The sequence below is a fragment of the Streptomyces sp. NPDC052687 genome (genome assembly GCF_040678395.1).
Lineage (GTDB): Bacteria > Actinomycetota > Actinomycetes > Streptomycetales > Streptomycetaceae > Streptomyces.
Window position 1 is genome coordinate 1 of record NZ_JBFATR010000037.1, and the last position, 57671, is coordinate 57671.

42 protein-coding genes and 1 pseudogene (1 of these 43 running past the window's edge) are annotated in these 57671 nt (G+C 72.8%); 30 read left to right on the plus strand and 13 right to left on the minus strand.

Annotation, left to right across the window (positions count from 1 at the left end; all coding sequences use genetic code 11):
- The first annotated feature begins 504 nt into the window (after window positions 1-504).
- Entirely contained in the window at window positions 505-1056 is a 552-nt protein-coding gene (locus AB0K92_RS24830; RefSeq protein WP_365926235.1) for an SMI1/KNR4 family protein, read from the plus strand.
- An 84-nt stretch (window positions 1057-1140) separates the two neighbouring features.
- Here AB0K92_RS24830 and AB0K92_RS24835 read toward each other — a convergent pair whose 3' ends face one another.
- Complete coding sequence (locus AB0K92_RS24835) at window positions 1141-1341, minus strand: hypothetical protein (RefSeq protein ID WP_365926237.1); 201 nt, start codon at window positions 1339-1341, stop codon at window positions 1141-1143.
- A gap of 193 nt (window positions 1342-1534) precedes the next feature.
- Here AB0K92_RS24835 and AB0K92_RS24840 point away from each other — a divergent pair, with 193 nt between their 5' ends.
- The 4 genes from AB0K92_RS24840 (at window position 1535) to AB0K92_RS24855 (ending at window position 7281) form a co-directional block, all read left to right on the plus strand.
- Window positions 1535-2803, plus strand: a complete 1269-nt coding sequence (locus tag AB0K92_RS24840; protein WP_365926239.1) for a histidine kinase — start codon at window positions 1535-1537, stop codon at window positions 2801-2803.
- A 258-nt stretch (window positions 2804-3061) separates the two neighbouring features.
- A complete protein-coding gene (locus tag AB0K92_RS24845) occupies window positions 3062-3712 on the plus strand; it encodes a hypothetical protein (protein ID WP_365926241.1) in 651 nt (216 codons plus the stop codon).
- 3 nt (window positions 3713-3715) lie between these two features.
- Window positions 3716-4396: an RES family NAD+ phosphorylase gene (locus tag AB0K92_RS24850; RefSeq protein ID WP_365926243.1), complete on the plus strand. Its 681-nt coding sequence runs from the start codon at window positions 3716-3718 to the stop codon at window positions 4394-4396.
- 2 nt (window positions 4397-4398) lie between these two features.
- A complete protein-coding gene (locus AB0K92_RS24855; protein WP_365926245.1) occupies window positions 4399-7281 on the plus strand; it encodes a CHAT domain-containing protein in 2883 nt (960 codons plus the stop codon).
- Between the two features lie 7 nt (window positions 7282-7288).
- Here AB0K92_RS24855 and AB0K92_RS24860 read toward each other — a convergent pair whose 3' ends face one another.
- On the minus strand, window positions 7289-9124 hold the full coding sequence (locus AB0K92_RS24860; RefSeq protein ID WP_365926247.1) for a caspase family protein: 1836 nt from the start codon (window positions 9122-9124) through the stop codon (window positions 7289-7291).
- A gap of 370 nt (window positions 9125-9494) precedes the next feature.
- Between AB0K92_RS24860 and AB0K92_RS24865 the strand changes: the two genes are divergently transcribed.
- The 3 genes from AB0K92_RS24865 (at window position 9495) to AB0K92_RS24875 (ending at window position 12429) form a co-directional block, all read left to right on the plus strand.
- Complete coding sequence (locus tag AB0K92_RS24865; RefSeq protein ID WP_365926249.1) at window positions 9495-10454, plus strand: hypothetical protein; 960 nt, start codon at window positions 9495-9497, stop codon at window positions 10452-10454.
- Window positions 10455-10527: 73 nt separating this feature from the next.
- Window positions 10528-11205 carry a response regulator transcription factor gene (locus AB0K92_RS24870; RefSeq protein WP_365926251.1) on the plus strand — a complete coding sequence of 226 codons (678 nt, stop codon included), beginning with the start codon at window positions 10528-10530 and terminating at the stop codon, window positions 11203-11205.
- A 42-nt stretch (window positions 11206-11247) separates the two neighbouring features.
- Window positions 11248-12429 carry a cytochrome P450 gene (locus AB0K92_RS24875; RefSeq protein ID WP_365926253.1) on the plus strand — a complete coding sequence of 394 codons (1182 nt, stop codon included), beginning with the start codon at window positions 11248-11250 and terminating at the stop codon, window positions 12427-12429.
- 163 nt (window positions 12430-12592) lie between these two features.
- On the opposite strand, the gene AB0K92_RS24880 is transcribed toward AB0K92_RS24875, so the two are convergent.
- Window positions 12593-13615, minus strand: coding sequence for a Gfo/Idh/MocA family oxidoreductase (locus tag AB0K92_RS24880; RefSeq protein WP_365926254.1), 1023 nt, complete (start codon window positions 13613-13615; stop codon window positions 12593-12595).
- Window positions 13616-13718: 103 nt separating this feature from the next.
- On the opposite strand from AB0K92_RS24880, the gene AB0K92_RS24885 reads away from it, so the two are divergent.
- The 9 genes from AB0K92_RS24885 to AB0K92_RS24925 all read left to right on the plus strand — a co-directional run bounded on the left by AB0K92_RS24885 (window position 13719) and on the right by AB0K92_RS24925 (window position 25662).
- Window positions 13719-14483, plus strand: coding sequence for a GntR family transcriptional regulator (locus tag AB0K92_RS24885; RefSeq protein WP_365926256.1), 765 nt, complete (start codon window positions 13719-13721; stop codon window positions 14481-14483).
- 228 nt (window positions 14484-14711) lie between these two features.
- Window positions 14712-15683: a sugar ABC transporter substrate-binding protein gene (locus AB0K92_RS24890; RefSeq protein WP_365926258.1), complete on the plus strand. Its 972-nt coding sequence runs from the start codon at window positions 14712-14714 to the stop codon at window positions 15681-15683.
- Window positions 15680-16717, plus strand: coding sequence for an ABC transporter permease (locus AB0K92_RS24895; protein ID WP_365926260.1), 1038 nt, complete (start codon window positions 15680-15682; stop codon window positions 16715-16717). The genes AB0K92_RS24890 and AB0K92_RS24895 overlap by 4 nt, the downstream gene beginning before the upstream one ends.
- The gene (locus tag AB0K92_RS24900; protein ID WP_166005374.1) at window positions 16684-17508 is read left to right on the plus strand and encodes an ATP-binding cassette domain-containing protein; all 825 of its coding nucleotides are present in this window, start codon (window positions 16684-16686) and stop codon (window positions 17506-17508) included. The genes AB0K92_RS24895 and AB0K92_RS24900 overlap by 34 nt, the downstream gene beginning before the upstream one ends.
- Before the next feature lie 131 nt (window positions 17509-17639).
- A complete protein-coding gene (locus tag AB0K92_RS24905; RefSeq protein ID WP_166003075.1) occupies window positions 17640-18785 on the plus strand; it encodes an ROK family glucokinase in 1146 nt (381 codons plus the stop codon).
- Window positions 18782-19378 carry a sugar kinase gene (locus AB0K92_RS24910; RefSeq protein WP_365926263.1) on the plus strand — a complete coding sequence of 199 codons (597 nt, stop codon included), beginning with the start codon at window positions 18782-18784 and terminating at the stop codon, window positions 19376-19378. The genes AB0K92_RS24905 and AB0K92_RS24910 overlap by 4 nt, the downstream gene beginning before the upstream one ends.
- 177 nt (window positions 19379-19555) lie before the next feature.
- A complete protein-coding gene (locus AB0K92_RS24915; protein WP_365926265.1) occupies window positions 19556-22477 on the plus strand; it encodes an SNF2-related protein in 2922 nt (973 codons plus the stop codon).
- A complete protein-coding gene (locus AB0K92_RS24920; protein ID WP_365926267.1) occupies window positions 22474-24705 on the plus strand; it encodes an SWIM zinc finger family protein in 2232 nt (743 codons plus the stop codon). The genes AB0K92_RS24915 and AB0K92_RS24920 overlap by 4 nt, the downstream gene beginning before the upstream one ends.
- A 75-nt stretch (window positions 24706-24780) precedes the next feature.
- Window positions 24781-25662 carry an SUKH-4 family immunity protein gene (locus AB0K92_RS24925; protein ID WP_365926269.1) on the plus strand — a complete coding sequence of 294 codons (882 nt, stop codon included), beginning with the start codon at window positions 24781-24783 and terminating at the stop codon, window positions 25660-25662.
- A gap of 104 nt (window positions 25663-25766) precedes the next feature.
- Here AB0K92_RS24925 and AB0K92_RS24930 read toward each other — a convergent pair whose 3' ends face one another.
- From AB0K92_RS24930 to AB0K92_RS24945, 4 genes are all read right to left on the minus strand, one after another.
- A complete protein-coding gene (locus AB0K92_RS24930) occupies window positions 25767-27794 on the minus strand; it encodes an ATP-dependent DNA helicase (protein ID WP_365926323.1) in 2028 nt (675 codons plus the stop codon).
- Window positions 27795-28013: 219 nt separating this feature from the next.
- Window positions 28014-29642 (minus strand): MFS transporter, encoded by a 1629-nt coding sequence (locus tag AB0K92_RS24935; protein WP_365926271.1) that lies wholly within the window; start codon window positions 29640-29642, stop codon window positions 28014-28016.
- Window positions 29643-29972: 330 nt separating this feature from the next.
- The gene (locus AB0K92_RS24940; protein WP_365926273.1) at window positions 29973-31154 is read right to left on the minus strand and encodes an alpha/beta fold hydrolase; all 1182 of its coding nucleotides are present in this window, start codon (window positions 31152-31154) and stop codon (window positions 29973-29975) included.
- A complete protein-coding gene (locus tag AB0K92_RS24945) occupies window positions 31064-34222 on the minus strand; it encodes an SDR family NAD(P)-dependent oxidoreductase (protein WP_365926275.1) in 3159 nt (1052 codons plus the stop codon). Before AB0K92_RS24945 ends, AB0K92_RS24940 begins: the two co-directional genes overlap by 91 nt.
- 8 nt (window positions 34223-34230) lie before the next feature.
- Between AB0K92_RS24945 and AB0K92_RS24950 the strand changes: the two are divergent.
- The 5 genes and pseudogenes from AB0K92_RS24950 to AB0K92_RS24970 form a co-directional block, all read left to right on the plus strand.
- A pseudogene (locus AB0K92_RS24950) lies at window positions 34231-35116 on the plus strand (DEAD/DEAH box helicase); the annotation flags it as partial.
- Window positions 35117-35320: 204 nt separating this feature from the next.
- Complete coding sequence (locus AB0K92_RS24955; RefSeq protein WP_166003078.1) at window positions 35321-35563, plus strand: DUF5302 domain-containing protein; 243 nt, start codon at window positions 35321-35323, stop codon at window positions 35561-35563.
- Between the two features lie 956 nt (window positions 35564-36519).
- The gene (locus AB0K92_RS24960; RefSeq protein WP_133886446.1) at window positions 36520-36723 is read left to right on the plus strand and encodes a cold-shock protein; all 204 of its coding nucleotides are present in this window, start codon (window positions 36520-36522) and stop codon (window positions 36721-36723) included.
- Between the two features lie 344 nt (window positions 36724-37067).
- Complete coding sequence (locus AB0K92_RS24965) at window positions 37068-38564, plus strand: DEAD/DEAH box helicase (protein ID WP_365926278.1); 1497 nt, start codon at window positions 37068-37070, stop codon at window positions 38562-38564.
- Window positions 38565-39011: 447 nt separating this feature from the next.
- A complete protein-coding gene (locus tag AB0K92_RS24970; protein WP_166003080.1) occupies window positions 39012-40697 on the plus strand; it encodes a ribonuclease J in 1686 nt (561 codons plus the stop codon).
- 488 nt (window positions 40698-41185) lie between these two features.
- Here the strand turns inward: AB0K92_RS24970 and AB0K92_RS24975 are convergent, their stop codons facing one another.
- Entirely contained in the window at window positions 41186-42304 is a 1119-nt protein-coding gene (locus AB0K92_RS24975; RefSeq protein WP_365926280.1) for an acyl-CoA desaturase, read from the minus strand.
- A gap of 7 nt (window positions 42305-42311) precedes the next feature.
- Complete coding sequence (locus AB0K92_RS24980; protein WP_365926282.1) at window positions 42312-43370, minus strand: ferredoxin reductase; 1059 nt, start codon at window positions 43368-43370, stop codon at window positions 42312-42314.
- Window positions 43371-43457: 87 nt separating this feature from the next.
- Here AB0K92_RS24980 and AB0K92_RS24985 point away from each other — a divergent pair, with 87 nt between their 5' ends.
- From AB0K92_RS24985 to AB0K92_RS25005, 5 genes are all read left to right on the plus strand, one after another.
- Window positions 43458-44597: a helix-turn-helix domain-containing protein gene (locus AB0K92_RS24985; protein WP_365926284.1), complete on the plus strand. Its 1140-nt coding sequence runs from the start codon at window positions 43458-43460 to the stop codon at window positions 44595-44597.
- Between the two features lie 252 nt (window positions 44598-44849).
- Entirely contained in the window at window positions 44850-45545 is a 696-nt protein-coding gene (locus AB0K92_RS24990; RefSeq protein ID WP_365926286.1) for a transposase, read from the plus strand.
- A 13-nt stretch (window positions 45546-45558) separates the two neighbouring features.
- Window positions 45559-46863, plus strand: a complete 1305-nt coding sequence (gene pcaC / locus AB0K92_RS24995) for a 4-carboxymuconolactone decarboxylase (RefSeq protein ID WP_365926288.1) — start codon at window positions 45559-45561, stop codon at window positions 46861-46863.
- 39 nt (window positions 46864-46902) lie between these two features.
- On the plus strand, window positions 46903-47538 hold the full coding sequence (locus AB0K92_RS25000) for an MBL fold metallo-hydrolase (protein WP_365926325.1): 636 nt from the start codon (window positions 46903-46905) through the stop codon (window positions 47536-47538).
- Between the two features lie 57 nt (window positions 47539-47595).
- Window positions 47596-48375, plus strand: coding sequence for an exodeoxyribonuclease III (locus AB0K92_RS25005; protein ID WP_166003085.1), 780 nt, complete (start codon window positions 47596-47598; stop codon window positions 48373-48375).
- Between the two features lie 71 nt (window positions 48376-48446).
- Here AB0K92_RS25005 and AB0K92_RS25010 read toward each other — a convergent pair whose 3' ends face one another.
- Window positions 48447-50207 carry an SGNH/GDSL hydrolase family protein gene (locus AB0K92_RS25010; protein WP_365926327.1) on the minus strand — a complete coding sequence of 587 codons (1761 nt, stop codon included), beginning with the start codon at window positions 50205-50207 and terminating at the stop codon, window positions 48447-48449.
- 173 nt (window positions 50208-50380) lie between these two features.
- Here AB0K92_RS25010 and AB0K92_RS25015 point away from each other — a divergent pair, with 173 nt between their 5' ends.
- Complete coding sequence (locus AB0K92_RS25015; protein WP_365926290.1) at window positions 50381-50788, plus strand: DUF6278 family protein; 408 nt, start codon at window positions 50381-50383, stop codon at window positions 50786-50788.
- Between the two features lie 332 nt (window positions 50789-51120).
- On the opposite strand, the gene AB0K92_RS25020 is transcribed toward AB0K92_RS25015, so the two are convergent.
- Window positions 51121-52689: a CocE/NonD family hydrolase gene (locus AB0K92_RS25020; protein ID WP_365926292.1), complete on the minus strand. Its 1569-nt coding sequence runs from the start codon at window positions 52687-52689 to the stop codon at window positions 51121-51123.
- A 95-nt stretch (window positions 52690-52784) separates the two neighbouring features.
- Window positions 52785-53534, minus strand: coding sequence for a hypothetical protein (locus tag AB0K92_RS25025; protein WP_365926294.1), 750 nt, complete (start codon window positions 53532-53534; stop codon window positions 52785-52787).
- 82 nt (window positions 53535-53616) lie between these two features.
- Here AB0K92_RS25025 and ggt point away from each other — a divergent pair, with 82 nt between their 5' ends.
- Both ggt and AB0K92_RS25035 read left to right on the plus strand, forming a co-directional pair.
- Window positions 53617-55416, plus strand: a complete 1800-nt coding sequence (gene ggt / locus AB0K92_RS25030; RefSeq protein ID WP_365926296.1) for a gamma-glutamyltransferase — start codon at window positions 53617-53619, stop codon at window positions 55414-55416.
- Window positions 55417-55584: 168 nt separating this feature from the next.
- Entirely contained in the window at window positions 55585-55938 is a 354-nt protein-coding gene (locus AB0K92_RS25035; protein ID WP_365926298.1) for a hypothetical protein, read from the plus strand.
- A gap of 62 nt (window positions 55939-56000) precedes the next feature.
- On the opposite strand, the gene AB0K92_RS25040 is transcribed toward AB0K92_RS25035, so the two are convergent.
- Window positions 56001-57671: the 3' portion of an ATP-dependent Clp protease ATP-binding subunit gene (locus AB0K92_RS25040; RefSeq protein ID WP_365926300.1), read on the minus strand. It continues 855 nt past the right edge of the window; 1671 of the gene's 2526 nt are visible here — the last part of the coding sequence; the start codon falls outside the window, past its right edge — the gene reads right to left on this strand; it ends in the stop codon at window positions 56001-56003.

Consider the following 57671-nt stretch of genomic DNA (forward strand, 5'->3'; position numbering starts at 1 on the left):
CGGTCCGGCAGCAACGGCTCAATGCGTGCCCACTGGGCGTCAGTCAACGACACACCCAGACCAACGATCCGATGATCCGAAGGAAACGGCCTAGGTCGTTTCTGGGCCCTTCGGTTACCGGGTGGACAACGACGAGGTCTACCGCATGCCGGAAACCGGCCCATGGGGCAGCTACGGGGACCCCACCATCTTCGCTTACAACGCCCACGCCCATCCGGTGCTTCAGTCCGATGACCGCCGGACGCTGTCCGCAACGTCAACAGCTTCGACAGCACCGTCTCGGCCACCGGCACCCACTACCGGGATCCGAGCGTGTACAAAACCCGGTTCATTCCCTTCCGGCTGGTACCTTCCACCCACATCACGCGGACCAGTGAACAGTTCCAGCTCGTCGAGTGATGCAGCGGATGCCCACGTCAGTTGGATGACTCTGATCAGCGGTGGCGCCGTGCGCGCCAGGCGCCGCCGCTGTCGGCTCGGCCGGTGAGGCCAGGAGGACGCCCCGTGGAACTGCCCCCCATCAGCGCGTCATGGCACCGGATCGAAAACTGGCTGCACGACCGTGAGCGCCTCCGGGAGTTGGCTCCTCCGGCCACGCACCAGGCCATCACCCAGCTGGAGCACCACCTCGGGGCTGCGGTTCATCCCGACCATGCGCAGCTCCTGCTCGGCCACAACGGCAGCGGAGGTTTCGCACTTCCGCCCCACTACGAGATTCTCAGCACTGACGAGATCGTCGCCGTCTGGCAGATCAAGCGGGCTGTCTGGGCGAACGAGCCGCGCCCCTACGGCCCTCACTGGGTTCCTTTCGCCTCCGACCGGGCCGGGGGCGTCCTGTACCTGGATGCCACCCGGCCGCACCAAGGCATTCAGGAGCACGACAAGGAAGGTGCCTCAGCCCTGTCGTCGCACGTCATGTGGGCGTCCCTTCCCTCGCTCATGCACCACACCGCCGATGCTCTGGAATCGGGCCACGTCCTGGACCGTTACCGGCGGTCCGGCGAGGACGGCGATCTCCTGGTGTGGGACGTTGTGCTGGACACTCCCGACGCATGAAGGGCATCTGCTGGCCCTGGGGCCTGTGCCGTCCGGTCGGGCAGACCTCATCGACTACGACCGCTGAGCCGAACACCGGTCGGATCAACGGGACTTGCGGCTCTCCGCCGCGGCGAACAGCGCGCACGCCAGCACCAGCAGCGTCACGCTCACGAAGAGCCCGTAGTCGTCCAGGAAGGCGACGCGCGACACGAGTCCGCCTTCCCAGTCGGTGAACTCCTGCAGCAGACCCATCACGCCCTGCACCAGGGCGACGAATCCGAGAAACTCCAGCAAGGTCTTCATGGCCAGGACTCTCGCCCCGCGGACCCCCACACGTAATCGGCCGCGGGGCGGGACCCCCTCGACGGAAGTCGCCGCCCGCGGCGCCCTGCCCGCGCCCATCGGCACCGACCGGTACGACTTCCGTCGCAAACCGCGCGACTTACGTCGCCCGCCGCGCGAACCGGGCCCTCACCCCTGGCGCGCCTGCGTACATTTGCCGACCGTGAAGGACGACAGCACGGCACCGCACGGGCCGGCGTTCACGGGACGCCGGTGGCTGTTCCCGTCCGCCGTGATCGACGAACTCGACACCGACGGAACGCCCCCCGGACGGCCCGGCCGGCGGCCCCGCCGCACCGCGCGCGACTGGGTCGTCGACATCACCTGCTTCCTGATCTCCGCCCTCATCGGCCTCGCCAGTGCGGAGACCGTCTCCGGCGACCCCGGCGTCCCGCCCGGCCTCGCCGTCGCCGACCAGGCCCTCGGCGCCCTCGCCTGCGCCGCGGTCTGGCTGCGCCGCCGCCATCCGGTCGCGCTCGCCGCCGCCCTGACCGCGCTCGGCCCGGTCTCCGTCACCGCCGGCGGAGCCGGCCTGGTCGCCCTGTTCACGCTCGCCGTGCACCGGCCCTTCCGGTACGTCGCCTGGATCGGCGGCGCCTCCCTCGTGCTGATGCCGTTCGTGCTGTGGCTGCGCCCGGAACCCGGCCTGCCGTACGCGGCGGCCGTCGTGCTCACCGCGCTGCTCACCCTGTCCGCCATCGGCTGGGGCATGTTCGTCCGGTCCAAGCGGCAGCTCATGCTGAGCCTGCGCGACCGCGCCCGGCGGGCCGAGACGGAGGCCCGGCTGCGCGCCGAACAGGCCCAGCGGCTGGCCCGCGAGGCCATCGCCCGCGAGATGCACGACGTCCTCGCCCACCGGCTGACCCTGCTCAGCGTGCACGCCGGCGCGCTGGAGTTCCGGCCCGACGCCTCCCGCGAGGAGATCGCCCGCGCGGCCGGCGTGATCCGGGAGAGCGCCCACGAAGCCCTCCAGGACCTGCGCGAGATCATCGGCGTGCTGCGGGCGGGCGAACCGGACGACGCGGGCCGCCCGCAGCCCACGCTCGGCGCCCTCGACACGCTGGTCGCCGAGTCCCGCCAGGCCGGCATGAAGGTCACCCTCGTCCACCAGGTCGCCGACCCGGCCGCCGTACCCGCTTCCGTGGGCCGTACCGCCTACCGCATCGTGCAGGAAGGCCTCACCAACGCCCGCAAGCACGCCCCCGGCGCCGAGGTCACCGTCCGCGTCCTCGGCGCCCGGGGCGACGGCCTCACCGTCCTCGTCGCCAACCCGGCCCCCGACGGCGACGTCCCGCCCGTCCCCGGCTCCGGACAGGGACTGATCGGCCTCACCGAACGCGCCACGCTGGCCGGCGGACGCCTGGAGCACGGGCCGCGCGGCGACGGCGGGTTCGAGGTGCGGGCCTGGCTGCCGTGGGGCTGAGCCGACCGTCCGGCGCGTGACCGGACCTCGCCCGGACACCGCCCGGACTTCGCCCGGGTGACGCCCGTCGAACAGCCCTCCTCGACCCCACCGCCGCCAGTAGCGTGGACAGAGGCCGGACAGACGCCCTGCGCACCCGAACGACGCGATCACCTGACCCCCAGACCACTTGAACCGGGCGACCAGGCGGCGACCCGACCACGCGACGACCTGATCACGCGACGACGAGAGAGGGCACAGGCTGCGGTGAATCCCTTCATGCTCCTCGGCGCCGTGGCGGCCGACTGGACCCGGCTGTCCCGCCTGCTCGACCCCGCCGCCCGGCGCGAACTGGGCGACGCACTCGCCGAGTTACGTGCCGCGACCGCCGAGGGCGGAGCCGACGCCGGCCGGCGGTCGGCCGCCGACCGGGCGGCGCGGACCGTCCTGGACGGCCTCCCGCCCGAGGAGGCCGACCGCCTCCACCGGGACGGCGCGGCACAGCGGTTCACGGGACCGCCCGCGACGGCCGTCCACCAGGGATACGGCGCCCTGGACCTGACCCTCCTCGTCCTCGACGGCAACCCGATGGTCGGCCCCCTCCTCGGCCCCGTCCGCCGGCGCCTGCTGGCGCAGCCGTCGCTGCCGTGGACGGAACGCGCCGACCCGCGCCTGATCGTCCTGACCGCCGACGACGGCGAACGACGGCTGCCGCTCTTCCAGTTCGAGGCAGCCGACATGCCCTGGCGGATCGTCCTCGACGTCAACTCCCTGCTGCGCGCCGGCACCGACCCCTGGGGCGTCGCCGACTGGTGGCTGTCGCCCACCACATGGTGGGCCGACACCCCGGCGGACCTGCTGGGCTGCGGCCGGGACGAGGAACTGCGCGGCGCGGCACGCGAACTGGCCGCCGTCGCGGGGGAGGGCTGAGCCGTGGGCAAGTACCCGCCGCCCGACACCCCGCCCGGCGAACCGTCCCGCGCGGTGCTGCGCGCCGGCACCCCCCTGTTCCGCGTCCACTCCACCCACCGGGACCCCACCGCGTACAACACCCGCCGGACCCACCCCTTCTACTACGGCGGCCGCTTCGACAGCACCCCCTTCGACCCGTACGGCTACCTGTACGTCGGCTTCGGTGTCGGCGCCGCCGTCAGCGAGGTGCTGCTGCGCTCCCTGCCCTTCGACGGCGGGCACGGCCCCCGGCTGCTGCCGCGCGTCGCCTTCGAACGGCGCAGCCTGTCCTTCCTGCGCCTCGCCGCCGACATCGAGGTCGTGTCGCTGATGGGCGGCGCCGACCTGGCCGCCGTGGCGCAGGACGCGTGGCTGGTGCACGCCGAGGGCGCCGACTACCCGCAGACCCGCGACTGGGGCCACTGGATCCGCCGGCAGACCAAGACCTGGGCCCAGGGCTTCGTCTGGCCGTCGAAACGCGAGCCCGCCGACCGGGTCGCCGTCCTCTTCGACGACCGGGGCGAGGCCCCGCTGCTCGAACCCACCGGCGCCGCCCCCGTCGACTTCGGCACCGAGGAGGGCGAACGCTGGCTCAACGGCGTGCTGGCGCCGTACCGGACGCAGACCGCGCCACGACGGCCACGGCGCAACGAGGAGTTCTGACAGTGCCGCGCACACCGTACGACCTGGACGCCCTGCAGCTCGAACTGCGGCAGAGCGGAGCACTGGAGATCGTCGACGCCGAGGATCTGGCCCGGCACGCCGCCCTGGTGCTGGAACGGCTGGGATGCGCGACCGCGCGCGAGGCCTACGACATGCTGTACGAGGACTGGCGTGCCCTGCCGCGCGGCACCCCGGAGTCCGGGATGCGCGCGGGGCAGATCCTCGTCCTGCTGGCCACCCTGGTGCTGGACCAGCCGGTCGCCGACAGCCGCCGCGAGGAGGAACTGCTGCGCGAGGCCGAGCGGTACGGCCCCCAGGACGCACGCTGGCAGGCCGGCGTCCACCTCACGACCGGTGCGGCCACGGTCCAGCGGACCGGCGACCCGGCCGGGATGGAGGCGGCCCTCGCCCGGCTGGAGAAGGCGCGCGCCGCCTGGCCGCCCGGCAGCCGCGAGCGGGACGCGCTGGACGTGAGCCACGCCGGACTGCGCGTCCAGCTCGCCCAGCTCGCCGGGGGAGAGGAGGACTTCGACTCGGCCGTCGAGGACCTGGCCCGGTTGCGTGACTCGCCCGCGTTCGGCGAACAGGACCGGCTGGTCATGGACGCGCAACTGGCCGTCTTCCGCTCCCATCAGGCGGCCCGGCGGGAGGACGAGGACGCGCTCGCCGGTCATGTACGGGAACTGGAGACGGTCCTCGCGCGGTTGTCGCCCCGTCACATGGACCGGCCGAACCTGGAGGCCTATCTCGAATCGCTGCAGGGCCGGCTCGCCGAGCTCCGGGCCCGGCGTACGGGCGAGGCGTTCACCCTGCGGGATGTCACGCGCCCGGCGGCACTGGACGACGTACGCCGTCGGATCGCGGCGCTGCCCCGCAACCTGCGCGTCGACCGGCTCGGCGAAGTGGGCCTCGTCCGTGTCGTCCGCGCGATGACGGAGGGGGACCACCAGGGCGCCGTCGAGGCGTTCGGCCTCCTGGAAGAGGCCATGGACCTGCTGGAGCCCGACGACGAACGGTGGCTGCGCAACGCCGGTGTCCTCGGCCTCGGCCACTGCTCGCTCGGGTTCCTGTCCGTGGCCCCCCGCGCGGACCGCCCCGGCCACGTGGACCAGGGCATCGCCTGGCTGCGGCACGCGCACCGGCTCGCCGGCGGACCGGAGCACCCGATGTACGGCAACCTCGGGATGGCCCTGGCCACCGCCTGCCGGTTCCGCGGCGACCTGCGGCACCCGCGGGACGCCCCGGCCAGGCGCCGCGACCACGAGGCGGCGAGAAGGATCGGCCGCGACGCCCTGCGCGCCTCGGCGTGGCAGGTGATGCTCCAGTCCGGTACGGCGCACGCCGCGGAGACCGCCCGCTGGGCCGGCCGCAACGCGCTCGACGTGGCCCGCTGGTGCCTCGCGGACGGCGCCCACGCGGACGCCGTCCGGGCCTTGGACGCCGGGCGCGGACTGGCTCTCCACACGGCGTCCGTGGCCTCGACCGTGCCCGACATGCTGACCGCGCTCGGGCAGCCGGAACTGGCGGACGAGTGGCGCGCCGCCGGCGGCATGACCATGCCCGGCCCGGGCGGGGACGCCCTGTTCACCGCCGGCGCCACCGCCCCGGGCCCGTCCAGCCGGCTGCGCCGCCGCGTACTGCGGGCCCTGGCCGCGTCCCCGCTGCGGCAACGACTGCTGGAGGCGCCCGCGCCGGAGGAGATCGGCGCGGCCCTGCGCACCATGGGCGCCTCCGCCCTGGTGTACCTGGTGCCCGGCAGCACGGACGAGCCCGGCATGGCCGACCGGGTGCTCTTCGGCCGCCGCGCGGACCGGGGACAGGCGCTGATCGTCTCCGCCGACGGCACCACGCGCGCGCTGCCGTTGCCCCGACTCCTCGTCGAGGCACCCGCCCTGGTGTCGTACCGGGCCACCGGAACCCCCGGCCGCGACGCCGGGGGACCACCCGTCGACCCCGGCCCCGAGCCACCGCCCCGCCCCGACGACACCCGCGCGGCGCTGGAGCGGCTGTGCGAGTGGGCCGGTACGGCGGCGATGGGCCCGCTCCTGGACGCGCTGCCGCGCGGTTTCGGCCGCGTGCCGTCCCTCGTGCTCGTCCCCATGGCGGAACTCGGCGCCGTACCCTGGCACGCCGCCCGCCTCCCCGGACGGCGCCGCAGCACGCACGGCTACGCCTGCCAGGAGGCCGACATCTCCTACCTGCCGTCCGCGCGGCTGCTGTGCGAGGTGGCCGCCCGCCCCGCCGGGAGGTCCCGGCAGGCTCTCGTCGTCGGCAACCCGACCCACGACCTGCACCACGCGGGCGAGGAGGCCGAGGCCATCCACCGCGCCTTCCACCCGGACGGCGACCTCCTCGGCCCCGGCACCGCGACCCCCGCCGCCGTCACCGACTGGCTGCGCCGGCAACGCGGCGGGCTGCTCCACCTCGCCTGCCACGGAGTGGTCCGCCAGGGCGAGCGGCACAGCGCCTATCTCGCCCTGTCGGGCGGGCGGCTGGCGGCCGAGGAACTCACCGAGGGCGCCGACCGCTACCGCCACCTCGACCTGGTGGTGCTCGCGGCCTGCCGCACGAACGTCTCCGGCCACGGCTACGACGAGGCGTACAGCCTGGCCACCGCGTTCCTCGTGGCCGGCGCCCGCTCCGTGATCGGCTCCCTGTGGCCCGTGCCCGACGAGGCGACCTCCCTGCTGATGTACATGACCCATCACTTCATGAGCCGCGACGGCCTGCCGCCCGGACCGGCGCTGCGCAGCGCCCAGTCCTGGATGCTCGACGACCGACGGCAACCGCCGCCCGGCATGCCGGACCGGCTGCGCGCCCGCGTCCCGTCCATCCGCGGCGACGACCTCACCGCGTGGGCGGGCTTCACCCACCTCGGCTGGTAGGCCCGTGTCAGGGGACCTGTGTACGCACGTCGACGTGGACCGTGCCCCAGCGGCCCACGCCGGCGGCCGGGCCGCCCGCGTCCCGGCCGCCCGACGGCCCGGCCAGCCGCAGCAGCCCGTCCCCGGCGGCCGACCCGCCGCGGGCGGCCTGCGGGACCTCCGACGACCAGGCGTCCAGCCGGAACGGGGCGAGGTTCAGTTCGTTCTCCGCCGCGATCACCCTCAGCCGGTCCCGGGTGAACGCACCCGGCACCACGGCGCTGCCGCGCGGCAGGTACAGCCACACCGGCTGCCCCCGCATCGCCCGCCCGGCCCGGCCGGGCCCCACGAAGTCGCCCGGGTACAGCTGCGGCGAGCAGGCGTAGCTGTCGGTCAGGTCGAGCAGGACGCACCACAGCGGCACGCCGGAATCGTTGTGGACGCGCACCCCCACCTGGGGCGGCCGGTGATCGGGAGTGTACGAGCAGACGATCTCCCCGTCGGCCGTGCGCCGCAGCCGCCCCACCGGCGTCTCCTCGACCGTGACCCGGATCAGCGACGACAGCCACGGATCGGGGTTGACGAGGTCACGCAGACGATGCCAGTGCGTGAGATGGGTCAGACAGGCGGCGACGCGTTCCGCGTCGCCCGGCGACCGCAGCGGCAGCGCGGGCAGCGGGCGTCCGGCGGCCCCGGACACCCGGGCCAGGCCGTCCCGGACCGCCACCCGCAGCGGCAGCCCGTCCCCGCCGAGAGACAGGGCCGGTGCCGCCTCGACGGCCCGCGCCACCAACCGTACGGCGGCCGGGTCCCCGGTGACCGTGACCGCCGCGGGCGGGAACGCCAGGGCGGAGGGCGTCACGCCGTACACCGACTCCCGGTCGCCGGGCGACGGCAGCCAGCCGGCCGGCCTCACCAGCGCCGACTCCGCCCGCACTTCGCACGCCACCACCCGTCTCGGAAAGGCGCCGTCGCCGAGCAGCGTGAACTCCGCCCCCGCCGCGCGCAGTCCGTGCGCCTGACCGCAGTCCACCTCCCAGCCCGCCGCCGTGTATCGCAGGTGGAACGGCGAGGAGGGAAGCGTGTCGCCGTACAGGAAGCGCGCGTTCTCCAAGCCGCGCAGCTCCGGGTGCTGTCCCGGCACCAGATCGCGTACGCGCGCCTCCACGCGCGCGTGCAGCGTGCCGTACGTGGGGTCGGGGCCCAGCCGGGCGAGGGCGCCGAGCAAGGCGTGGCTGAAGTGGCCGCGGACCTCGTCGCCGAGCCGGTCCTCGTGGGCGCCCTCCTGCGGCCGGCAGGCCGCCAGCAGGACGTGCTCGCGCGGCTGCGGCCCCGGACCGCCGGCCCCGCGCGCCCCGCCCGGTTCCGGGGTACGCCACCACGGCCGCCAGGACACGCTCCGCGCGGTGCGGCCTGGAACGACGTCACGGGTGGCTCCGCCCGCGTGACAGCAGTCGAGGACGGCGACCACATGGGTGCCCCGCGCGGCGATCCGGTCCAGGAGCACGCCGAGTTCGGCGTCCTGGAGCAGCGGCTGCCCGCCGGCGGCGAGGCTGTCGTGGCACACCAGGGCCTGCGCCCTGCCGGTCGCCTCTTGGGGATCGTCCGTGTCCCGCTCGCTGCCGTGGCCGCTGAACCACAGCAGGGCCGTGTCGCCCGGGCCGCCGCGCCCGAGATGGTCCTCGATGCCCGCGAGCACCGCCGCGCGGGTGGCCTCCCCGTCGAGGAGGGTCCTGATCCCGCAGGCGAGCGCGCTGCGCTCCCGCAGCCATTTCTCCGCGGCCCGGACGTCGTTGACGCAGCCTCGCAGGCGCGCGCCGGGATAGTCGTCGATGCCCACCAGCAAGGCGTACACGGTCCGCATGCGGCGATCCTGCCAGGGCGCGGCGGGCCGGGTGGGGCGTTTGCGGGGCGAACGCCGGGCGAGTACCGGGCGAGTCCGGGCGCACCCATGTCCTCATCGGCTCTGGCCAGTTGACAGTGGTGCGGCACGGCACGGCACGGCACGGCACGGCACGACACGACGGCCGCACAGCCGGCCGGCCGGCCGGACACGACGACAGCAGGACCCGACGACAGCACGACGTGGGTCAGGGCGACAGCGCGGAGTGCGACACGCACAGCACGCGAGCACGCAGGCACGCGAGCACGACGGAGAGGACAGCAGGGTGAACTCGGGGGGACGCGATCCGTACCAGCCGTCATGGCCACCACCCCCGCGGCGCGGACCGCACGTGCCGCCGCAGCCCGGCCCCTACGGCCCGTACCCGCCCCATGGGCGCGGCCCCTACCGGCCGCCGCAGCCGCACGCGCCGCTCCTGCGCCGGCTGAGCGCGGACGAGTGGCCGCCGCTGCGGGAGCTGCTGCGGGGGACACGGGGGCAGGGGCGGGGCTGCTTGTGGATGCTGATGCTCTTCACGTGCGCCGGGGGTGTGATCCTGCCCCTGATGGCCGGATATCCCCTGCTCCGCTCGGGCCACAACAAGGCCCGGCGCGTTTTCCCGCGCGAGCACCACCGGATCGTCGAGCCCGACGTGATCCGGGCGCAGCAGGCGCGTGCCTGGACGGCAGCCGCCATGTCCTTCGTCATCCTGACGGTGTACGGCAGACCGGAGGACATCGAGCAGGCGCAGCAGCAGTACTTCCTGCGCCTCGGGATCGCTCCGTGGCTGCTCCTGCTCAGCGCGCCGGCCGTGGTGGCCCTGCTGCTGCGCTGGGCCGTCCCGGAGGCCCGGCAGGCCATGCGGCGGAACCTGCGCGCCGCCGGCCGTTCGGCCCTGTGGTACTTCGGGACCGCGACGTGCGTGCCGCTGCTGCTCCTGCTGGGGTTCGGCGTGTCGCGCTTCGCGCAGGACGCCGGCCCGACGGCGCGCTACCTCGCCTTCGGCCTGATGTGCGCTGAGCTGGCGGCCCTGGTGTGGGCGGGCGGTTTCCTGGTGTTCGCCACGGGGCCCGCCGTCCGCGGCGCCTTCAACACCGCGCAGGTGCACGCGGCGCTTCCCGCCCTGCTCACCGGCGTCATGGTGTGGGAGTTCACGGCGATCAGCGTCGTGATCGGCGGTCCGCCGCCCGGTCCGCCGCTGGTGCAGATCGCCGCCCTGATCGGCGGCCCCGCGTCGGTGACGGCCGTGGCCTGGTGGGAGATCCACCGGCTGCGCACCCGGCACGGGGTGGTGCTGCGCGGGGCGGCGTGATCCCGCGTGGGGCGGCGTGATCCCGCGCGGGGCGGCGTGATCCCGCGCGGGGCGGCCGTGATTTCGTAAGCCCATGACTGCGATCCGACTGCTCCTCGTCGACGACGACCCCTTGGTGCGGGCCGGCCTGTCCTTCATGCTGGGCGGGGCCGGCGACATCGAGATCGTCGGCGAGGCCGCCGACGGCGACGAGGCCGTGGCGCAGGTCGCGCGGACCCGCCCGGACGTGGTGCTCATGGACATCCGGATGCCGACGGTGGACGGTCTCACCGCCACCGAACGGCTGCGCTCCCGCGCTGACGCCCCGCAGGTCGTGGTGCTCACCACGTTCCACGCCGACGACCAGGTGCTGCGCGCCCTGCGCGCGGGCGCCGCCGGATTCGTCCTCAAGGACACCCCGCCCGCCGAGATCCTCGACGCCGTGCGCAAGGTCGCGGCGGGCGACCCCGTGCTCTCGCCCGCCGTCACCCGGCAGTTGATGGCCCACGCGGCGGGCACCGCCGACGTCCGGCGCACCCGCGCGCGGGAGCGCATCGCCGACCTCGCCGAGCGGGAACGCGAGGTCGCCGTCGCGGTGGGCCACGGCCTGTCCAACGCCGAGATCGCCCAGCGGCTGTTCATGAGCGTGCCCACCGTCAAGACCCACGTCTCCCGCATCCTCGCCAAGCTGGACCTCAACAACCGCGTCCAGATAGCCCTGCTGGCGTACGACGCGGGACTCCTGGACGCGGACGACCCCGCCGGGCACTGATCGGGGCGCCCGTCCGTTGACGGGGTGACAGGAGGGACAGACATGGGGGACTTGATCGATCTCGCCGCCCACGGCGACGCGTTCCGCACCGACCCGCACCCGGTGTACGCCGAGCTGCGCGCGCGGGGCCCGGTGCACCGGGTGCTGCTGCCGGCGCCCGAGGGGTACGAGACCTGGCTGGTGGTGGGGTACGAGGAGGCGCGCGCCGCGCTCGCCGACCCGCGGCTGTCCAAGGACGCCAGCCGGATCGGCATCACTCCGCTCGACCAGGAGCTGATCGGGCCGTATCTGCTGGTCGTCGACCCGCCGCGGCACACCCGGCTGCGCTCGCTCGTCACCCGCGCGTTCACCGCCCGCCGGGTGGAGGAGCTGCGGCCCCGGGTGCAGAGGATCACCGACGACCTGCTCGACGCGATGCTCCCGCTCGGCCGCGCCGACCTCGTCGAGTCGTTCGCCTTCCCGCTGCCTATCACCGTGATCTGCGAGCTGCTCGGCGTGCCAGAGCTGGACCGGGCGGGCTTCCGCGCGCTGTCCACCGAGGTCGTCGCCCCGACGAGCGCGCAGAGCGGCAACGACGCGGTCGCCCGCCTGGGCACCTACCTCACCGAACTGATCGAGGACAAGCGCCGCACCGGTCCCGGCGACGACCTGCTCGGCGCGCTCATCGGCACCACCACCGAGGACGGCGACCGGCTCTCCCCGGAGGAACTGCGCGGCATGGCCTACCTGCTGCTGATCGCGGGCCACGAGACGACGGTCAACCTCATCACCAACGGGGTGCACGCCCTGCTCACCCACCCCGCCCAACTGGCCGCGCTGCGCGCCGACATGACGCTGATGGACAGCGCCGTGGAGGAGATGCTGCGCTGGGAGGGGCCGGTGGAGAACGCCACCTTCCGGTACGCCGCCGAGCCGCTGGAGATAGGCGGCACCCGCATCGAGGCGGGCGAGCCCGTCATGATCGGCCTCACCGCGGGCGACCGCGACGACGCCCGCTATCCCGACGCCCACCGCTTCGACATCCGCCGCGACCCCCGCGGTCACCTCGCCTTCGGCCACGGCATCCACTACTGCCTGGGCGCACCCCTGGCCCGGCTGGAGGCACGCACCGCCATCCGCTCCCTCCTCGACCGAGCTCCGGACCTCACCCTGGACGGACCGCCCGGCGACTGGCTGCCGGGCATGCTGATGCGCGGCATGCGGAGCCTGCCGGTGCGCTGGTGACCACCCCACCCACCGGCCTCACTCACCGACCGGACCCTGCCCGCGGCGCCTCGTCCCTCGATCCGCGATGCAGACGCCGCGCCCTGGTACGCGTACGCCTTCCGCGCCCCGCCGGCCGTGATCTCCCGGTGCGCCCGCCGGCCGTACCTCCTGGCGCGCCCGCCTACCGGAACACCGCCTCCGCCCCGCCCGGGATCTCCGCCAGCCGTACCGGTCTGCGCTCGCGGCGTGAGCGTTCGCAGGCCTCGGCGATGCGCAGGGCCTGCAGCGCCTCGCGGCCGTCGCACGGGTTGGGCCGCTCACCCCGTACGACCTCCACGAAGGCGGTGAGTTCGGCCTGGTACGCGGGTCCGAAGCGCTCCAGGAAGCCGGTCCACGGCCGGGACGCGGCGGGCGGCCCGGTGGGCTCGGTGGACGCGATCGGGGTCCGGTCGTCCAGGCCGACGACGATCTGGTCCAGCTCCCCGGCCAGCTCCATGCGGACGTCGTAGCCCGCCCCGTTGAGCCGGGTGGCGGTCGCCGTGACCAGGGTGCCGTCGTCCAGGGTGAGCAGCGCCGCGCCCGTGTCGACATCGCCCGCCGCGCGGAACATCGGGGGACCGGCGTCGGACCCGGCTGCGTACACCTCGACCACCTCGCGGCCGGTCACCCAGCGGGCGATGTCGAAGTCGTGGATGAGGGTGTCGCGGAACAGCCCGCCGGACAGCGGCAGGTACTCGGCCGGCGGCGGGGCCGCGTCGGAGGTCATGGCCCGCACGGTGTGCAGCCGCCCGAGCCGCCCGGCGCGGACCGCCTCGCGCGCCCCCGTGTACCCCACGTCGAAGCGCCGCTGGAACCCCATCTGCAGGACGGTCCCGGCCGCCTCGACCTCGGCGAGCGCGTGCAGTGTGCCGGGCAGGTCGAGCGCGATCGGCTTCTCGCAGAACACCGGCAGCCCGGAGCGCGCCGCCCGCCCGATCAGTTCGGCGTGGGCCGCGGTCGCCGTGGTGATCACCACCGCGTCCACCCCCCACCGGAAGATCTCCTCCACACCGGGCGCGGCCGTCTCACCCAGCCGGTGGGCCAGCTCCTGGGCCCGCGCGGGCTCCGTGTCCGTCAGGATCAGGGAGCCGACGTCGCGATGGCGGCTGAGCGTGTTCGCATGGATGGTGCCGATGCGGCCCGTACCGATGACCCCGATGCGCATGGAATCACGGTGGGGGCGGAGCCACCCCACTGTCAATCCGAATGTCCGGACAATCGGACTACACAACTTCCCGTCAACCAGTCGTGAAAGCTACGCTCGGCCCGTGCCGAAACCAGATGTCGACCCGACCGTCCAGCTCGACCTCAGTGTGGACCGCAGCTCCCCGGTCCCCCTGTACTTCCAGCTGTCCCAGCAGCTGGAGTCCGCGATCGAACAGGGGACGCTGACCCCGGGCAGCCTGCTGGGCAACGAGATCGAGCTGGCCGCCCGGCTCGGCCTGTCCCGGCCCACCGTCCGCCAGGCCATCCAGTCCCTCGTCGACAAGGGACTGCTGGTGCGCCGCCGCGGCGTCGGCACCCAGGTCGTGCACAGCCAGGTCAAGCGCCCCCTGGAGCTGAGCAGCCTCTACGACGACCTGGAGGCGGCCGGCCAGCGTCCCGCCACGAAGGTGCTGGTCAACACGGTCGTCCCGGCGTCCGCCGAGGTAGCCGCCGCGCTCGGGGTCGCCGAGGACAGCGACGTCCACCGCGTCGAACGGCTCCGGCTCGCGCACGGTGAGCCGATGGCGTACCTGTGCAACTTCCTGCCGCCCGGTCTGCTCGACCTGGACACCGCGCAGCTGGAGGCCACCGGCATGTACCGGCTGATGCGGGCCGCCGGGATCACCCTGCACAGCGCCCGGCAGTCCATCGGCGCCCGCGCCGCCACCGCCGCCGAGGCCGAGCGGCTCGGCGAGACCGAGGGCGCCCCGCTGCTCACCATGCAGCGCACCACCTTCGACGACACCGGCCGTGCCGTGGAGTACGGCACCCACACCTACCGCCCGAGCCGCTACTCCTTCGAGTTTCAGCTCCTCGTACGGCCCTGAACCGGTGCCCCGGCGCACGCTCCCGCAGGCGCCGCTGTTCGTCGCAATGTCCGGACAAGGTGACCGATTCGTGCTCCCCGGTCACGAGGGGCACGATCCCCGTGTTCGATACTGGGGCGTTTGGGGCCGGTGAGGTGACCGGTCCGGACGCACGAAGAACGACGTATCGACGAACGCAGCAAGAAGGGCACGGCCTCGGCACGGTTTCGGACCTGGGTAGGCATCGCGGTGGCAGGGGCACTGACACTGTCCCTCGCAGGGTGCAGCAGCACCGGCGGCAAACGCGCCGAGGACGCCCGCAAGGCCGCGGCCGCCCGGGGAAAGGCGGCGGTGACCACCCCCCGCTGGACCTTCGCCATGATCACCCACTCGGGTGACGGCGACACCTTCTGGGACATCGTCCAGAGCGGCGCGAAGGAAGCCGCCGCCAAGGACAACATCAACTTCCTCTACTCGCACGACGACGAGGCCCAGCAGCAGGCCCAGCTCGTCGACGCGGCCATCGACAAGAAGGTCGACGGCATCATCGTCACCCTCGCCAAGCCCGACGCGATGAAGGCCGCCGTCGCCCGCGCCGTCAAGGCCGGCATCCCCGTGGTGACCGTGAACTCCGGTTCCGAGGAGTCCAAGGAGTTCGGCGCGCTCACCCACATCGGCCAGGACGAGACCATCGCCGGCCAGGCCGTCGGCGAGGAACTGAACAAGCGCGGCAGGAAGAAGGCGCTCTGCGTCCTGCACGAGCAGGGCAACGTCGGCCACGAGCAGCGCTGCGCCGGCGTGAAGGACACCTTCGACGGCACGGTGCAGAACCTCTACGTCACCGGAACCAGCATGCCCGACGTGCAGTCCGCCATCGAGGCCAAGCTGCAGACCGACAAGAAGGTCGACGCCGTCGTCACCCTCGGCGCCCCCTACGCCGACACCGCCGTCAAGGCCAGGCAGGGCGCGGGCAGCGACGCCGAGATCGACACCTTCGACCTGAACGCCAAGGTCGCCGCCGGCCTCAAGGACGGCACCCTCGGCTTCGCCGTCGACCAGCAGCCCTACCTCCAGGGCTACCAGGCCGTCGACCTGCTGTGGCTGTACAAGTACAACGCCGACGTCCTCGGCGGCGGCAAGCCCGTGCTCACCGGCCCGCAGATCATCACCAAGGACCAGGCCGCCGCCCTGGAGGAGTACACGAAGCGGGGCACCCGATGAGCGCGACCACCACCACCGGCGACGAACGCCTGCTGCGCACCTCACCTGTGCGCAAGCTGCTCGGCCGCCCCGAGCTGGGCTCGGTCGTCGGCGCCCTCGCCGTCTTCGTCTTCTTCGCCTTCGCCGCCGACAGCTTCCTGCGCGCCTCCAGCCTCAGCACCGTCCTGTACGCGGCCTCCACGATCGGCATCATGGCCGTCCCGGTCGCGCTGCTGATGATCGGCGGCGAGTTCGACCTGTCCGCGGGTGTCCTGGTGACGTCGTCGGCGCTGATCTCGTCGATGTTCAGCTACCAGATGACCGCCAACGTCTGGGTCGGCGTCGGCGTCTCGCTGCTCGTCACCCTCGCGATCGGCGCCTTCAACGGCTTCATGCTGACCCGCACGAAGCTCCCCAGCTTCATCATCACGCTCGGCACCTTCCTCATGCTCACCGGCATGAACCTCGGCTTCACCAAGCTCATCTCCGGCACCGTCTCCACCAAGACGATCGCCGACATGGAGGGCTTCCCGAGCGCCCGTGACGTCTTCGCCTCGACCCTCACGATCGGCGGCGTCGACTTCAAGATCACCATCCTGTGGTGGTTCGCGCTCGTCGCCGTCGCCTCCTGGATCCTGCTGCGCACCCGCGCCGGCAACTGGATCTTCGCGGTCGGCGGCAACCAGGACGCCGCCCGCGCGGTGGGCGTCCCCGTCGCCGCCACCAAGACCGGCCTCTACATGGGCGTCGCCTTCGGCGCCTGGATCGCCGGCCAGCACCTGCTCTTCTCGTACGACGTCGTCCAGTCCGGCGAGGGCGTCGGCAACGAGCTGATCTACATCATCGCCGCCGTCATCGGCGGCTGCCTGATCACCGGCGGCTACGGCAGCGCCGTCGGCTCGGCGGTCGGCGCGTTCATCTTCGGCATGACCAGCAAGGGCATCGTCTTCGCCGAGTGGAACCCCGACTGGTTCAAGTTCTTCCTCGGAGCGATGCTGCTCCTCGCGACCCTGCTCAACGCCTGGGTCCGCAAGCGCGCGGAGGCCACCAAGTGACGACCGACACCGCGACCCGCACGGCGCTCGTGGAGCTGACCGGCGTCAGCAAGCACTACGGCAACGTCCGCGCTCTCGAAGGCGTCTCGCTCCAGGTGCGGGCGGGCGAGATCACCTGCGTGCTGGGCGACAACGGCGCGGGCAAGTCGACGCTCATCAAGATCGTCGCGGGGCTGCACCAGCACGACGGCGGCACCCTGCGCATCGACGGCGAGGAGACCCGCCTGTCCTCCCCGCGCGAGGCCCTGGACCGCGGCATCGCCACTGTCCACCAGGACCTGGCCGTCGTCCCGCTCATGCCGGTGTGGCGCAACTTCTTCCTCGGCTCCGAACCGCGGAAGGGAACCGGCCCCTTCAAGCGCATGGACGTCGACTTCATGCGCAGGACGACGCGCGCCGAACTCCTCCGCATGGGCATCGACCTCCGTGACGTCGACCAGCCCATCGGCACCCTCTCCGGCGGCGAGCGCCAGTGCGTGGCCATCGCGCGGGCCGTGTACTTCGGTGCGAAGGTCCTCATCCTCGACGAGCCCACGGCGGCACTGGGCGTCAAGCAGTCGGGCGTCGTCCTGAAGTACGTGGCGGCCGCCCGCGACGAGGGCCTGGGCGTTGTGTTCATCACCCACAACCCGCACCACGCGTACCTCGTCGGCGACCGCTTCGTCCTGCTCCGCCGCGGGACCATGGTGGGCAACCACACACGGGACGAGATCTCCTTGGATGAACTCACGGACCAGATGGCGGGCGGAACCGACCTCGCGGAGCTACGCCGCGAACTGAAGCGTCTCTGAGGGGCGCGGGGCGTGACGATGTGCGGCTCCAGCCGCGTGGGCGCGACAGGCCACAACGGCGCCGCACCCGGCCCGCGACCGGAACCGCGCGATTCCGCACCCCGCACCCCCGTGAGGCAGAATCGGCCCCGATGAGCACCTACGGCACCTTCAGCGCCCCCATCGGCTCCCGGCGTGCCCCCGCCCTGAGAACGATCGGCACCCGGGAACGCCGCTCCCATCTGACCGCACCCCGCGTGCCCACGGTCGGCATCGACATCGGCGGCACGAAGGTGATGGCGGGCGTCGTCGACGCCGACGGCAACATCCTGGAGAAGCTGCGCACGGAGACCCCGGACAAGTCCAAGAGCCCCAAGGTCGTCGAGGACACCATCGTCGAGCTGGTGCTGGACCTGTCCGACCGGCACGACGTGCACGCCGTCGGCATCGGCGCGGCCGGCTGGGTCGACGCCGACCGCAACCGGGTGCTGTTCGCGCCCCACCTGTCGTGGCGCAACGAACCCCTGCGCGACCGCATCGCCGACCGGCTCGCCGTCCCCGTGCTCGTCGACAACGACGCCAACACCGCCGCCTGGGCGGAGTGGCGCTTCGGCGCCGGCCGCGGCGAGGACCACCTCGTCATGATCACCCTCGGGACCGGCATCGGCGGCGCCATCCTGGAGGACGGCCAGGTCAAGCGGGGCAAGTTCGGCGTGGCCGGCGAGTTCGGCCATATGCAGGTGGTGCCCGGCGGCCACCGCTGCCCGTGCGGCAACCGCGGCTGCTGGGAGCAGTACAGCTCCGGCAACGCGCTGGTCCGCGAGGCCAGGGAGCTGGCCGCCGCCGACTCCCCGGTGGCGTACGGGATCATCGAGCACGTCAAGGGCCAGATCGCCGACATCACCGGCCCGATGATCACCGAGCTGGCCCGCGAGGGCGACGCGATGTGCGTCGAACTGCTCCAGGACATCGGCCAGTGGCTCGGCGTCGGCATCGCCAACCTCGCCGCCGCGCTCGACCCCTCCTGCTTCGTCATCGGCGGCGGCGTCTCGGCCGCCGACGACCTCCTGATCGGCCCCGCGCGGGATGCCTTCAGACGGCATCTGACCGGCCGCGGCTACCGCCCCGAGGCCCGGATCGTGCGGGCCCAGCTCGGCCCCGAGGCCGGCATGGTCGGGGCCGCCGACCTCGCCCGGCTCGTCGCCCGCCGCTTCCGCCGCGCCAAGCGCCGCCGCGTGGAGCGCCACGAACGCTACGAGCGGTACGCGCAGACCCGCCGCGCCCAGGGGGCGCCGTGACCTCGGCTCCCCTGCCGCACCAGCCCGGCCCGCCCGACGAGCCGCAGCGCCCCGCCGAGGACCGCGGCCACATGATCCGCCGCCGCGCGCTGACCCTGCTCATCATCGTGCTGCTCATCGGCGTCCCGGCCGGCTACCTCGTCATCTCCGCGAACCAGAGCCGCGACAGCGGCAAGGACAAGGAGAAGAAGTACTCCGCGACCGGCCTCACCGAGGGCTGGCCGTCGAAGGTGCAGCGCCGCCTCTACCAGGTGCCGATACCGCACCCGTCGAACAAGGTCGCCTGGTACGAGACCAACAACTGGAAGACCAGCCGCCTCTACGTCCAGTTCCAGACCACGCACGACGGCCTGGACGCCTTCCTGAACGAGCTGGGCGCCGGCCGCGGCGACCTGGTCAAGGACGACATCGCCATCGGCGCCCGCGACCGTGACGTCACCGGCTGGAAGTTCACCGGCCCCGGCGCCCGGACCGGCCCGAACTACGGCCTGGTGCGCGAGCAGAAGAACCCCAAGCCGACCCAGCACGTCGTCGTGAACTTCGGCAATCCGACGTATCCGATGGTGTACGTCGTCTCGCGCACCACTCCCTGACGCAGCGGCCCCTGCCCTGGCCCTGGCCCCGCTCCGCCCCCGCTTCGGCCCCGTCTCGGCCCGGCTTCGGCTCCGCTTCGGCCCGGCCCCGGACGGCCGCCGGGGCCGATTGTCAGACCCGGCCCGTAGAGTCGAAGACGACTGATCGACGCGCACGGGCGGGAGGTGACCAGACGTATGCGCGACACGGCGACAGCCCCGGCGACCGCCGCGGCGGTGGGACCGGGGCCCGGGGGCGGACAGGCCGGTGCGCGGGTGCCCGCCGGGCTCGCGGCCGTCTTCCTTCCCGCCCCGCTGCCGCGCGACGGCCGGATCGTCTTCTGGGACCCCGACGGCGACACCCCGGCCGGCCCGCCCGCCGCCGAACCCACCGAGCTGACGGTCGTACGCCGCCACGGCTCCTCGGTGCGCCGCCGCACGACGCCCGCGCTGAGCGTCTCCCTCGACACGGCCCTGCCGCTGCTGGTCCACGCCCGGCACGACCCCGCCGCCCACCCCGCCACCGCCTGCTGGGGAGCGGCCGCCCTGCACGCCCTGCGGCTCACCGCGCGCGGCCGCCTCCTGCCCGGACTCACCCCCACCGGCCACGACGCCTGGCGGGCCGGCCCGCTCGACCCCGACGACCTGGCCCACCTGCGCGCCATCGCCGCCGCCCTGCCGTACGAGGGACACGCGGTGCCCCTGCCCGGCCCCGGCCCGCTCCGGCTGCCCGAGCCGGAAGCGCTGATGCGCGCCTTCCTGGACGCCGTCGCCGACACCCTGCCCCGCACCCCCGCCGCACCGCACACCGCCGGGCGCCCCTTCGCCGACCGCCGCCCGCAGCACCTGCCCGACGCCCACGACTGGGCCGCCGAGGTCGCCGCCGGCATGGACGCGGGCGTGCGGATCTCCCTCCGCCTCGACCTGTCGGCGTACGACCTGTTCGACACCGGACAGGACACCCCGGCGCAGGACGGCGCGAACGGCACCGACGGCTCGTACGGGGCCCGGCTGCGCCGCGCGGGCGCCGCGATCGTCCAGGTGCACGGCCTCGCCGACCCCACCCTCGTCACCGACGCCGCGGCCCTGTGGGCAGGCGAGGCGGACACCGCGTTCGGGCCCCGCGCGCGGGTCGACGCCGCTCTCGCCGTCCGCCGCGCCGCCCGGGTCTGGCCCCCGCTCGACCGGCTCGCCGACCAGGACGTGCCCGACGTCCTCGCCCTCTCCGAGGAGGAGCTGGGCGACCTGCTCGGCGTCGCCGCCGCCCGCCTGGCCGCCGCCGGAGTCGCCGTGCACTGGCCGCGCGACCTCGCCCGCGACCTCACCGCCGCCGCCGTGGTGCGCCCCGCGCCGGGCTCCGCGACCGACGGCACCGGCTTCTTCGAGAGCGAGGAACTGCTCCAGTTCCGCTGGCAGCTCGCGCTCGGCGGGGAACCGCTCAGCGAGGCCGAGATGGACGCCCTCGCCGAGGCCCACCGCCCCGTCGTCCGGCTGCGTGACCAGTGGGTGCTCGTCGACCCCGCCCTCGTCCGCAAGGCCCGCAAACGCGAACTGGGCCTGCTCGACCCGGTCGACGCGCTGTCCGTCGCCCTCACCGGCACCGCCGAGGTCGACGGCGAGACCGTCGAGGCGGTCCCGGCCGGGGCGCTCGCCGCGCTGCGCGACCGCCTGACCGCCGGCATCCGCCCCGCCGAACCCCCCGCCGGCCTGCACGCCACGCTCCGCGACTACCAGCTGCGCGGCCTGGCCTGGCTCGACCTCATGACCTCCCTCGGCCTCGGCGGCTGCCTCGCCGACGACATGGGCCTCGGCAAGACCATCACCGTCATCGCCCTGCACCTCAAGCGGGCCCGCCCCGAACCGACCCTCGTGGTCTGCCCCGCCTCCCTGCTCGGCAACTGGCAGCGGGAGATCGAACGGTTCGCCCCGGGCGTCCCCGTCCGCCGCTACCACGGCACCGGCCGCAGCCTCGACGACCTCGACGGCGGCTTCGTCCTCACCACCTACGGCACCATGCGCTCCGCGGCCCCCGTCCTCGCCGCCCACCCCTGGGGCATGGTCGTCGCCGATGAGGCCCAGCACGTGAAGAACCCGTACTCGGCCACCGCCAAGGCCCTGCGCACGATCCCCACGCCCGCGCGCGTGGCCCTCACCGGCACACCGGTCGAGAACAACCTCTCCGAGCTGTGGGCCCTGCTGGACTGGACGACCCCCGGACTCCTCGGCCCCCTCAAGTCCTTCCGCGCCCGGCACGCCCGCGCCGTGGAGAATGGCGAGGACCAGGAGGCGGTGACCCGGCTGGCCCGCCTCGTCCGCCCCTTCCTGCTGCGCCGCAAGAAGTCGGACCCGGGCATCGTCCCCGAGCTGCCGCCCAAGACGGAGACCGACCACCCCGTCCCCCTCACCCGCGAGCAGGCCGCGCTGTACGAGGCGGTGGTGCGCGAGTCGCTGCTCGCCATCGAGACGGCGGAAGGCATGGCCCGCCGGGGCCTGGTCCTGAAGCTCCTGACCTCGTTGAAGCAGATCTGCGACCACCCCGCGCTGTACCTGAAGGAGGAACCCGCGCGGGCCGGCACCGACCGCCTCGCCGCCCGCTCCGGCAAGCTCGCCCTGCTCGACGAGCTGCTGGACACCCTCCTCGCCGAGGACGGCTCGGCGCTGGTCTTCACCCAGTACGTGGGCATGGCCCGCCTCATCACCGCCCACCTCGTCGGCCGCGCGGTCCCCGTCGACCTCCTGCACGGCGGCACACCGGTGCCCGAGCGGGAGCGGATGGTCGACCGCTTCCAGAGCGGGGCCACCCCCGTCCTCGTCCTCTCCCTCAAGGCCGCCGGCACGGGCCTCAACCTCACCCGCGCGGGCCATGTCGTCCACTTCGACCGCTGGTGGAACCCGGCCGTCGAGGAACAGGCCACCGACCGCGCGTACCGCATCGGCCAGACCCAGCCCGTCCAGGTCCACCGCCTCGTCACCGAGGGCACGGTCGAGGACCGCATCGCCGAGATGCTGGCCGCCAAGCGCGCCCTCGCCGACGCCATCCTCGGCTCCGGCGAGGCCGCCCTCACCGAACTGACCGACCGGGAGCTGTCCGACCTGGTGTCCCTGCGGAGGACGTCATGAGCGAGACACCACAGGACCGGGACACCGACCCGACGGGCGCCGAACGGGAACCCCTGGAGGACACCGGGGCCGGCCGGGCACGCGCCGAGCGCCCTGGAGACGCGGCCCGCCGCGCGCTGCGGGCCGCGCGGGCGGCACACGAGGCGGAAGAGGCACGCCGCTCCTCGGAGTCCCCGCAGACCCGTGCCCTTCGTCCGGGTGACGCCGCGCGCGCGGCACTGCGCCGGGCGGTCGGGGCTAGGCGGGCTGCGGGGGAGCCGTTGGACGACGAGACGTCGGTGACCGACGCGCCGGCGCACACCACGGACACGGCGGCTCCCGACACGCCGAACACTGCCGGCCCCACGGCAACTTCCGCCGCCGGAAACACCACGGACTCCGCGCGCGAGGAAAGCGCGGCGGACGCCGCGTCCCCCCGCCCGAGCGGGCCGGAGACACCCCGCCCCGCCGACGTGGCCCGTGACGCGCTGCGCGCCGCCCGCCGGGAGCAGGAACGGGAACGCGAACGCGCGGCGGCCGCACGTGAGGCCGCCCGCGCGTCCCGCCCGGGCGCGGGCACCCGGCCGAGCCGTCCGGCGCCCTCTCCTGGAGCCGCGGCGACGAGGGAGATGGCGGCCTTCCTGGCGAACGCCTTCAGGTTGCCGGCGGGCACGGACGACCGGGCGGAGACGGACAGCACCGCCCCGCCCCGCGAGGGGCAGCCCGCCCAGCCCGCCCAGCCCGCGCCACCCTCGTCGAGCGAGGACACATCGGAGGCCGGCGCCCGCCCCGCGGCGTCCGCACACCCTCCGGCCTCGCAGCGCCCCACGGCCTCCGTGCGCCCTCCGGCCTCCGCGCGCCCCATGGCCTCCGCGCGCCCTACGGCCCCCGCACACCCTCCGGCCTCTCCCCGTCCCCTGGCCTCCGCACGCCCCCCGGCCTCCCCCCGCCCCACCGACTCGCGCCCCACCGACTCCCGCCCCCTGGCCTCCCCGCACCGCGACAGCGACCTGCGCCGCACCTTCCCCGCCTTCCCGGCCCGCCGCTCCGGGGACGGCGCCCGGTTCGCGGAGACCTGGTGGGGCAACGCGTGGATCACCGCGCTGGAGGAGGGCGCGCTGGACGCCGACCGGCTCGCGCGGGGCCGGGGTTACGCCGAGCAGGGGCACGTGGACGCCATCACGGTGACGCCCGGCCTGGTCCTCGCCTACGTCCACGGCAGCCGCCCCCGGCCGTACCGGGTGCAGATCCGGCTGCGCACCCTGGACGACGCCGACTGGGAGCGGTTCCTGGACGCCGCCGCGGACCGTCCCGGTCACATCGCCGCGCTGCTGGACAAGGAGATGCCGCACGCCCTCGCGGAGGGCGACGTCCCGCTGCTGCCCGGCCCCGGCGACCTGGAGCCCCGGTGCAGCTGCCCCGACCGCGGCCACCCCTGCAAGCACGCCGCCGCCCTGTGCTACCAGACCGCCCGGCTGCTCGACGCCGACCCCTTCGTCCTGCTCCTGCTGCGCGGCCGGGGCGAACGCGAACTAATCGACGCGCTCTCCCGGCTGAACGCCACGCGCGCGGCCCGCGCCGCCCGGGAACGCGACCCGGCGCCCCTGCCCGGCGTCCGCGCGACCGACGCCCTGGCCCCGCGCCCCCTGCCTCCGCTGCCCCCGCCGCTGCCGGTCCCCGCCCATCCGGAGCAGCCCCCGGCCTACCCGGCGGCGCCCGGCGGCCCCGACCCGCTCGCGCTGGACCAGCTCGCCACCGACGCCGCCGCCCGCGCCCACACCCTGCTCACCACGGGCCGCGACCCGGTCGCGGAGCTGACGCTGTGGCAGGACGCGGTACGGCTGGCCGCCGCCCGCCCCGGCGCCGGCCTGACCGCCGCCACCCGAGGCCTGTACGCGTCCCTCGCCGCCGCCGCGGGCCGCACCCCCGCCGAGCTGGCGCGCGCGGTGGCGGCCTGGCGGCAGGGCGGCCCGGACGGTCTCGCCGCACTGGAGGAACCCTGGGACCCGCCGGCCGGCCGTTTCGACCGCGCCCGCCCGCTGCTCCTCGCCGCCGACCTGCCCGCCTTCCGCCCCTGGCGCAACCGCCTCACCCACCCGCGCGGTCACATCCAGCTCCGCCTCGGCCGCGACGGCCTGTGGTACGCGTACGAGTCGGAACCGGGCGCGGACGACTGGTGGCCGAGAGGCACCCCGGACCCCGACCCGGTAGGCGCGCTCACCGGCCTGGGCGCCCCCGCCGACCCCTGACCGCACCCCGCGGCGGCGCGCGGCCCGGCGTCAGAGGCCCGTCGCGTCGCACAGCCCGACCAAGAGAGGGACCCGATGCCGTCCGAGACGACCCCTGCGCCGGACCCGTCCGCGCGGCACTTCGGCGTGGCGGGCATGCGCCGCTTCACCGCCCCGGACGCGTACGCCGCCGGGATCCCGGAGCCGACGCGGGAGCTCCTGGCCCGGACCGGTGTGCCGCTGCGCGTCGGCCCGTACTTCACCGCGGCCCGCGAGGACGACGCCCTGACGCTCGGCGGGTTCGCGGGCCGTCACGGCGTCACGGTCCCCGACGACATCGCCGGTGCGGTGCGCCTGGGCACCGACCGCCTGGGCCAGGTCTGCGTCGGTTCCGACGGAGCGGTACGGGCGCTGTTCCTCGGCCAGTTCGGCATGGACGACCTGTACGTCAGCTCCGGCGTGGACGCCTTCAACCGGTCGCTCGCCGCACTCGACCGCCGCATGCCGGTCATCGCGGCGGCCGGAAGCCTGCCGGTCGCCGCTGCCGCCTTCCGGGAGCTGAACGCCGAACTGCGGTCCGTGGACCCGGCCGCGTTCGCGCACCGGGAGAGCTGGTGGCCGCGCGTCCTGGACGACGTCCGCCACACCCTCAACTTCCCGTTCTCCGCCGCCTTCGCATACGTCGACGAGGGTGGCCGCAAGCAGATCGCCACGGACGCGACCGGACCCGGCCGCCCCCACCCCGAGGAACTGGTCTGGGACCGGCTCGCCGCCCAGGGCGTCCGCCCCGAGCGGGTACGACGTGTGTACGGCGAGCTCCAGCCGTGCATGATGCCCGGCCACTACTGCGCCGTCTGGCTCCAGCGGTACTTCCCCCACGCCGAGTTCACTCACAGCTTCGACTACGGCGACACCGCCGACTCCCGTGAGGAGGCCATGAAGGAACTGATCGCCCACGCCGCGCGGCAGCCGCGGTGACCGCGCCCGCACCGGCGTGAGGGGACCGTGCGCCCGCCCGCGGCGGCGTGGGCGGGCGCACGGCGGCGCGGGCGGGCGGGCGCGGCGGCGCGGGCGCCGAGTCGTCAGGCCGCCTGGACGGTGACGGTGCACAGGCGCTTGGTGGCCCGGGTCAGGGCCACGTACAAGTCCCTCTCACCGCCGGGGCGGGCCGCGATGATCTCGTCGGGGTCGGCGACCACGACCCCGTCGAACTCCAGGCCGCGCGCTTCGGACGCCGGCACGATGCGCGCCTGCTGCGCGATGCCCCGGGCCGTCAGCTCGCTCACCCTGCTGTCCGCGCAGATCACGCCCAGCAGCTCGCCCGGGTGCGCGGCGCTCTGGGCGCGCAGTTCCCGTTCGACGGCGGCGACCAGCCCGTCCGCGGGTGCGGTCACGGTGCGGGGGCTCTCACCGCTGCGCAGGGACCGCGTGGGCACCTGTTCCGGGGCGATCCGCGCGAGCAGGTCCCGGACGCTCTCCAGGATCTCCTGCGTGGTGCGGTAGCTGACGGTCAGGTTGTGCAGTCTGAACCGCGGCCCGACATGGGGGCTCAGGGCTTCCTTCCAGTCGCGTGCGGTCGTGACCGGGCCTGCCTGGGCGAAGTCACCCACCAGCGTCATCGCCCTGGCCGGGCAGCGGCGGACGATCATCCGCCACTGCATGGCGGTCAGTTCCTGCGCCTCGTCGACGACGACATGCCCGTACGTCCGCTCGGGAGCGCCGTCGACCAGGCCCGCCGCCTCGTCCAGCAACGGCACGTCGGCATCGGTCCACGGGTCGTCCGGTCCGCGCAGCAGAAGGGACCGCTCCTGCGCGGACAGGTGGGGGAGGTGCTCGGCGAGAGCGCCGGCGTCCGTCAGGAGCGCCCGCACGAGGTCACCGGGTACCAGCCGCGGCCACAGCGCCTCGACCGCTCGGTCGAAATCGGCGTCGTCGAGGAGGTCGGCCCGGATGGTGTCCAGGTCCAGTTCGTGGACCGGACCGGGGTCGGCCGCGCCCTCGGCACGACGCTGGGCGGCTCCCGTGAACCGGTCGAGGTTGATGCCCGTCATCCGTTCGGCATCGGCGTCGATCTGCTCCAGGAGGTCGCTCATGTCTCGTTGCATCGCGTCGGTGACCGTGTCGACCAGCAGCTCTTTGAACACCTCGCGCGCGGGGTTGTGCCCGGACACGGCCGCCAGTGCCGCCTTGCGCGCCGCGGCGACCTCCTCGTGGGGGAGGTGGATCCGCTCCTGTCCGACCCGCACGGTGAAGTCACCGGCGGGGGCCTGGTGGACGCGCAGCAGGCCGGCCAGCGCGTCAGCGAGGTCGGAACCGCCCTTCAGGCGCCCCGTGTCGAGCGGGCCCGTCGTGTCCGCGGACACTCCGGCCAGTTCCGGGAGGGTGGCGAGAACGACGTCGTTCTCGCCGAGCGAGGGAAGGACCTGGGAGATGTAGTCGAGGAACCGGGCGTTGGGGCCCACGACCAGGACACCCTCCTCCGCGGCGCGCGGGAACGCATACAGGACGTAGGCCGCGCGGTGCAGGGCGACCACCGTCTTGCCGGTGCCGGGCCCGCCCTGTACGACGGTCACCCCGCGGTGGGCGGAGCGGACGATCTGGTCCTGCTCGGCCTGCAGGGTGGCGACGGCCGCGTGCATTTTGCCCGTGCGCCGTGCCGACAGGGCCTCGGTCAGCGGGCCGTCCCCGACGACGTCCTCGTCGGTCGGCGCGGACCCGTCCAGGATCTCGTCGCTGACCGAGACGACCGTGCGCTCCTCCAGGCGCAGGTGGCGGCGGCGCCGCAGGTTCATCGGGTGGACCGGGGTCGCCTCGTAGAAGGGCCGGGCCGCGTTCGCGCGCCAGTCGACGAGCAACGGCAGGTCGTCCTCCTCCTTGTGCAGCCCGATCCGACCGATGCGCAGGGCCATGCCGTCCGCCCAGTCGATCCGCCCGAAGACCAGCCCTTTCTCGGCGCCCTCCAGCCGGCTGATTTCCTTGGTCAGACGCTCGGTGGCGATTTCTCGCTCGTATGCCGCGTCGGGACTGTCCGCCGGGGCCTTCAGCACACCGGCCCGCTGTTCCCGCGCCTCGGAAAGCCGCTCCGTGAGCACCTTGTACAGGCAGGACACATAATCCTGCTCCGCCGCAACCGCGCGCTCGGCAGGATCATTGATTGCCGACAACAGGGCTCCTTCGATTTCGAGCCGTACGGTCAACGTTCCCTGACCGATAATCCTTGACTTCTGTGGTGAAATTTGCCCCTGGCGTCCGGCGCACCATCGGTGACACCGCCCGGCGCACCCTCGCGAGCACCGCCCGCCGCGCCATCCGGGGCACCGCCCGGTCCATCAGGCGGTGGAGCGGGGCTCGGGGCTGCGGGCCTCTTCGTGGTGCGGTTCCGGGGCCGGGGCCGGACCCGTCGTCTCCCCGGTCTTCCCCTCGGTCTTCTCCGCCGTCTCCTCCCCGGTCTTCCTCCCGGTGGACAAGGCGATCACCAGCACGGCCGTGGCGAAGAGGGCGATGACCATGATCCAGACCGCGCCGACGTGCATGGCGTGGATGAACGCGTGATCGGCAGCCTGCGCGAGTGCGGGCCGGTCGAGGGTGCCGGCGACGTGCCGGGCCTGTTCCGCGGAGATCCCGGCGGTGTCCCGGTAGCCTTCCGGGACCTCGTTCAGCGAGGGTTCGATCGCGCTCCGATAGGCGATCGACATGATCGTGCCGCCCACCGCGATGCCGATGACACTGCCGACCTGCCGGGCCGTGCTGGTGACGGCCGACCCGGCACCGGACCGATCCAGCGGCAGGCTGCTGATCAGTGCCCCGGTCACGGGGGCCATCACCATGCCGACAGACAGGCCCTGCGCCAGCAGCAGGATCTCGATCCAGACGAGGGGGGAGTCCAGTTCGAGGAAGCCGACCGCGCCGAAGCTGAACGCGGCCACGGCGAGCGCCGGCACCGCGACGGGGCGCAGCGACCACCGGGCGACCAGACGTGCGCCCAGGGGCGCCCCCACGACAGCGCCGAGCGCGGTCGGAACGTTGGCCAGGCCGGCCTTCATCGGCGAGTAGCCCAGGGCGCCCTGCAGGTAGAAGGCGTTGTAGAAGGTGACGGCGGCCACGCAGAAGAACAGCAGCGCCATGGACGCGTTGCCGGCGCCGAACATCCGCTGGACGAGCATCCGGGGATCGAAGCCGGGCTCCTTGGCCCTCGCTTCGACGAACACGAAACCGGCCAGCAGGACGAGCCCGGCCGCGATGGGTGCCCAGACGTCCGGACGGCTCCAGGCGCCCACCTGCCCCGCGCGGATCAGGCCGTAGGTGAGCGCGGCGAGTCCGCTGATGGACAGCAGCATCCCGGAGGGGTTCAGCGGCCGCACCGTAGCGCTGCGGAAGTTGGGGACCAGCAGGACGATCCCGGCCAGTGCCAGCACGACGATGGGGACGTTGACGAGGAAGACCGAGCCCCACCAGAAGTGGTCGAGCAGGACTCCCGCCAGCACCGGACCCGCCGCCATGCCGACACCGGTGGACGTCGAGGAGATGGCGATGGCGGTCGCCCGCCCGGGGCCGGTGAAGGTCCACAGGAGGATGGCGAAGTTCGCGGGCATGATCAGTGCGGCGCCGACGCCCATCGCGGCCCGGGCGGCGATCAGCTGCCCGGCGTCGCCGGCGTACGCCGCCCAGATCGAGGCGCCGGCGAAGACCACCAGGCCGACCGCGAGCACGTTCCGGTGGCCGAAGCTGTCGCCCAGCGCGCCGGCGGTGAGCATCAAGGTGGCGAAGACCAGGGTGTAGGCGCCCGTGGCCCATTGCAGCTCGGCCGGGCTGGCGCCCAGCCCTTCGACCGGGTCGGCGAGGGTTTCGAGAGTAATGCCGAGGACGGTGTTGTCGAGCCAGATCAGCAGCGAACACACCATGAGAACGGCGAGGATCGACCGCTGCCGGGATTTGGGCAGCGTGGGGGGCGCGGTCATGAATACCTTTGGATATCGATCGGCAGAAACTCGAACGACGGGGACTATAAGCAGGTCCCACAAGGGTGTCAAGCTTATGAATTCCGTCAAGGCTCTTGCGATCGAACGAGGGTGTATGCCTCCGCCGGATTTGCGCTCCGAATCATTTTATGCCTCTGCCGAATTTGCCTTTCGGGGAATTCTGCCTCCGGGGTGGAGTTGCAATTGAGCGGGAATTCTGCCCTCGGGCACCTGACACCGCTGGAGGCGGCGTGATCGGCGGTCGGCCTCCCGCCGGGGGAGTGGTGACCCCGGGCGGGGACAACGGCCGGCCGCCGATCACGCGGATCGTCAACGGCCGCCGAGCGAGTCCAGCCGGCGGCCGAGGCGCGCGGCGGTCTCCGGCGCCCGTTCCTCGATGATCGAGAAGTGGTCCGCCTCGATGAACTCGGCCGGCCCCCGGTGCTGCCAGGCGGGGACGGGGGTGACGTCCCCGAAGCCGCTCAGCGTCACGGTGGCCCGCAGCTTCAGCGTCGGCGCGGCGATCGGCCTGGCCTCGCGCTCGGAGTAGATCCGCACCCAGCCGCCCATGGCGACCAGGCCGTGGTCGTCGACGGGGGTCAGTGCGTTGTCCCGGGACAGGATCTGCCCGAGCGCGTCGGTCAGCACCAGGCGGTTGAGTTCGGCATCCTCCGTGGAGTAGGTGTCGATCATCGCCGTGCCCGCGAGCTGCCGGCCGTCGTCCTCCAGCCGCCGGGTGACCGCATGAGCGAGGGCACCACCGATCGAGTATCCGATGAGCGCGACCGGGCCCCGGTCGAGCTGCGCCGCGACGGTCGCGGCGAGGCTCTCGATCGCCGCCTCCCAGGTCGCCGGCAGGTCGTCGCCCGCCCGCGTGCCGGGCAGCCGCAACGCGCTGACCTGCCGCTCGCCGCCCAGTTCGCGGGCCAGGCGGGCGAACTGGTGCGGGCCGGAGCCCGGCAGGAACGAGGGGACGCAGATCAGCGCCGGTTCCGCGGCACCGCGGGCCAGGAGCTGCGCGCCCGGGCGCCGCGCGGCGGCCTCCTCCACGGGATACGTGTTCATCAGCGCCCCGCTCGCGAGCAGCAGGGGCATCGTCCCGGCCAGCTCACCGCGGCGATGCGCCGCCGCCACCAGGCCGGTGACCGTGCCGCGCACCCCGGCCGGTGCCCGCTCGGCCACCCCGGCGCGGGACTCCTCGAGCCGCGCGCGCACCAGCTTCGCCACATCGGCGGCGGTCGGATGGTCGAAGACCAGCGTCGACGGCAGCGTCAACTCGGTCAGCCGGGCGAGGCGGTTGCGGAACTCGACGGCACCGAGGGAGTCGAAGCCCAGCTCGGTGAACGGCGCGTACGGGTCGATCGCGTCGCCGGACCGGTGGCCGAGGACCGCCGAGGCGAGGTCGCGGACCTCCCGCAGGATCACACCGTCACGGTCGCTCTCGGGCAGTGCGGCCAGCCGCCCCGCCAGGCCGGTCCCGGCACTCGCGTCGGCCGCGGGCACCCGGACCATGCCGCGCAGTACCGCCGCAGGGTGCCGCCGCGCGCCAGGCCGGTGAGCGCCGCCATGTCCAGCAGCGCCGTCACCGGATTGGCCCGGTCCGTCGCGAGGGCGGCGTCGAACAGCGCCATCCCGGACTCCGGGTCGATCGGCAACAGGCCGAGCCTGGAGCGGATCTGACGGGCGTACTGCTCGGCGCCGTCCCCGCTGAGGACGTCCGCCATGCCGACGGTCCACAGCCCCCAGGCCAGTGAGTGCGCCGGCAGGCCCGCGGTGCGCCGCATGTGTGCCAGCGCGTCCAACGCGCTGTTCGCGGCGGCGTAGTTGCCCTGCCCCTGTCCGCCGAGCAGCGGCGCCGCGGACGAGAACAGCACGAACGCCGACAGATCCATCCCGCGGGTCAGCTCGTGCAGGTGCAGTGCCGCGTCGACCTTCGGCGCCAGCACCCGGGCCGTCCGCTCGGGGGTGAGGGTGTCCAGCGTGCCGTCGTCCAGGACGCCCGCCGCGTGGATGACGGCGGTCAGCGGGGCGTCGGCGTCGATGCCGGCCAGCAGCGCCCGGACCGCGGAGCGGTCGGTGACGTCGCACGCCGCGACCCGGACGACCGCACCGAGGCCGGTCAGTTCGGCGACCAGTTCGGCGGCGCCGTCCGCGGCGGCACCGCGCCGCGACGCCAGCAGCAGCCGCCGTGCGCCGTGCGCCGTGACCATGTGCCGGGCGACGATCGCGCCGATGCCGCCGGTACCGCCGGTGATGAGCACGGTGCCCCCGTCCGACGACAGGGGCGCGCCCGGTCCGGCGGCGGGCAGCGGCCGCAGCCGCGGCGCCAGCAGTCGGCCCCCGCGCACGGCCAGCTGCGGTTCGTCGCGGGCCACGGCGTCGGTGAGCGACGCGATCGGCAGGGCGTCGCCGTCGTGGTCGATGAGCAGGAACCGGCCCGGATGCTCGGACTGCGCGCTGCGGACCAGGCCCGCGACGGCCGCCGAGGCCAGATCGCCTTCCTCGCCGGGCAGTCCGGCGGCCCTGCGCGTCACGATCGCCAGCCGGCCCGGGTGGCCGGCGGCTGTCCAGTCCTGCAGCAGGGCCAGCGTCTCCAGCACGCCGGCGTGGACGTCCTCGGCACCGGTTCCGCGGGGCGCCTGCCACACCACCGTGCCGGGAACATCGCCCAGCGCGGCGAGTTCCGCGAGATCGGCACAGCTCGCCAGGGGCCCGGGGGCCTCGACGGCCGCCGGGTCGCCGAGCACGACGACGCGCCCGGGGGCCGCCGCCGGTCCGGCGGGCACTGCCGGTCCGGTGGGTACGGCCGGTCCGGTGGGTACGGCCGATTCGGTGGGCACGGCCGTCCACTCCACGTCGAACAGCGGTGCCGCGCCGCGCAGCCGGGCCAGCGCCTGCCGTTCGATCGGGCGGGCCCGCACCGACTCCACGCTCAGCACCAGGGCACCGGTCGCGTCGACCGCGTCCACGCGGAAGGTGTCCGGTGGCGTACGGGCGATACGGGCGCGCAGGGCACTCGCGCCGGACCGGGCCAGCCGGACACCGTCGAAGGCGTACGGCAGGGGCACCCGGCCGTCGGACCCGCCCTCGGTGAGACGGCCGGCGGCCGCGTGGAACACCGCGTCCAGCAGGGCCGGATGCCGTCGGAAGGCGGTGGCGCCCGCCGCCGTGCCGGTGTCGAGCGCCAGGTCGACGAGGACGTCCTCCCCGCGCGACCAGGCGGCGCGCACCCCCTGGAACTCCGGGCCGTATCCGAGACCGAGGTCGCCGAGCGCGCGGTACACCTCCTGCCCGTCGACGGGATCGCCCGCGACCGGAGGCCACACCCGGGCCCAGTCCGGCGCTGCGGCCGCCGCGGCCGGTTCGGTCTGCGCGGTAGGCGGCGCGTCGGGCGCGAGCAGACCACGGGCGTGCAGCTCCCACGCGTCGTCGACGCGGGCGTGGACGGCCACGGTCCGGTGCCCGCCGGCGTCGGGCTCGCCCACGGCGAGCTGAAGGTCGGCGGCGCCGTCGGGCGGCAGGGCCAGCGGCGCCGCGAGCACCAGCTCCACCAGGCGCGGCACGCCGAGCCGGGCACCGGCGGCCAGCGCCAGTTCCACGAATCCGGTACCCGGCATCACGACGGTGCCGAGGACGGTGTGGTCGGCGAGCCAGGGGTGCGTGCGCGGCGAGAGCCGGCCGGTGAACAGCCACTCGTCCTTGCCGGCGAGCTGTACGCGGGTGTGCAGCAGCGGATGGCCGGCGGAGTCGGCGCCGGCGAGCACCGCCGCGGCCTCGGCGGGCCGCAGCCAGAAGCGTTCGTGCTGGAAGGGGTAGGTGGGCAGGGCGGTACGCGTCCGCCGTCGATCCCCGAAGCAGGCCGCCCAGCGCACCGGCCGGCCCGCGCAGTGGGCGGTGGCCAGGGCGGCGAGCAGCTGCTCGGGTGCGGCGACGGTGCGGCGGGACGCCGCGACCACCGACGCGCGCGCCGCGGGGTCCGCCGCCAGGGTGGCGCGGGTCAGGGCCGTCAGCACCGCGTCCGGGCCCACCTCCACGAACAGGCCGACACCCGAGTCGAGCAGTGACTCGACCGCCGGGGCGAAGCGCACCGCCTCGCGCACCTGCCGTACCCAGTACTCGGGACCGACCGGCGAAGCGCCGGCGAACGCCCCGGAGACCGTGGAGCACAGGGGTATGCGGGGCTCGTGATACGTCAACTCCGCGGCGACCTCCGCGAAGTCGGCCGGCATCGGGTCCATCAAGGCGGAGTGGAACGCGTGGCTCACCCGCAGCCTGCTCGTCTTGACGCCCTCGTCCGCCAGCCGGGCCTCCAGGCCGGCGATCGCCGCCGTCTCGCCGGAGAAGACCACGGAGTCGGGCGCGTTGACGGCCGCCAGTGAGACCGTGCCCGTGGTGAGCAGTTCTCGTGCCCGCTCTTCCGGTACGGCGGCGGCGAGCATGGCTCCGCCGGTGGGCAGGGCGCCCATCAGCCGGCCCCGGGCGGCGACGAGCCGGCAGGCGTCGGCCAGTGACCACACCCCGGCCACATGGGCCGCGGCCAGCTCACCGATGGAGTGCCCGGCCACCACGTCGGGGGTCACGCCGAACGACCGTGCTGGACGAGGCCGACCAGATGTGCGACTTGGGATTCCTGCAGCAGGTTGCCGACGTGCTCGACCAGGTGCACCCCGACGGTCAGCGGATGCTTTTCTCGGCCACTCTCGATCGCGACGTCGATCAGCTGGTCCGCCGCTACCTTCACGACCCCATCGTCCACTCGGTCGACCCGGCCGCGGGCACAGCCACGACGATGGAGCACCACGTTCTGGTCGTCCACGGCCCTGACCGCTACGCCGTCATCACGGAAATCGCCGCCCGCGACGACCGCGTACTGCTGTGGCTCGACACCAAGCACGCCGTCGACCAGCTCACCCGGCACATGCGGGCCGGCGGGGTGCACGCCGGGGCCCTGCACAGCGGCAAGTCCCAGCCACAGCGCACACGGACCCTGGCGCAGTTCAAGAACAGCCAGACCACCGTTCTGGTGGCGACCAATGTCGCGGCCCGTGGCCTGCACGTCGACGACCTCGATCTCGTGGTCGACGTCGACCCGCCCACCGATGCCAAGGACTATGTGCACCGGGCGGGCCGCACCGCCCGCGCCGGTGAGTCCGCCAGCGTGGTCACGCTCGTGCTGGCGGGCCAACGCCGTGAGACGAGCCGCATGATGGCCGGGGCCGGCATCGAGCCGACCGTCACCAAGGTGCGCTCGGGCGAGGCGGAGCTGAGCCGGATCACCGGCGCCAAGACTCCCTCCGGGATCCCGCTCGACGGCGGGCCCGCCGTCCCCCGACCCGAACACCAACGTTTCCTTCCGCGGCCTCGGCACCAGCAAGGGCACCTCCCGCGGCGCCGGCGGCAAGTCCCGAAAGGCCGGCGAGGCCCGCAAGCTCGCCGAGGCCCGCAAGGCCGCCCTCGTGCGTCGCAACGGCTGAGAGGCGTTGCCCTGGCAGCCTGGCCACGGGATCGACAACCCTCGGCCCGGCCCGAAGCCGTCCTGTGCGCCTCACCTACGAAGTCAACGCCTTGGCCACGAGAGGGATACCCGCCGAAACGGAGCAGGATGACGTTGCTGGCGCCTCGCACTGCGCCCAGCATGACAAGCTGTGCTTGCCCACCCCCGAACCCAGGAGGTCACCATGACCGCAGAGCCCGTATCTATGGAAGGTTCGGAGCCGGCTGCCCCCGAGACGTCCCCTCTGGAGCCGGACAGCGACGGCAACTACGACCTAAAGCGCAAGTTCCGCGAAGCCCTGGCGCGCAAGCGCGGTGCGCAGGCGGACGCCGCTGATATTGCCGCCAAGTCCGATGCGTCGAAGGTGCGTTCGGCGCACGGCCCGGCTGCGAGCCAGCGGTCGTTCAGGCGCAAGAGCGGCGGCTGAGTCGATGAGTCCCGTGATCTGACCGCTTCAGCGGGATCGCGCTGTCCACTCGCGCGTCCCGTCCAGTGGCCCGCGACGTGCGCATGTCCGTGCGCGCGTCGCGGGGCGGGCGTAGCCGGCGGACTCGCCTGGGGGAATGGCCCAGACGCGGTTGGCTCGGGTCGGTGGCGCCGCCGAACTGGGATTCCGGGATGAGAGCACAGCCTTGTCCGAGGGTACGCGGCCAGTGTCGCGCGCCTTGCGTGCCCCTGTACCGCTGTGACATAGGACTGCGGCTGCCGTCAGTTCCTCGCCGTCCCGGCCTGAGGCTCGTACGGCGGGCCACAGCACCGTCTCTTCCACGAAGGCATGGCTGAAGAGCAGCTGCATCGCCTGCTTCAGAACGCGTTCCCGCTGGTGAAGGTCGTCGAGGGTCAGGTACTGATCCGTCAGCCGCCGCTTTCTCGTGCTCACGGCGTTGCCGCACCAGGATGCTGCTGTTTCCACCGAGCTGATCGACGGTCTGGTCCTTGATGACCTTCGATATGGCCGCTCCCCTGCGTGCGCTGGAGACGGGCCGTGACGCTTGCCGGAGCCACCCTGATCTCCACGCCCGCCCGCACCATACTCAGGGGGAGCAGCCCTCGGGCTGGGCGCGCCCCCAATGCTTTCCGAAACGTTGCGCTCCGGCTGGGTCGATATCTGTGCCCGCGAGCTAAGATTTCAACGGACCAAGCGGATAGATTCTCTGCCGCATTACGTGGAGTGGGAGCATTCATCGTGCACAGGCCGCTTCGGCGTGCTACTGTCGATCTCAGTTGCAGTTGTGGTTCCCAAAACTTCAAGTGCCCTCCGGGCGGCGCCTGTGCCACTGGAAGCGCTTTTGTTATCCGGTCTTTTTCCGGCGGGGTGATCATGCGGCGACACGGGATCCGTGCAGTGCGGATCCCGATGCACTGCCCCAAAGGAGAAAAGACATGGCTAGTGGTACCGTGAAGTGGTTCAACGCGGAAAAGGGCTTCGGCTTCATCGAGCAGGACGGTGGCGGCGCTGATGTGTTCGCCCACTACTCGAACATTGCCGCCCAGGGCTTCCGCGAGCTGCTGGAAGGCCAGAAGGTGACCTTCGACATCGCGCAGGGCCAGAAGGGCCCGACGGCCGAGAACATCGTTCTCGCCTGACGCTGACTGTCGCGTACTTTTAGCTGGGGCCCGCGTCCTTCGGGGTGCGGGCCCCAGCTACTCGCATTTTCCGCGGTGGTTTCGCCTGCGGACGACAACCAGGAAACCCGTAGGCTCACCGTATACGGGGCATCCGTCAGGGGTGTACGCATCCCTTCATAGCTTCATCGCGGCGGACGCCCGAACATTGCGTCCGCTTCGCGCCACTCATTCCAGCTCCTGTGCCGCGCGAATTTTTCGTCGGTCAGATTCGCTGTCGCATTCCACCGGTCCATTCTTGCAATTCTCTGTGCTGCATCGCTGCGGGAATTCCTTGATATGTGCCGCATCGAGGAAGGTTCCGCATGAACCGCACACGCACGAACGACCGCTTCGCCCGCACCCGTAACGGCAGTACCGACTCCGGCAGGGGCGGCAGCCGATTCGGTTCGTCGGCCAGGAGCCGCTCCGGCGGGCCGAGCCGTTCCGGGGGTTACGGCCGTCGGCCCGCCGCGGTCCAGGGGGAGTTCGCGCTGCCCAGGACGATCACTCCCGCGCTCCCCGCCGTGGAGGGATTCGCCGATCTCGACATGCCCGGGGCACTGCTGGGCGCGCTCGGCTCGCAAGGCGTGACCGTACCCTTCCCGATCCAGGCCGCGACCCTGCCGAACTCCCTCGCCGGCCGGGACGTACTGGGCCGCGGCCGCACCGGCTCCGGCAAGACCCTAGCCTTCGGGCTGGCGCTGCTGGCCCGTACGGCCGGGCAGCGCGCCGAGGCCAGGCAGCCACTGGGGCTGATCCTCGTACCCACGCGTGAGCTGGCGCAGCAGGTCACCGACGCGCTCGCCCCGTACGCCCGCTCCGTGAGGTTGCGGCTGGCCACGGTGGTGGGCGGAATGCCGATCGGCAGGCAGGCGCGCGCGCTGCGCGGTGGCGCCGAGGTCGTCGTCGCCACGCCGGGACGCCTCAAAGATCTCATCGACCGCGGTGACTGCCGACTGAACCAGGTTTCCATCACCGTCCTCGACGAGGCCGACCAGATGGCCGACATGGGCTTCATGCCGCAGGTCACCGCCCTTCTCGATCAGGTCCGCCCCGAAGGCCAGCGCATGCTGTTCTCCGCCACTCTCGACCGCAACGTCGACCTGCTCGTGCGCCGCTACCTCAGCGACCCCGTCGTGCACTCCGTCGACCCCTCGGCCGGCGCGGTCACGACGATGGAGCACCACGTGCTCCATGTTCACGGCGCTGACAAGCACACGGCCACCACCCAGATCGCCGCACGCGACGGCCGCGTGATCCTTTTCCTCGACACCAAGCACGCCGTCGACGGCCTCACCGAACACCTCCTCAGCAGCGGGGTGCGGGCCGCCGCCCTGCACGGCGGGAAGTCGCAGCCGCAGCGCACCCGCACGCTGGCACAGTTCAAGAGCGGGCACGTCAACGTACTGGTGGCGACCAATGTCGCGGCGCGCGGCATCCATGTCGACAGCCTCGACCTCGTCGTCAACGTCGACCCGCCGACCGACCACAAGGACTACCTCCACCGTGGCGGCCGTACCGCTCGCGCAGGAGAATCCGGCAGTGTCGTCACCCTGGTCACCCCCAACCAGCGCCGCGGCATGACGCGCCTCATGGCAGCGGCTGGCATCGTCCCGCAGACCACCCAGGTCCGCATCGGCGAGGAGGCCCTGCACCGCATCACCGGCGCCCAGGTGCCCTCCGGCATCCCGGTCGTCATCACCGCACCGGTGGTCGAACGCCCCATGAAGCGCGGCGCCACCTCACGCGGCCGACGCCGCCCCGTCTCGGCGGCCCGCCAAGCGCCCGTACGGCAGTCCACCGCCGGTGCGGCGGCATAGATCCTTCGTGTCAGGAAGCCCGCCCACCTTCGCAGGAGGCACCCTTGACGCTGGGCCAGACGCAGTTCCGCTCAACACGTACCAACGCCGTGCAGTCGGCGGCCGATCCCGCGGACGCGGCTGGACCGCAGGTCTGGGAGGACATGACCGTGGAGGTGGCACTGTCCGTGATGGCCGCCGCCCGTACAGGTCACTCGGCTTCCGGACTCTGCGACCAGTGCCGCCATGGCATGGGTATTGTCTTCAGCTTCACGTCCCATGTGCAGACCTCGGTGATCAGGTCGGCGGCGAGGGCGTGTCGGGTGGTTTCGGCGGGGCCGACAGGGACGACCGTCTCCAGCCGGCCGCCGGCGTCATCGGATCGTCCCGGACACCCGTTGTGGTGCCCCCACCCTGTCGGGAGGAGGTAATGGATCACTCTGTCCGCTCTCCGGGTACCGTCGGGGTATGAGTCATCCGCACCCCGAGCTGAAAGCCGCACCGCCCCTTCCCGAAGGGGGGCTGCGGGTCATCGCCCTGGGCGGCCTGGGTGAGATCGGCCGCAACATGACCGTCTTCGAGCACGCCGGCAAGCTGCTCATCGTCGACTGCGGCGTGCTGTTCCCCGAGGAGACCCAGCCCGGCGTGGACGTGATCCTGCCGGACTTCACCTCGATCCGGGACCGGCTGGACGACATCGTGGCCGTGGTCCTCACCCACGGCCACGAGGACCACATCGGCGGCGTGCCGTACCTCCTGCGCGAACGGCGCGACATTCCCGTCGTCGGCTCCAAGCTGACGCTGGCCTTCCTGGAGGCCAAGCTCAAGGAGCACGGCATCCGGCCGCGCACGGTGCGGGTGCGGGAGGGCGACCGGCGTGGCTTCGGGCCCTTCGACTGCGAATTCGTGGCGGTCAACCACTCCATCCCCGACAGCCTCGCGGTCGCGATCCGCACCCGGGCCGGGATGGTGCTGCACACCGGCGACTTCAAGATGGACCAGTTCCCTCTCGACGACCGCATCACCGATCTGCGCGCCTTCGCCCGCCTCGGCGAGGAGGGCGTGGACCTGTTCCTCACCGACTCCACCAACGCCGAAGTACCCGGCTTCACCACCTCCGAGCGGGAGCTGAACCCGGCGATCGAGCAGGTGATGCGCACCGCTCCACGCCGGGTCATCGTCTCCAGCTTCGCCAGCCACGTACACCGCATCCAGCAGGTCCTGGACGCCGCCCACCAGCACGGCCGCAAGGTCGCCTTCGTCGGCCGGTCGATGGTCCGCAACATGGGCATCGCCCGTGACCTGGGCTATCTGAAGGTCCCCTCCGGTCTGGTCGTGTCCACCAAGGAGCTGGAGAAGCTCCCAGACCACAAGATCACTCTGGTGTGCACCGGCTCCCAGGGCGAACCGATGGCCGCGCTGTCACGAATGGCCAACCGCGACCACATGATCCGCATCGGCAAGGACGACACCGTCCTGCTCGCCAGCTCCCTGATCCCCGGCAACGAGAACGCCATCTACCGGGTGATCAACGGACTCACCCGGTGGGGTGCCCACGTGGTCCACAAGGGCAACGCCAAGGTGCACGTCTCCGGGCATGCCAGCGCCGGCGAACTCGTCTACTGCTACAACATCGTCAAACCCCGCAACGTCATGCCCGTCCACGGCGAATGGCGCCACCTGCGGGCCAACGCCGACCTCGCCATCCGTACCGGTGTCGACCCCGACCGGGTCGTCATCGCCGAGGACGGCGTCGTCGTCGACCTGGTCGACGGGCGCGCGTCCATCACCGGCAAGGTCCCCGCCGGCAATGTCTACGTGGACGGCATGGAAGTCGGCGGCGCGACCGAAGCGTCCCTCAAGGACCGCCTCACCCTCGCCTCCGAAGGCGTGCTCACGGTGGTGGCGATCGTCGACGCGGACACCGGCGCCCTCGCCGAGGCCCCCGACTTCCTGGCCCGCGGATTCGTCCACGACGACGCCACCTTCGAGCCGGTCGTCCCCGTCATCGAGAAGACCCTGGCCACCGCGGCCGAGGAAGGCGTCGGGGACGCGCGACAACTCGAACAGCTCCTCGCCCGCGCCGTGGCGAACTGGGCGTTCCGCACCTACCGCCGCAAGCCCCTCATCATCCCCGTCATCATCGACGCCTGAGCAACAGCCCGGCAGGCGTCCGGGGTCGGACGCCGATGCGCACGAGGTGGAACCCGGCCACGGGTTCCTGATGTCAGCTTCATCACCGGCCCACAGGGTCGGCCCGTACGAATCGCGCCCGGTTTCGCCCGGACGCGCCCGTGGGGCCCGGTGGCGGGAGCGCTGCGCCGGGCATCCCGCAGCCGCTCCAGCAGCTGGCCTGCCGCCCGAGCAGCAACATGACCGCCAACGGGCATCCAAAGCGCGCACAGCCTGGTGTACCGGCCAAGGGAGGAGAGGAAGTCCGTCAGACATGACGATCATGTGACGCTCCGGCCGCCTCACAGCCCGCGCCCAAGGCAGGAAAACCCCATGTGACCTGCAGATTCTGCCGTCCACACACCTCGTGACGTGTTTCCGATGACGCATCACGTGGAGTGCGTGGCGATACTGGAGCCTGCGGACAAGGGCGCCTGACCTCGGGTTCGTGAGCCAGGCGCCTGTGACAATCAGGCGGCGACGAGCTCCTGCTCACGGTCCGGCGTTTTGACCTCGGGCTTCTTGTTCGGCAGCGAGAGCCGGAAGACCTTGCGCCACGCGGAGAACACCTGTTTGGGCAGCGGTCCGGTGACGTACTCCAGCTCGTACTTCTCGAACAGCGCGCGCACCTTCACCGCGACCTCGGCGTACCGGTTGCTCGGCAGGTCCGGGAACAGGTGGTGCTCGATCTGGTGCGACAGGTTGCCGGTCATGAAGTGCATGGCCCTGCTGCCGCTGATGTTCGCCGAGCCCATCATCTGGCGCAGGTACCACTGGCCGCGCGTCTCGTCCTTGATCGACCGGCGCTCGAAGACCTGCACGCCCTCGGGGAAGTGCCCGCACATGATCACCGAGTGGGACCAGATGTTGCGGACCAGGTTCGCGGTGAACGTGGCGGCGAGCGTGTGGAGGAACGACGGGCCCGACAGCAGCGGGTGGATCACGTAGTCCTTGAGCACCTGCTTGCGGATCTTGCGGCCCACGGCCCTGGCCCGCGCGCGGAACTCCGGGTTCTTGCGGCGGCGCTTGTGCAGGTTCTTGCCGAGCTCCAGGTCGTACGCTGCGATGCCGTACTCGAAGAAGCAGGCGTTGATGAAGTTCCACAGTGGCTGGCCGAGGTGGAACGGGTGCCACTTCTGGTCCTCGTCGACGCGCATGATGCCGTAGCCGAGGTCGTTGTCCTTGCCGATCACGTTGGTGAACGTGTGGTGCAGCTCGTTGTGCGAGTGCTTCCACTGGTCGGCCGGCGAGACGTGGTCCCATTCCCAGGTGGTGGAGTGGATCTTCGGGTCGCGCATCCAGTCCCACTGGCCGTGCAGGATGTTGTGGCCGATCTCCATGTTGTCCATGATCTTCGCCACGGACAGGCCGGCGGTGCCGATGATCCACGCGGGCGGGAAGATCGAGAACAGCAGCACGCCCCTGCTGACCAGCTCGAGCTTGCGCTGCGCCGAGATGACCTTGCGGATGTAGGCGGCGTCTTTCTCGCCGCGGCCGGCGATCACCTCGTCGCGGATCGCGTCCAGCTCGCGGCCAAGCTCCTCGATCTGGTCCGCCGTCAGGTGGGCGGTGGGGTCGATGGCGGTCAAGGTGCTCCTACCGTTCGATGTCGCAGGGGCCCGCCGCGGCGGACACGCAGGTCTGGATGAGGACGCCCGGCTCGGCCTCGGTGATCTCGCCGGTGCGCAGGTCGCGGACGGCGCCCGCCTTGAGCGGCGTGACGCAGGCGAAGCAGATGCCCATGCGGCACCCGGAGGGCATGAGCACGCCGGCCTCCTCGCCGACGTCCAGCAACGGCGTGGCGCCGTCCGCGTCGACGGTCTTGCCGGTGGCGCTGAACGTGACCTCGCCGCCGCCGTCGCCGGCGACGATGATGCTGGGGCGGAAGCGTTCGGTGTGCAGGCGCTCCGGTACGCCGTGCGCGCTCCAGTGCTTCTCGGCGGCGTCGAGCAGGCCGGCGGGCCCGCACGCCCAGGTCTCTCGCTCGGCCCAGTCGGGCACGAGTTCGCCGAGGCGGGCGATGTCGAGCTTGCCGTCCGTGTCGGTGTGCACCTCGGTGAGCCGCAGCTTCTTGTCCGCGACCAGGTCGTGCAGCTCGTTGCGGAAGATCACATCTTGCGGCCGTGGCGCACTGTGGACCATGACGACGTCGTCGAACTCGGTGTCGCGCAGCATGCCCATCACGGGTGTGATGCCGCTGCCGGCCGTCAGGTAGAGCACCTTGGCGGGCGTGGCCTGCGGCAGTACGAAGTCACCGGTCGGCTGATCGAGCTGGATCAGCGTGCCCGGTTTGGCCCTGCGGACCAGGTGGTTGCTGACCTTGCCGTCCGGGATCGCCTTCACGGTGATCGTGACGCGGCCGTCCTGGCGGTTCGTCGGCGAGGTGAGGGAGTAGGCACGCCACAGGCGCACCCCGTCGACGTCGACCCCGATCCGCACGTACTGGCCGGCCCTGTGGCCGCGCCAGCCCCGACCCGGTCTGATCACGATGGTCGCGGCGTCACGCGTCTCGGGGTGCACGGCCTCGATGCGCCCCCGCAGGTCGGCGCCCGCACGCAGCGGGCTGACCAGGTCGAGGTAGTCCGACGGCAGCAGCGGTGTCGTGACCATCTCCATCAGTTTCCACGCCCTGCCGCGGAGGGCCGCACTCATCATGACTCCAGCTTGCTGCGCCTCAGGGCGTAAAGTCCTGACCGCAGGACGTGAATCTGATCGGCTGAATTGTTCGCAGGGAACAAAGACGTGAGCCATGCAATCCGGAGGGCCAGCGAACTGGCCCTTGATGAGGCGACGGTCACCGCACTGCGGGCCGCGCTGAAGACCACCGCCGACGAGGTCGTCCAGGCGATCATCGACGAGGTCCCTTCCTACGCCAACGCCCTGTCGGGCAGCATGGGCGGCACCATCCGCCGAGCCGTTCGCACCGCCCTCGGGCACTACTTGGACCTCGCGAGCGGGAACGCCGCGGGTGGCGGCGGCGGTGACGCGGCCTACGAGCTGGGCCGCGGCGAGGTGCGCGACGGCCGGTCGATGGACGCCCTGCTCAGCGCCTACCGCGTCGGCGCCCGCGTGGCCTGGCGAAGCCTGGCAGCGGGCGCCGTGTCCGCAGGTCTGCCCGCCGCCGAGGTCGCCAAGTTCGCCGAGCTGACCTTCGCCTACATCGACGAGCTCTCCGCCGCGAGCGCCGCGGGCCACGCCGACGAACTGACCGCCCAGGGCAGGGCCCAGGAGCGCCACCTGGAACACCTCGCCCGCGACCTCCTCGCCGGCGCGAGCCCGGACGTGCTGCTGGCCTCTGCTCAACGGGCCGGATGGCAGCCTCCGGTTACGCTGACGGCGGTCCTGCTGCCCGCCGCTCAGGCCCGGCCTGCCTACCGCGCGCTCGACCCGAGCACTCTCGTCCTCGACGATTTGCCGGACACCACCGGTGTGCTGCTCGTCCCCGATGCCGACCGATCACATCTCTTGCGGCAGCTGACCGACCGCACCGCCGTGGTCGGCCCGGCCCGGCCATGGACTCATGCGTCCGCCTCGTACGCACGAGCCGTACGCGCGCGCTCCCTCTCCTCTGATATCCGCGACACCGAGGACCACCTGCCCGAGCTGGTGCTGAGCGCCGACGTGGACGCGTTCGCAGACCTGCGTGCCCGAGCCCTCGCACCGTTGCGCACCTTGCCTGTCGGGACCGCACGGCGGCTGGAGGAGACGTTGCGGGCGTGGCTGCTGCACCAGGGCAGGCGGGACGAGGTGGCGGCGGCGTTGTTCGTCCATCCCCAGACAGTCCGGTACCGGATGTCGCAGCTGCGGGAGCTGTTTCCCGATCTCGCATCACCCCACCGGGTCCTTGAACTGACGCTGGCGGTCGGTCTTCGGACCAGTTGACGCGCACTTCGACCGTCCACGAACTCCCGGCGGATCCCGGCCTCGTGCTCGGTGTCTGCCTGGACGTCCTTGGCAGCCGGGACGGTTCGGGCGAGCGACGCGATCAAGGCGCAGCGGGTCGGCTGACAGGGAGCGTTCCACCACGAGACGCCCACCTGCCGATGCGTCAGGCCCGCGTCTCGCACGACCAGCCACACCCGGTCGCGACTGACCGGGAGGCGGCTGAGGAGGACGCCGGTCGCGTCGAGCACCGTGTTGGCGAAGGTCGGGCTGTTTGACTTCCTGGGCACCCACATGCATGGCGATGGGCCAGGAAAGGCCGTCCTCATCCGTGCCGATCCGCAGCTGAGAGAGGAACTGGCCGGGCCGGGCGATGCAGAGCTTTTCCGCACGTGCGCAGGGCTCGTCGACGACAGGCTGAACCATGAGGCCGGCGAGGGGGCGGTGCTTCACGTCACCCACGTCACCCTGGGACTCCTGGCCCGGCGCATCGGGCAGCTCAGCGAAGAGGTCCAGGACCTGGAAGGCCGCCTGACCCGGCTGGTGGAGCGCCACGCTCCGCAGCTGCTCGCGGTGGTGGGCATCGGTCCGGACACAGCCGGCACTTTGCTGATCACGATCGGACACAACCCGGAACCCCTGGGCAGTGAGGCGTCGTTCGCGGCGCTGTGCGGTGTCAGCCCGGTCGAGCGTTCCTCGGGCAGTCGGCAGTACCGTCGCCTGAACCGGGGCGGTGACCGGCAAGCGAACGCGGCGCTGCACCGGATCGTGCAGACCCGCCTGCGCGTCGACCCGCCTACCCAGGACTACTACGAACGCCGCAGCAAGGAGGGTAAGACTCGACGTGAAATCGTCCGGAGTCTCAGGCGATACGCGGCCCGGGAGGTGTTCTACCTGGTAAGACCTGCGCGGCCGCAACCCTCGTATAGGGGCAGTCGTGAGACGTGAGAGGGTCTGGGGCGTGAGTGAGACACCACCGAACACCCTGCAATACCGCTTCGACGGGCCAGAAGACGCTCCGGTCCTGATCCTGGGTCCCTCACTGGGTACCACCTGGCACATGTGGGACCGCCAGGTCCCGGAGCTGGCGAAGCAGTGGCGCGTCTTCCGGTTCGACCTGCCGGGGCACGGCGGCGCCCCCGCCTACCCCGCGGCCTCCGTCGCGGAGCTGACCGCCCGGCTGCTCGCCACCCTCGACGGCCTCGGGGTGCAGCGCTTCGGATACGCGGGCTGTGCGCTCGGCGGCGCCGTCGGCGTGGAGCTGGCCCTGCGCCACCCGGAGCGGCTGGCCTCCCTCGTGCTGATCGCCGCCTCCCCGCGGTTCGGTACGGCGGACGAGTTCCGCCAGCGCGGAGTGATCGTCCGGACGAACGGCCTGGACCCCATCGCCCGTACCGCCCCCGACCGCTGGTTCACCTCCGGCTTCGCCGCCGCCCAGCCCGCGATCACCGACTGGGCGGTGCAGATGGTGCGCACCACCGACCCCGGCTGCTACATCGCCGCCTGCGAGGCGCTCGCCACCTTCGACGTCCGCCCGGAGCTGGGCCGGGTGGGCGTGCCGACCCTGGTGCTGGTCGGCTCCGAGGACCAGGTCACCGGGCCCGCCGAGGCCCGCACCCTGGTCGCCGGGATCCCGGACGCCCGTCTCGCGGTCGTCCCCGGCGCCTCCCACCTGGTGCCCGTCGAGCAGCCCGCCGCGGTCACGGACCTGCTGGTCACCCACTTCTCCACGGCCTGGCAGCCGCTCGTCGACCCGGGCACCGGCCAGATCGCCATCACGACCGCCCCGGTCAAGCCGGTGCTCGCCGCGGTGCCCCCGCAGGCCACGATCGCGCCCATCGCCGAGATCGCCCCGGCCGCCGAGCAGCCGCACGCCGTGGGTCGGCCGGACCCGTACGACGCCGGGATCAAGGTGCGCCGGGAAGTGCTCGGCGACGCGCACGTGGACCGGGCACTGGCGCAGGCGGACGAGTTCTCCGGGGACTTCCAGGAGTTCATCACCCGCTACGCCTGGGGGGAGGTGTGGAACCGGCCCGGCCTGGACCGCCGCACCCGCAGCTGCATCACCCTCACCGCCCTGGTCGCGGGCGGCCACCTCGGTGAGCTGGCCTTCCACACCCGCGCCGCGCTGCGCAACGGCCTCACCCCCGCCGAGATCAAGGAGGTGCTGCTGCACGCCGCCGTCTACTGCGGCGTACCGGCGGCCAACAGCGCCTTCAAGGTGGCCCAGGAGGTCATCCGCGAGGAGACCACGCCCCAGGAGTGAGCACCCGTTGCGGGCGGGCGGCAGGATGGGCGCATGAAGCTGAAGCTCACGAAGAAGTCGCACGCCTGTGTCCGCCTGGAGAAGGAGGGGCGCACGCTCGTCCTCGACCCCGGCGGGTTCAGCGAGCCGGACGCCGCCGCCGGCGCGGACGCCCTCCTCGTCACGCACGAGCACCCCGACCACTTCGACGAGGGACGGCTGCGCGCGGCGCTGGAGGCGAACCCGGCCGCGGAGATCTGGACGTTGAAGGCGGTCGCGGACCAGCTCTCGGCGGCCTTCCCGGGACGGGTGCACACCGTCGGCCACGGCGACACCTTCACGGCCGCGGGCTTCGACGTGCAGGTCCACGGCGAACTGCACGCGGTGATCCACCCGGACATCCCGCGCATCACCAACGTCGGCTACCTGATCGACGGCGGCAGGGTCTTCCACCCCGGCGACGCCCTCACCGTCCCGGACCACCCCGTGGAGACCCTGATGCTCCCGGTGATGGCCCCCTGGAACAAGATCTCCGAGGTCATCGACTACGTCCGCGAAGTGCGCCCGCAGCGCGCCTACGACATCCACGACGCGCTCCTGACCGACCTCGCCCGCCCGATCTACGACCGTCAGATCGGCGGGCTCGGCGGCACGCGGCACCTGCGGCTGACCCCCGGCGACTCGGCCGAGGTGTGAGCACCCCCGCCTGCGGGCGGCACCGCGTTGTCAGTGCCGCCCGGTAGGTTGTGAGACATGCGCATCGCGACCTGGAACGTGAACTCGATCACCGCCCGCCTGCCGAGGCTCCTGGCCTGGCTGGAGAGCAGCGGCACCGACGTGCTCTGCCTCCAGGAGGCCAAGGTCGCCGAGGAGCAGTTCCCGTTCGCCGAGCTGCGCGAGCTGGGCTACGAGGCGGCGGTCCACGCGACCGGCCGCTGGAACGGCGTGGCGGTGCTCTCCCGTGTCGGCATCGAGGACGTGGTCAAGGGCCTGCCCGGCGACCCCGGCTTCGACGGCGCGGTCGAGCCCCGCGCGATCTCCGCGACCTGCGGCCCGGTCCGCGTCTGGTCGGTGTACGTGCCGAACGGCCGCGAGGTCGAGCACCCGCACTACGCGTACAAGCTCCAGTGGTTCGAGGCCCTGAGGGCCGCCGTCGCGGGCGACGCGGGCGGCAGCCGCCCGTTCGCCGTCCTCGGCGACTACAACGTGGCGCCGACCGACGACGACGTCTTCGACCCGGCCGCCTTCGAGGGCTCCACCCACGTCACCCCGGCCGAGCGCGCCGCCCTGGCCGCCCTGCGCGGGACGGGCCTGGAGGACGTGGTCCCGCGCCCCCTGAAGTACGACCACCCGTTCACGTACTGGGACTACCGCCAGCTGTGCTTCCCGAAGAACCGCGGCATGCGCATCGACCTGGTCTACGGCAACCAGCCGTTCGCCAAGGCCGTCAAGGACGCCTACGTCGACCGTGAGGAGCGCAAGGGCAAGGGCGCCTCGGACCACGCGCCGGTCGTCGTCGACCTCGACGTCTGAGGCACACCCGGACGCCCCTGACACCCGTACCGGCCTCAAGACCCGTACCGGCTCAAGACCCGTACCGGCCCTCACAGCGACCGCAGGTCCACCGACTCCGCCAGCGCCGCCAGCCCGGCGTCGCCCGGGTGCAGATGGTCCCCGCTGTCGTACGCGGGCAGCATCCGCGACGGCCGCGCCGGGTCCCGGATCACCGCGTCGAAGTCCAGCACCCCGTCGAACACACCGGCCCGGCGGATCCAGTCGTTGACGGCGGTCCGCTCGGTGTCGACGGCGGTGGTGCACCGCGCCTCGCCCTCGCACGGCAGGATCGTCGCCGCCAGCACCCGCAGCCCGCGGGCGTGCGCGCGGTCGGCGATCTCCCGCAGCCCGGCCGTCACCCGCGCCGCGCTCGTGCCCCAGCGCACGTCGTTGACGCCCTGGAAGACGACCACCGTGCGCGCCGAGGTCTGGGCGAGGACGTCCCGGTCCAGCCGGTGCAGGGCGCTCACCCCGCCCGAGGCGGCCGAGACCCCGTCGCCGGGGTAGACGTCGGTGACCACGCGGTTCGCCGAGATGCCCTGGTTGAGCACGCCGTAGCGCGGCACCCCGGTCTGCGCCAGCAGCCGCCGGGCCAGCACGTTCGGCCAGCGCCGGTTGGCGTCCACCGTCGACTTGTCGCCGTCCGTGATGGAGTCGCCGAGCAGCACCACCGAGCCCGGCCCGCCGCCCACGTCGACGCCGGTCAGCAGCGGCCAGCTGGTGATGACCGTGGTGTACGCGCCGCCCGTGGCGTCGGCGGCGTGGTCGCCGGCCTCGCTGACGTACGACCGCTGCTGGGCGAGCCGGTGCACGGGCGCCGCGGGCACCGTGCCCGGGAGGTGGAAGCTGACCAGCAGATTGGTGTCCGGCGGCACCTCGAAGTCGAGGGGGTCGCTGTAGGCCTGGGCGCCGGCCGGGACGACGGTGCCCGGCGCGCCGCGGAACCGCACCGGCACCGGGGTGCCGGCCGCGGCCGCGCCCGCGTCCTGGACGGCGACGGTGGCGCTGCCGATCCGCACCGGGGCGGCGGCGAAGGTGTTGTCGAAGCGCAGCCGCACCCGCGGCCCGCCCGCCGAGGTGTGCACCACCAGCCGCAGCGTCCGGTCGGTCCACGGTCCGACGGACGGATGGCCGGAGGTCGCCGCCGACCAGCTGCCGGTCCAGCCGCGTGCCGCCGCCCGCACCGACACCGCGAACACATGCAGTCCGGCCGCGCGCGGCAGCCGTACCGAGACCACCTCGCGGCCCGGCGCGACCGGCACCGTCACCACGTACAGCCGGGCCTGCTCGGCGAGTTGTCCGGCGGGCGTGTTGATGTGCGGCAGGGCCACCGCCTTGGTGGCGAGGGGACCGCGGCGCCAGTCGGGGGCGGTCAGCAGGTAGGAGGAGCGGGAGCCGTCGGCGTATCCGACGGTGCCCGAGCCGGTGACGTCCTGTCCGGTGGTGCCGGTGACGAGGAAGGCGAGGGCGTCGCCGCGGCCGTGCACGCGCACCGTCTGGCCGTCGGCGACGACGTTGTCCGGCTCGCCCGGGACCCGTTTCGGCCAGGTGAGCCGGGCGCCCTGCACGGTGAGCGCGCGGCCGGGCGTCCAGCCGGCCGCGGCCAGGTCCCGGGCGGACAGGGAGGCGCCGGCGCCGTCGAAGTCCGCGCCGGCCGGGCGGGCGTCGTCGCTGACGGCCCGGTTGTCGAACAGCTGGGTGATCGGCCGTGGTTCGGCGCGGCGCTCGCCGGTGGCCTGCGCGGCGGCCGCCGGGATCACGGACGCGCACACCAGGAGGACGACCGCGAGCCCTCGGACCCCTCGACGCACCAACCGGACCTCCCGGATCAGGGAACACGGACACCGCCCCCGTGAAGCTAGGCAGGGGCCGGGGAGCCGTCAACGAACCACGGGCGAAGACGGCGTGAAACCGCCCGCGGGCGTGGCCGGGATCGTCCGCGTGCCCTGTGGTGCGCCGCCGGTACGAATGTCAGTCTGGAGCTATGAACATCCCTTTCCTGGGCCATCGCCGCACGGAGCACGGGGCGCCCGATCCCGCGGGGATCGCCGGACTCCTGGCCGAGTGCGAGCTGCTGCGGTCCCAGGCGGGGCAGGCGGGGGTCCGCCTCGACGACACGCCGGCCTCCCTGGAGGCGCTGGACCAGCTGCCGCCGCGCTGGCGGGACGACGCGGAGATGCTGCTCCGGCTGGGCAACGACGCCGGCCTGTATCTGGGCACCGTCGTCGTGCGGACCGTGCCGGGCGCGGCCTGGGAGATCCGCCCCGACGGACAGCCGGTCGTCCTGCTCCCCTCCGGGCGCGAGGTGGACGTGGTGGCCGCCGGACAGGAGTGGGCGGCCAGTGGGGTGCCCGAGCTGTCCCAGCTGTACGCCGAGGTCGCGGGGGCCTGAACCGGGGCCTGAACCGGCGCGGACCCGGCCCGCAACCGACACCAGCCGCCACCCATGCGCCGTAAATACGGCTAATGCCCGAAAAGTGCGTGTCGCTGCTCAACTCCCCGCCATGGTGGATAGCTTGCGGCAGCCACGACACGGCGTGTCCCGAGCCCGGTTGACGCCCCGTGGTCAGGGCGTCCACCGACCGGCCGCCCCCAGCGCGCCGGAACTCGACTACGATGAGCCGTTCATCCCCGTGGCGGGGAAACTCTCGCCGATTCGCGTCGGGATGCGCGGACCCAGGGGGCAGCGGTACCAGAGCCGGGCCGTCCGGCCGCGGCCGCCGATCACTGCTCGCGCAGCGGAATCGACACGTATGACGGGTCGTTCGCCGGCGAGGAGAAGGTCAGCCGTGCGCCGGACGGGTTGTGCTCGATGTAGAGCGGGTCGACCGTGTCGACGACCAGGGCGAGCCGGTGCCCTGCCGGAACGTCGTAGGCCGTGGAGAACAACTCCAGGTCGACGCCGAACGGCTGACCCGGCGTCCGCCCGTGGAAGGTGTACGGCGCGTTGCTGACCAGCTTGCCGAGGCCGAGCGGGCCCACGTCGTAGAGGTACGCGACGAGGGTTCCGCTCTCCTTGGTCGAGGTCACCGTGGTGTGCAGCGTGGCGGTGCCGCGCACCCGCTGGGTGGTGGCGTACGGCTGCGACTGCCAGACGGCGGCCCAGCGCCGGGGGAGCAGGGGGACCGAGGTGACCGGCGGCACCTGGGCGATCTGGTCGAGCAGGTTGGACAGGAAGATGACGCCGCCGTCCGCGCCGGAGTTGACGTTCGTGTCGATGGTCGTGGTGCCCCCGAGCGCGATCTTCCGCTGGGCCGCGGCCACGGACTTCCAGTCGGGATACGTCTCGTAACCGCCTCCGGTGCGGGACTTCAGGCGCACCGGCTGCTCCCGGTCTACGCCGTTGGCCTCGCCCTTGAGGTGGTGGTCGAACCAGCGCCGGGTGTCAGTCCAGACGTCGTTGGGCAGCCCGAGCAGGCCCGTCGCCTCGGCGGTCGCGTGGTCGCCGGGGCGCAGCTGGAGTCTCTTCGGGCCGGTCAGCTTCTCGAAGAAGTCCGCGTACTGGTTGGGCGGGAAGATGGTGTCGCCCCAGGCGTTGGCCAGCATGACGGCCGTGCCGTGGGCGTTGATCCGGTCCAGGTGGGTGGCGGGGGAGCGCTTCGCCCCCCAGGCGATCATCTCGTCCTCCTTGTCCAGGTCGGACGCGAAGAAGTCCTGGAAGACCTGCTGGAGTTCCGCGCTCGGGCGGCCGGTGAGGGAACCCGCGCCCTGGAGCAGCGCGGCGGCCTGGGCGTGCTGGGTGCGGCCGGAGTAGATGGAGTCGATCAGGTCGGCCCAGCCGCTGAGCGCGGCGACCGCCCTGACCCGCTGGTCGTGGGCGGCGGTGAGCAGGCTGATCCCGGCGCCGTAGGAGACGCCCGCCATGCCGACCTTGCCCGGGTCGGACGGGGTGTGGGCCAGCGCCCAGTCGATGACCTTCGACGCGTCGGCGATGTCCGGTGGACCCGCGACCTCGATATGGCCGCCGGACTGCCAGAACCCGCGCACGTTGTAGGTGACCACCACATAACCGGAGTCGGCGAGCCGCTGCGCCTGGGCCAGGTACTCGACCTGGGGCGTGGCCCAGCTCGTGGGCAGCACGATCAGCGGGTAGCGGTGCGAGCCGTCGGTGCCCGCGGGGGTGACGACGTTCGCCTTGAGCGTCGTACCGCCGTCGCCGGTGATGTCGACGAACCGCACCCCGCCGGTCGTGGCGTGGGCGGCGGGAGCGGCGGTGAGGGCGCCACCGGCGATCAGGGTCGCGGAGACGGCGCCCACGGCGGTGGTGCGCAGGGCCTTGCGATGGAGTCCCACGGGTCACTCCTCACTCGTGTCAACGAAAGTGACCCGACGGTAACCGCGGGGCCTTACCGGGGGTAACCCATCGGTAAGTTGCGTGAAAGTAACAATCATTGAAGGGCGGACCGTTCCGTCTCCTCGGGGAGCGGCGACCGCGCCGCCCGCGTCACGTCCGCCACCAGCTCCACCACGTCCGGCCCGTACGCCTGGGAGTTGACCACCTTCAGCAGCAGCACGAACGAGCCCGTGCCGTACTTGCGGGCCAAACGCTCGTGGTGGCGGGCGAGATACCGGGTGGCGGCCTGGTTGTCGATCGCCCGCTGCCCGCAGAACAGGAACACCGGCCGCGCCCGGGGCGCCTGCTCGGCGGTGAGCCGGGCCAGCAGCACGTACTCGGTGCGGCCCGGCTCCATGCGATAGCGCTCGCCGCCGATCCGGAACGCGCCCCGCTCCGGCCCCGGTTCACCGTCCACGTTGACCCGCACCCCCGGCAGCAGGCTCTCCAGATGGGCGGCCATCCGGTGGTTGGAGGCCGGCCCGCCCACGCAGAACTCGGTGCGCTCGCCGAAACCCCGCTGGGCCGCGTCGTGCGCCACGACCTGCGCGTGCGCGTTGCAGTCCTTGATGAGCGCCGACAGCTCCAGCAGCGCGAAGACGTCGTGCCGCGTCACCGTCAGATCCGTTCCGCCCGCGTCCCGGTTGACCACCAGCAGCGACTCGGAATTGTCCGGCAGCCCGAAGAACGCCTGCTTGCGGCGGAGTCGGCGCCGCCAGAGGTAGGTACGGGTGAACCAGCCCAGCGCGGCGCTTATGCCGGTCGCCAGTACACCGAGGACGATGTTGCGCACGTCGTCGTTCATGGCGGGGCATCGTATCGGGTGCTCCTGACGTGCCCATGGTCATGGACTAGGCTGCCCGAACGGCCTTTCACTGGAGGTGCGGATGCGTCGTCCCGTCGTACGCAAGCTGTCCGTCCTGGCGGTCTCGGCCGCCGTGGTGTCGGTGGGAGCGGCCGCCCCGCCCACCGCTTCCCGGACCGCTCCCGAGAAGGTACCGGTCGCCGTCGGCCACGGCGGCGCCGTCGCCAGCGTCGACCCGGACGCCTCCGCCGCCGGCATCGAGGTGCTGAGGAAGGGCGGCAACGCCGTCGACGCGGCCGTCGCCACCGCCGCCGCGCTCGGCGTCACCGAGCCGTACTCCGCGGGCATCGGCGGAGGCGGCTACTTCGTCTACTACGACGCCGCGTCCCGCACCGTGCACACCCTCGACGGCCGCGAGACCGCCCCGCTCACCGCGGACTCCGGCCTCTTCCTGGAGAACGGCACACCGGTCCCGTTCGCCGAGGCCGTCAGCAGCGGCCTCGCCGTCGGCACCCCCGGCACCCCCGCCACCTGGCGCACCGCCCTCGACAAGTGGGGCAGCAAACGGCTCGGCACGCTCCTGAAGCCCGCCGTGCGGCTCGCCCGCGACGGCTTCACCGTCGACGCCACCTTCCGCGCGCAGACCGCCGCCAACGAGACCCGCTTCCGGTACTTCCCCGACACCGCCGAGCTGTTCCTGCCGGGCGGGCAACTGCCCGTCGTCGGCTCGACCTTCAAGAATCCCGACCTGGCCCGCACGTACGAGGAGCTGGCCCGCAAGGGCACCGGCGCCCTCTACCGCGGCGACCTCGCCGAGGACATCGTCGCCACCGTCAACAAGCCGCCCGTGGACCCGGCCTCCGGCTGGAACGCCCGCCCCGGCGACCTGTCCGAGAAGGACCTGGCCGCCTACCGCGTCAGGTCCCAGGCCCCCACCCGCACGACCTACCGCGGGCTCGGCGTCTACTCCATGGCCCCGTCCTCCTCCGGCGGCACCACCGTCGGCGAGGCACTCAACATCCTGGAGCGCACCGACCTGTCGAAGGCGAGCCAGGCCCGCTACCTGCACCGCTTCATCGAGGCCAGCCGCATCGCCTTCGCCGACCGGGGGCGCTGGGTCGGCGACCCGGCCTTCGAGGACGTACCGACCAGGGAACTGCTGTCGCAGCGGTACGCCGACACGCGCGGCTGCCTCATCAAGGACGACGCGGTGCTCACCAGCCCGCTCGCGCCCGGCGACCCCCGGCACCCCGCCGACTGCGGCACCGCGGGCCCCGCGGCACCCACCACGTACGAGGGCGACAGCACCACCCACCTGACGGTCGCCGACAAGTGGGGCAACGTCGTCTCCTACACCCTCACCATCGAGCAGACCGGCGGCAGCGGCATCACCGTGCCCGGCCGCGGCTTCCTGCTCAACAACGAGCTGACGGACTTCTCCTTCGCCCCCGCCAACCCGGCCGTCCACGACCCCAACCTGCCCGGACCGGGCAAGCGGCCCCGCTCGTCGATGTCCCCGACGATCGTCCTGGACCGCCACGACCGGCCCGTCGTCGCCCTCGGCTCACCCGGCGGCGCCACGATCATCACCACCGTGCTGCAGACCCTGACCGGCTTCCTCGACCGCGGCCTGCCCCTCGTCGACGCCATCGCCGCCCCGCGCGCCAGCCAGCGCAACGCGGCCACCACCGAACTCGAACCCGGCCTGTACGACAGCGCCGTGCGCGCCGAACTGGAGCGCATCGGCCACGCCTTCCGCCTCAACCCCGAGATCGGCGCCACCACCGGCGTCCAGCGCCTGCCCGGCGGCAAGTGGCTCGCGGCGGCCGAGACGGTACGCCGGGGCGGCGGCTCGGCGATGGTGGTGCGACCCGCGCCCTAGGGTGCGTCCCGACGCTCGCGGCGTCGGCGCGCCGACCCCATGGCAAGGTGCCCGCCGACGCTTCGGGGGCGCGGCAGGCGCGGGCTGGGCCGGGGCAGCAGCACTCGGAGAGCACCGACACGAACGTGCTGAACGTGACCACCGCCCACCTTGATCGTTCGTGGGGACATGAACAGCATCTCGCGGGCCCTGACCGTCGGCGCGTTCGCCGTGGTCCTGCCCATGACCCTCGTCACTCCGTCCCAGGCGGCTCCGGGTGAGGTGTGCTTCTACACCGAGCCCGGCTACCGGGGCGCATCCTGGTGCTACCGACCGTGGGGCTACTCGGACGTGCCGGGCTTCCTGCATGACAAGGCTCGGTCTTTCGAGTCCAACTCGGACGTCGTCGTCTACGCGATCGATCACGCGGGAGGAGCGTGCTATCAGCGCAGGATCTGGGTGGGGGACCGGGACCCGAACTGGTCCTGGGGCACCAGGATCGACGGCGTCGGTACCGACCCCCAGGGATGCGAGCCGAGCTGATCCGCGGCGGAGCGGGCAACGGCTCGATCACCGCCCATGGCTCGATCACCGCCCACGGCTCGTCAGCCGACTCGGGCCCGCTCCGGACGGAAGGCGAGGCGGTCGTCCGTCACGTCGACCGTGACCCGGTCGCCTCGCTGCACCCGGCCGTCGAGGAGCAGCCGGGACAGGCGGTTGTCGACCTCGCGCTGGATGGTGCGGCGCAGCGGTCGGGCACCGTACTCCGGCTGGTAGCCCTGCCGGGACAGCCAGTCCACGGCCGGATCGGTGAACTCGACGGTGACGCCCTGGGCGCGCAGCAGCCGCCGGGTCTCCTCCAGCAGCAGATCGGTGATCCGGTGCAGCTGGTCTGGGGTGAGCTGGCGGAAGACGACGATCTCGTCGATCCGGTTGAGGAACTCGGGCCGGAAGTGCTCGCGCAGCGGGCGCAGGATCTGCTCCCGGCGGGCCTCCTCGGCGTCCCCGCCCGGCCCGAACCCGATCCCGGCGCCGCGCCGGATGATCGCCTCCGAACCGAGGTTGCTGGTCATCACGATGACCGTGTTGGTGAAGTCCACCGTGCGGCCCTGGGAGTCGGTGAGCCGCCCGTCGTCCAGCACCTGGAGCAGGATGTTGAACACGTCCGGGTGCGCCTTCTCCACCTCGTCGAGCAGCAGCAGCGAGTACGGGTGACGGCGGACCACCTCGGTGAGCTGCCCGGCCTCCTCGTGGCCGACGTATCCGGGCGGGGCGCCCACCAGCCGGCTGACGGTGTGCCGCTCCTGGTACTCGCTCATGTCGAGGCGGACCATGCGGTCCTCGCTGCCGAACAGCGCCTCCGCGAGCGCCCGCGCCAGCTCGGTCTTGCCGACGCCGGTCGGACCGAGGAACAGGAAGCTGCCGATCGGACGGTTCGGTGAGGACAGCCCGGCCCGGGAGCGCAGCACCGCGTCGGAGACGACCCGCACGGCCTCCTCCTGGCCGACCACCCGCTCGCGCAGATGCTCCTCCAGGCCCAGCAGCCGGTCCTTCTCCTCCTCGGTGAGCCGGCTGACGGGGATGCCGGTCAGCCGGGACACCACCTCGGCGATCGCCTCCGCGGTCACCTCCAGGTTCTGGCCCTCGTCGGCCTCGCCGTCCCCGGCGGCCTCGGCGATCCGCTGCTTCAGCTCGGTGATGCGGTCCCGCAGCCGCATCGCCTCCTCGTACTGCTCGTCGGCGACCGCCTGGTCCTTGTCCAGGGCCAGCTGCTCGGCCTCCCGCTCCATGGCCCGTACGTCCGTGCCCTTGGTGCGGGCCCGCAGCCGTACCCGCGCGCCCGCCTGGTCGATCAGGTCGATCGCCTTGTCGGGCAGGCGCCGGTCGGTGAGATAGCGGTCCGACAGCTCGACGGCCGCCTCCAGCGCCTCGTCGCTGTAGCGGACCTGGTGGTGGGCCTCGTAGCGGTCGCGCAGGCCGCGCAGGATCTCCAGCGCGTCCTCGGTGGTCGGCTCCGGCACCAGGATCGGCTGGAAACGGCGGGCCAGCGCCGCGTCCTTCTCGATCCGGCGGAACTCCTCCAGCGTGGTCGCGCCCACGATGTGCAGCTCGCCGCGCGCGAGCGCCGGCTTGAGGATGTTCCCGGCGTCCATCGAGCCGCCCTCGCCGCCCCCGCCCGCGCCGACCACGGTGTGCAGCTCGTCGATGAAGATGATCAGCTCGGTGGAGTGGGTGCGGATCTCGTCGACGATCGTGTTCATCCGCTCCTCGAAGTC

Bases quoted from the DNA above. Each gene is read 5' to 3' on its own strand.
- AB0K92_RS24835 (WP_365926237.1), bottom strand. From the start codon at position 1,341: ATGAAGACCTTGCTGGAGTTTCTCGGATTCGTCGCCCTGGTGCAGGGC.
- AB0K92_RS24845 (WP_365926241.1), top strand. From the start codon at position 3,062: ATGCTCCTCGGCGCCGTGGCGGCCGACTGGACCCGGCTGTCCCGCCTG.
- AB0K92_RS24860 (WP_365926247.1), bottom strand. From the start codon at position 9,124: ATGCGGACCGTGTACGCCTTGCTGGTGGGCATCGACGACTATCCCGGC.
- AB0K92_RS24870 (WP_365926251.1), top strand. From the start codon at position 10,528: ATGACTGCGATCCGACTGCTCCTCGTCGACGACGACCCCTTGGTGCGG.
- AB0K92_RS24875 (WP_365926253.1), top strand. From the start codon at position 11,248: ATGGGGGACTTGATCGATCTCGCCGCCCACGGCGACGCGTTCCGCACC.
- AB0K92_RS24880 (WP_365926254.1), bottom strand. From the start codon at position 13,615: ATGCGCATCGGGGTCATCGGTACGGGCCGCATCGGCACCATCCATGCG.
- AB0K92_RS24895 (WP_365926260.1), top strand. From the start codon at position 15,680: ATGAGCGCGACCACCACCACCGGCGACGAACGCCTGCTGCGCACCTCA.
- AB0K92_RS24905 (WP_166003075.1), top strand. From the start codon at position 17,640: ATGAGCACCTACGGCACCTTCAGCGCCCCCATCGGCTCCCGGCGTGCC.
- AB0K92_RS24915 (WP_365926265.1), top strand. From the start codon at position 19,556: ATGCGCGACACGGCGACAGCCCCGGCGACCGCCGCGGCGGTGGGACCG.
- AB0K92_RS24920 (WP_365926267.1), top strand. From the start codon at position 22,474: ATGAGCGAGACACCACAGGACCGGGACACCGACCCGACGGGCGCCGAA.
- AB0K92_RS24925 (WP_365926269.1), top strand. From the start codon at position 24,781: ATGCCGTCCGAGACGACCCCTGCGCCGGACCCGTCCGCGCGGCACTTC.
- AB0K92_RS24935 (WP_365926271.1), bottom strand. From the start codon at position 29,642: ATGACCGCGCCCCCCACGCTGCCCAAATCCCGGCAGCGGTCGATCCTC.
- AB0K92_RS24940 (WP_365926273.1), bottom strand. From the start codon at position 31,154: ATGGTCCGGGTGCCCGCGGCCGACGCGAGTGCCGGGACCGGCCTGGCG.
- AB0K92_RS24955 (WP_166003078.1), top strand. From the start codon at position 35,321: ATGACCGCAGAGCCCGTATCTATGGAAGGTTCGGAGCCGGCTGCCCCC.
- AB0K92_RS24960 (WP_133886446.1), top strand. From the start codon at position 36,520: ATGGCTAGTGGTACCGTGAAGTGGTTCAACGCGGAAAAGGGCTTCGGC.
- AB0K92_RS24965 (WP_365926278.1), top strand. From the start codon at position 37,068: ATGAACCGCACACGCACGAACGACCGCTTCGCCCGCACCCGTAACGGC.
- AB0K92_RS24970 (WP_166003080.1), top strand. From the start codon at position 39,012: ATGAGTCATCCGCACCCCGAGCTGAAAGCCGCACCGCCCCTTCCCGAA.
- AB0K92_RS24980 (WP_365926282.1), bottom strand. From the start codon at position 43,370: ATGATGAGTGCGGCCCTCCGCGGCAGGGCGTGGAAACTGATGGAGATG.
- AB0K92_RS25005 (WP_166003085.1), top strand. From the start codon at position 47,596: ATGCGCATCGCGACCTGGAACGTGAACTCGATCACCGCCCGCCTGCCG.
- AB0K92_RS25015 (WP_365926290.1), top strand. From the start codon at position 50,381: ATGAACATCCCTTTCCTGGGCCATCGCCGCACGGAGCACGGGGCGCCC.
- AB0K92_RS25025 (WP_365926294.1), bottom strand. From the start codon at position 53,534: ATGAACGACGACGTGCGCAACATCGTCCTCGGTGTACTGGCGACCGGC.
- ggt (WP_365926296.1), top strand. From the start codon at position 53,617: ATGCGTCGTCCCGTCGTACGCAAGCTGTCCGTCCTGGCGGTCTCGGCC.
- AB0K92_RS25035 (WP_365926298.1), top strand. From the start codon at position 55,585: ATGAACAGCATCTCGCGGGCCCTGACCGTCGGCGCGTTCGCCGTGGTC.